This window comes from Alcanivorax sp., assembly GCF_014762765.1.
GTDB lineage: Bacteria > Pseudomonadota > Gammaproteobacteria > Pseudomonadales > Alcanivoracaceae > Alcanivorax.
The window spans coordinates 1-51,081 of record NZ_JABURH010000178.1 but is presented as its reverse complement, the minus strand read 5'-3'; the positions used below and the strand labels follow the sequence as shown (position 1 = coordinate 51,081).

The following is a 51,081-nucleotide window of genomic DNA, read 5'->3' as shown; positions in this document are numbered from 1 at the left end:
TATTTCATTCTGCTGATGCTGTTGTTCGAAGAAGGCGTGGCCGTCCATGAGCAAGCCATCGATGACCACCTGAAAGGCAAGAACAAGCTCAAGGATTTCACGCCGTTGTTAAAACGGATTGGCTACAAGGTATGGCGGCAGGTGGCCAAGGATTACATCGCCTGGCCGCTGGCGGCGGCGCTGGTGGCGATCCCGATTTCCTTCTACGTGCCCTTCTCGCCCCTGCTGGTGTTCGGCATGGTGGCCGGCGCCAATGCGGTGGCCAACCTGATCCGCAACATCTGGGCATTCACCATTATCTTCTGCGGGCATTTCCCCGCCGGTGCTCACAATTTCACCCTGGAACAGGTGGAAGGGGAAACCCGCGGGCGCTGGTATCTGCGTCAGATGCTGGGCTCTTGCAACATTGAAGGCGGCAAGCTGTTCCACATCCTGTCCGGCAACCTGTCGCACCAGATCGAGCATCACCTGTTCCCGGACATGTGCAGCAACCGCTACAAGGAAGTGGCACCGCGGGTACGGGCGCTGGCCGACCGTTACGGTATTCCGTACAACAGCGCCTCCCTGTTCCGCCAGTTCGGCACCACCTGGCTGAACAATCTGCGCCTGGCCTTCCCCGGTGGCGGCGAACCCTACGAGCCGCGCCGCGAAGAAGCCAGCCAGTCCTGACGTAGACCGCAGCGTGGATGATGCCTTCCGGCTAATCCGCCCTGCGTTTTGGTGGTGAGGCAGGATTAAGGTTGGTGAAATCCGGAAAGGCTTTCCCGACTTTTGCCCTTGCGCTTTGCAAGCAAAGCTCCAACGGTCAAGGCGAGTCGTGGGAGCCTTGCTCGCAAGGCGAAGGCGCTTTTAACAAGCCGCTGCATTTAGCGCCGCCTCACCAAACCGTCTTCCAACACTTGTTCAAAGTGATCCTTCAAGGTATCCGCCGCCGGTCGATAGTTCACCCCCAGCGCCTTGCTGCGGCTATTGTCGAAGCGCAGCGGGTAGCCCACGTTGCGGCTGATGAACTTGCGGGTGACCGGGCCCATGAACGGGCCGACAGCCCATACCACCGGCTTGGGCACCTTCATCATCGGGAAGGGATACTGCTTGCCGAATTGCTTGCGCAGCATGCCGGCGATGTCGAGCATGGACACGGACTGGCTGACCAGAATGTAGCGCCCCTCCGCTTCCGGTTTGAATGCCCCCAGCAAATGCGCCTGGGCCACTTCGCGCACGTCCACCATGCCGTATTCCAAAGCCGGCACACCGGTTTTCAGCTTGCCGCGCCCCATATCCAGCAGGGTGCCAATGCTGGCCGAGTTACTGGCGTTGGTCAGGGACGGGCCGTAGACCATGCCCGGGTTGATGGTCACCAGGTCCCAGCGGCTTTCTGCACTTCCTTTCTGGGCATCGTGGATCTTCCAGGCTTCGCGCTCCGCAGCGACTTTGGAATACTGGTAGGGATTGTGATTGACGCTGCTGGTGGTGTTCCAGTCGGCTTCGGTGAAGGCGCGTTTGCCTTTCATGTCGGTGGCATCCCCGTACACCGAGGCCACGCTGCTGGTGAGCACCACACGCTTGAGGGTGTCGCAGCGGTTGGCCGCATTGAGCACATTGCGAGTGCCCTCCACCGCCGGGCGCACCAGGGCCTCGTTGGCATCGGTGAAGCCATCCAGCACGAACGGCGAGGCGGTGTGCATGAGGATGTCGCAGCCCTGCATGGGTGCATCGAAGCTTTCGGCATCCAGCAGATCGGCCTTGAACAGTTTCAGGATACCCGGCGCAGCGTCGGCGATGCGCTTCAAATGATCGACACTCTTCGCCTTGTTGGGATCACGCACCGTGGCATGCACGGTATGACCCGCTTCCAGCAGGTATTTGACGATCCAGCCGGCAATGTAGCCGGAGGCACCGGTGACCATCACGGTATGAGTGTTACTGGGCATGCTTGGCTCCCGCCGATAAAAAGAAGGCCAACGCTACCACGATGGCAACACAAGACTAGGGCTGTTCGTGCCATTTCCTGGCCGTGCGGCCAACGGCAATCACAACGAAAACAGGCGCCAATGGCGCCTGTTTCATTCAGCTCTGCCAACGTGCCCGGTTGAGCCACATCCACGCGGCCAGCCCCAGCCCCCAGGCACCATTGACGATCAGGCCACCGACCACCTTGGTGGCGTTAACGTCCAGACCTTTCAGGGGAAACACCAGCAGCATGGCCACCAGTGTCGGACCGATGGCCCCGATGATTAACGCGCCCAGCCAGTGCCGGATACCCTGCCAGCGACGGATCAGCCACCAGACAGGCACACCCCAGACGCCGCCCCAGAATGCCAGCGACATCACCTGGGGAATACCCAAAGGCGGCACCGGGGTCATGTTCCAAGGCGCTGCGGGAATGAGCCCCGCCAGCCAGAACAGCGCCAGCACGCCCTGATGAAACAATAGCGTGGCAATAAAGCCACCGGTAAAGGCTTGCAGCCATTGTTGTGCCGAGTTGGGCATGGGGAGCTCCGAGGTTGAGAGGTGTTGGCAAGGCGCGTTACTGATTACCCCGACAACTCTACACCATCCACCCTCCCCCATGCGTGAACAGGCCTAGCATGGTTTAACAGGCTGTTAACTTGAGGAACCTCTGAAAAAAAACCGCTCTACTGTGGGAAGCGATGCTTGCATCGCGAAGGAGCCTGTACACACCGCCGTTATTCGTGATGCAAGCATCACTTCCCACAGAAATAAGGGGGTGTTGGGTTTTTTTCAGAGGCACCCTTACCCCTCGTCCGGGATCTCCGGGGTCACCAATTGCGCCAGCATTTCCAGGGATTCCTGCCAGCCCTGGTAGCAGAATTCCACCGGTATTACCTCCGGCACCCCTTCCTGGGTAATGGTCAATTCGGTGCCACACAGCACCTCTTTCAGGGTGATGGTGACCTGCATTTCGCCGGGCAAATTGGGGTCGTCAAACTGGTCGCTGTGGCGTATCCGTTCGTTGGGCTTGAGTTCCAGGTAGCGGACGCTGAAGGCGTGGCTTTTGCCGGTGGAGAAGTTGGTGAACGACATGCGATAGCCACCGCCTTCACGGGCGTCCATTTCATGGATCTTGCCGGTAAAGCCATGGGGCGGCAGCCATTTGACCATGGCATCGGCATCCAGAAAGGCACGGTAGACGCGGTCGGGGGTGGCGCGCAGGACGCGGTGCAAACGGACGGTATTACCGGACATGATGACTCTCCTTGTTGGGTGTGATGCCTCCGTTCTTGGAGGGGGTATCCTCTTATCGAATGTGGCAGCCATCATTCGACAGGAAGATGCCGGTTTATCGTTTGCCAGGAATGCCATCCGGTAAGCGCCCCGCAACATCAACTAAATTGATTATATTCCACAAAAATAACCCATTTTTAATCAACCATTCTGATCATATAGTGACTCCATCGACGGACAGGCAATGGAGCCTGTTACAGGAGGACGTCATGATCGAGCTGCGCACACGCAATGAACTTGGCCATGCCAGGCACGGCTGGCTGGATACCCGGCATCACTTTTCCTTTGCCAACTACCATGACGCGGCAAGGGTGCACTGGGGTGATCTGCGGGTGTGGAACGATGACACCATCGCACCGCACACCGGCTTTGCCCCGCATTCCCACCGGGAGATGGAAATCATCACCTATGTGCGCAAGGGAGCGATCACTCACCAGGATAGCCTGGGTAACAGTGGCCGCACCGAAGCCGGGGATGTGCAGGTAATGTCAGCCGGTACCGGCATCACCCACAGCGAGTACAACAGGGAAAACACGGAGACACAGATCTTCCAGATCTGGATCATTCCCAACGCCACCGGGCTGCCCCCCACCTGGGGCAGTAAGCCGTTCCCGAAGGCCTCTCGCGACGGGCACTTTGAAGTGCTGGCCAGTGGTTACCCGGAAGACACGGACGCCCTGCCGATACAGGCAGATGCGCGCGTGGTAGCCGCAACGCTGAGCAAGGGTCAGGACATCGAGTACGTGCTGGACCCGGCTCGCAAGATCTACCTGGTGCCTGCCAAGGGACGGGTGCGGGTGAATGGGGTGCTGGCTGAAACCGGCGATGGTCTGGCCATCAGTGATGAAGCCCGGCTATCTGTGGTGGCAGAAGCAGACAGTGAGATCGTGCTGGTGGAGAGCGTCTAGGACGGACCGGCCTGCAAAGAAAAAGGCCCGGCGTATTTCCGGGCCTTTTTCTTTCCTGCAGGAGCTTGCCTGCAGCCATTTCATGCCGACATTATTGGCCGGCCTTTTTCTGCAGGGCGTTTTCCAGTGAGGCAATCTTTTCATGCATGGTGCGCATCAGGTCGAGCATTTCCTGACGCTCGTCGTGGGCAATCTGGTTGTTGGCATCCCGTTCAGCACGCTGTTCACTTTCATGCACTTCCTGGGTGGCGCTGACGATGATGGCAATGAACAGGTTCAGCACCATGAAACTGGAGATCAGGATAAAGGGCACGAAGAAGATCCACGCCAGGGGGTAAACCTCCATCACCGGCCGGGCAATGCCCATGGACCAGCTTTCCAGAGTCATGATCTGGAACAGACTGTAAATGCTTGCCCCCAGGGTGCCGAACCACTGCGGGAAGGCCTCACCAAACAGCTCGGTACCCATTACCGCAAAGATGTAGAACATCATCAACAACAGCGCTGCGGTCCAGCCGATGCCGGGTAACGCCTGCATCAGGGACTCCACCAGCATGCGTAGCCGCTTTACCGATGACAGCAGACGCAGCACTCGCAGGATGCGCAGACTTCGCAGGATCGCCAGGGGTCCGGACGCCGGCGCCAGGGAAATGGCGACGATCAGAAAGTCGAAGACATTCCAGCCGGAACGGAAGAAACGCGGCCCGAATGCTACCAGCTTGAGCACGATTTCCAGCACGAACACGGCCAGCACCACCTGGTTAAGCAGGTTTAGCCACTGCCCTGCCCGCTCCTGGGCTACCGCGGAGGTTTCCACGCCCAGAATAATCGCATTGAGAAGGATCAAAGCTGTAATGGTGTGTCCGAAAAGCGGGGTATTCAGCAGAACAGCCAGGCGTTGCCGCCAGCCGGGGGATACGGACGTTGAAGTGGCCTGCATGGAGAGTCACCAAATAATCCAGGAGGCGCGAGTATACCTGATACAGGAGGGGGAATTGATAGGGGCCGTTGGCGCCAAACTCGCGTGGCGAAAGGTCGGGATGGGTATCCAGACCTTTCGCGTTACGAGCAAAGCGTCAGCGGGAAAGCCCGTGATCAGTCTTCCAGGGTCACCACGGGCTCCCAGACACCGTCGATCACTTTGGAGAGAATCATATCGTTACCGGCACGGTGGTTGGTGGCGCTCATCTTGATATCCACCCCGGTGACCGGGTCGCTGAAGTCCAGGGATTCCATAGCCGCCAGGAAGGAATCGGTGGTCAGATCCGGCCCGGCCTTGCGCAGAGCCTCAATGGTCACCATGGCACCGACACGCCCCAGCACCGCACCACCGCTGGGTACAGAACCATACTGCGCCTGGTACTCATCCGCCCATTGTTTCGCTTCCGGCACATCCTTCATGCGGCTGACGATATCCTGCCAGGGAGACACACCGTAAAGCCCTTCGGTGACCCCCCCGGGTGCCGCGGCAACGGCGGAATGGAAGCCGGCCTGGGAGACCACAAACTTCACGTCATCCCAGCCCATTTCCTTGGCGGTGGCCACCACGGAAATGATCGGCCGCACCGGCAGGGCCACGGCAACCAGCTGGCAACCGGCATCCTTCAGGCGCGCCAGGGTGCCAGTGAAATCACTCTCGTCCGGTCGGTGGGAGGTGCTTTCCGCCAGGGTCAGGGAATCCTTGCCCGCCGCGGCGTCGTTAATGGCCTGGTTCACCTCCTCGCCGAAATCCGAGGGAATGTACATCACACAGATTTTCTCGATGCCGTACTCGTCCGTCATCCAGTTGACGCCTTTCAGTACCCCTTCATAGTAACTGGGGCCAAAGACGAAACGGTGGGAGAAGTCCCCCTCCTCTTCCATCTGTCGTGAAAGCGCCAGAGGAAGAATGCTGGGCACATTATTGCGATCCATCACCGGGAACGCGGCCAGGTTATGGGGCGTGCCCAGACTCATCACCATGGCAAATACTTCATCCCGGCTGATCAGTTTGTTGGTGGCCTGGGTGGCCTTGGGTACCTGGTAGGCATGATCCTCGACGATATAGCGGATCTCACGGCCATGAATCCCGCCCTCGGCATTCACGTCGGCAAACATGTCGTTGGCCACCTGCACCGCCGGGGAGGAAAACGCGGCAAACACCCCGGACAGATCGTGCATGCCGCCCAGTTTGATTTCGGTATCACTGACACCACGCACCGACTCGGCGGCGGCGCTCTCTTCTTCCTTGTTATCACTGCACCCGATCAGGGTGGCTGCGGCGAGAGCCGCCAGACAAAGCTTCTTCATAATGCACTCTCCTCTCGAATTCATACCTGAAGCCGTGACTTCAGGTAATTGCAATCAGTACATGGAATCAATCAGGTGCTTGTGTTTTTTCTCCACGAAGGAACGCTTCAGCTTCATGGTGGCAGTCAGCTCCTCATCCTCGGCGGTGAGCAGCACGTCGATCAGGCGGAAATACTTGATCTGTTCCACCTGGGCGAACTGTTTGTTCACATCCGTAATGATGCTGTCGATCAGGTCGATCACCTCCTTGGCACGACACAGGGAGGCGAAGTTGGAAAACGGGACCTGACGATCCTGGGCATATTTCTCCACGTTTTCCTGATCAATCATGATCAGGCAGGTGAGGTACTTGCGCTGGTCGCCAATGACCACGGCATCGGAAATATACGGAGAAAACTTTATGCGGCTTTCGATTTCCGCCGGGGTAATATTCTTGCCGCCGGCGGTGATGATGATGTCTTTCAGGCGACCGGTAATGGTGAGCATGCCGTCTTCCAGACGCCCCACATCGCCGGTGTGCAGCCAACCATCGCGGATATCCTCGGCAGTTTTTTCCGGCTTGCGCCAGTAACCGGCGAACACATGGTCACCGCGTACCAGCACTTCACCGTTGTCGGCAATGCGCACCTCGGTCTCGGGCAGCGGCTCGCCCACGGAACCCACCCGGGCCCGGTCCTTGCTGTTGAGCGATACCACGCCAGTGGTTTCAGTCATGCCGTAGCCTTCATAGAGCGGCACGCCCAGGGCCTGAAACCAGCGAATCAGGTCCGGCGAGATGGGCGCGGCACCGGTGGTGCCCCGGCGCAGGCGCGCCATACCGATCAGGTCCCGGACATTGCGCAACACCAGCAGATTCCAGAACTGGTAATGCAGCCAGGAAAGCGGCGAGCGTTTGCGCTCACAGTGCCAGCCATCCCCGGCAGCAAGAGCCCGATCGAAGCACCAGCGGCCAAAACCGGTGGCTTCGTCTCGCAGGGTCATCATGGAGCTGTAGATCTTTTCCCACAGACGCGGCACCGCGGCAAAGGTATGGGGCGACACTTCGCGCAGGTTCTCGAATACGGTTTCCGGGCTTTCCGCAAAGTTCACGGTACAGCCCTTGTAGATCGGTACTTCCACCGACACCAGCCGCTCCAGAATATGACACAGGGGCAGGAAGCAGAGCTGGTCGTCGTCTTCATGGGCTTCCAGCACCTGCTCACCAGCCGCCAGCTGGAACAGCACATTGCGGTGGCTGATCATGGCCCCCTTGGGGGCACCGGTGGTGCCGGAGGTGTAGATCAGCATGCGGATGTCATCCGGCTGACTCTCGGCAATGCTGGCGCTGAACCGGGCTTCGACATCGGCAATGCCCTCGCCCAGGACGTAGAGTTCATCCAGGAACATGACCATGGGATCACTGAAATCCCGCAGCCCCTTGCGATCAAAGACGATGACCTTTTTCAGGGTGGGCACCTGGTCGCGTACGGTCAGGTATTTGTCCAGCTGTTCATCGTTTTCCACGAACAGGAAGGCGGAGCCACTGTCATTGACCAGGTAGGCCAGCTGCTCGGCACTGTCGGTGGTATAGACGCCATTGCTGATGCCGCCCGCACCGGCGATACCCAGATCGCAGTAGAGCCATTCCTTGTTGTCTTCACTGAGAATGGAGACCGGCTGGCCCCGCTCCAGACCGAGAGACAGCAGCGCCACGCCGATGGCACGGGCCTTTTCGTAATAGTCCTGCCAGCTGTAGCTCTGCCAGATGCCCAGGTCCTTTTCACGGTGCGCGATTTGCGCTCCCCGTTCCAGGCATTGCTGGCGCCACAGTTTGACCACGGTGTCGCAACCGTGGAGAAGGGTCGGTGCGTTGTTGGTTGTTGTCATCATCAGCGCCAGGTCTTCTTTCGTTTCCAGCGTTTTTCCGGTCGGTCATCCCCCGCCGACTGGCCCAGATAGAACTCGCGAATGTCGTCGCTGGCGAGCAACTCCTCGGCGCTGCCGTCCATGACGATGCGGCCGGTTTCCAGCACATAGCCATGGTCCGCCGTATTCAGTGCCACCTGGGCATTCTGCTCCACCAGCAACAGGGTCACGCCCTGCTCTTTATTCAGCCGACGGACGATGGCGAAGATTTCCTGCACCAGCAGCGGCGACAGGCCCAGGGACGGTTCATCCAGCAACATCAGCGACGGCCGCGACATCAGCCCACGACCGATGGCCAGCATCTGCTGCTGACCGCCAGACAGGGTGCCGGCGGGCTGGTTGCGGCGCTCCAGCAGGATCGGGAAATAGTCATACACCATCTCCATGTCCTGGCGGATACCCGCCTTGTCGCGGCGGATGTAAGCCCCCATGGCCAGATTCTCTTCCACGGTGAGAAACGGAAACACTTCCCGGCCTTCCGGCACGTGGGCGATACCCTGACGGACCAGGGCATCCGGTTCGCGCCCCTCGATGGCTTCGCCAGCCAGGCTGATGCTGCCCTTGCGCGGTGCCAGGGCGCCGGAAATGGTTTTCATCAGGGTGGTCTTGCCGGCGCCGTTGGCGCCAAGGATGGCAACCACCTTGCCCTCGAACACATCGATGGATACCCCGCGCAGGGCCATCACCGGGCCGTAGAAGGCTTCCAGATTTTTGACCTGCAGCAACGGCTGGGCATCCTTCATGGTCTCTTTCTGCACTGCACTCATGAGGTCGCCTCCGTGCCTAGATAGGCCTCGATTACCTTGGGGTCCGCCTGTACTTCGGCCGCGGTGCCCATGGCCAGGGGCCTGCCTTCCGACACCGCCAGCACCCGGTTGGATACCCGCGATACCAGGCTCATGTCGTGCTCTACCATCAGTACGGTCAGACCCAGATCTTTCTGCATGTCCTCGATCCACCAGGCCATGTTCTGGGTTTCTTCCACGCTGAGGCCGGAAGCCGGTTCATCCAGCAGGATCAGTTTCGGCTGGCTGGACAGGGCCCGGGCAATTTCCACCACCTTGCGCACCCCATAGGGCAGGCCGGCGATCAGCTTGTCCCGGTAGGGAGCCAGGTCGAGGAAATCAATCACCTCTTCCACCAGCAGCCGATGCTCCCGTTCACTGCGCCGCACCTTGGGCAGGAACAACAGCTCCTCGAACCAGCGGGTATTGCGCCGGCAATGACGGCCGATCAACAGGTTCTGCAGTACCGAAGAGTGATCGAACAATTCAATATTCTGGAAAGTGCGGGCGATACCCAGCCCGGCCACCTTATGCGCCGGCAGGGAAGTAATGTCCTGCCCGTCAAAGAGGATCTGCCCGCCGCTCGGTTCATAGAGACGGCTGATCAGATTGAAGATGGTGGACTTCCCTGCCCCGTTGGGGCCAACCAGGGTGAACACTTCGCCGGGCTCCACGGTGAAACTGACACCGTCCACCGCTTTCACCCCGCCGAAGGAAATGGAGAGATCCTTTACCTGCAACAGACTCATCGTTGGCGCTCCGTTTTCAGGTAGGTACGGGTACGGCGGAACATGCCCTTGCGGTACAGCGGGAACAGCTGCAACCAGGTACGCACCTTGAACCAGACGCCGTAGAGGCCACGCGGTTCGTAAATCACCATAAGCAGAATCAGCAGGGCGAACAGGGCCGTATCCAGGCCCGGGTAGGCCGCAATCTGGATGCCGGCGGTGTTATCCAGGTAATCACTGGCGATGGCGATCAATTGTGGCAGCAACACCACCACAATGGCGCCGAAGAAGGCCCCGTGCACCGAGCCCAGTCCGCCGATCACAATCTGCAACAGCAAGGTGATGGAGATCAGTACCAGGAAGCTTTCATAGTTCACCGCCTGGGCCAGGTGCGCGTAGAGCGCCCCGGCCAGGCCGGTGATAGCGCAGGACAGGCTGAAAGACAGGGTCTTGGCGCGGGCCACATTGACCCCCAGGGCCCGGGCGGACACTTCACTGTCACGCACGGCCAGGAAAGAGCGGCCCGAGGCACTGCGCAGCAGGTTCAGATACCCCAGGGTGACCAGCACCAGCACCGCCAGGCAGAGATAGTAGAAGGCTTCCGGGGTGGCATAGCGGTCGATCTCCATGCCGAACAGGGCAATGGGCGGGGCAAACACCCCGGCCACCCCGCCGGTAATCGGCTCGGCCATAATCGCCACGTCCTCGATAATGATGCTCAGTGCGAGAGTGGCGATGGCCAGATAGATGCCGCTCATGCGCAGGATCGGCCGGGAGATGATGGCGCCGATCACTCCGGAGGTGACTGCGCTGGCCAGCAAGGCAGGCAGGAAATGCCAGCCGCGCAGCATCAACGCCAGATTGGTAAAGGCCCCAATGGCCATGAAGGCCGCATGCCCCAGGCTGACCTGGCCGGTATGGCCACTGATCAGCATCAGGCCCAGCCCTGCCAGGGACCACACCAGCACGGCAGTGAGCTCACCCAGATAGTAGGTGCCCAGCAGCCAGGGCGCGGCCAACAATAGCGCCATCAGGATGGCGTACTGGGCCAGGTGCCAGCGCCCTTCAAACAGATTGATATCGTCGTCGTAACGGCTTTTGAATCGGTTGCTCATGGCCTACACCTTCTTCTGGCTGATCTGCGCGAACAGGCCGCCGGGGCGCAGGATCAGCACCAGCAACATCAACACATAGGGGGCAATCTGGCCGACGCCGGACGGCAGATAGCGACCGGCGAAGGGTTCCACGATGCCCACCAGCAGGCCGCCCAGCAGCGCCCCGGGCAAAGAGCCCAGGCCGCCGATCACCGCCGCCGCAAACGCCTTGATACCGAACAGCAGTCCCACGGAAGGCTCCACCGCCCCCTTGGCGGCAAACATGACCCCGGCAATGGCCGCCACCACCCCGGACAGGGCCCAGACAATGGCATTGATGCGTTTCACCGGGATACCCATGTAGTAAGCCGCCATCTGGTTCTGGCTGCTGGCCTGCATGGCCACGCCAAGACGGGTACGGGCAAAGAAGAAGTAGAGAATGGAGGTAAGCGCCACGGTGGTAATGATGATCACCGCGTCCACCACCGGGATCATCAGTTCCCCCAGTGTCCAGACCCGGCCAATAAAGGGCGTTTCCAGCGAGGTGGGATCATGCCCCCAGATCACCCCGGCCACGAAGCGGATCAGGAACCCGAGGGCGATGGTCAAGATCACCATGGCGAATTGCGGTTGGCCAAAGATGGCTCGCAGCACGAAACGATCGAGGAGGTAACCGAACAGGCCGAGGATCAAGGCGGCCAGGGTGATACCCACCAGAAAAGGCAGGTCCGCGTAGCTGGTGTTGATGAAGGTAACGCCGAGAAAGGCCCCCAGCATCATCATGTCGCCCTGGGCGAAGTTGACCGCTTCGGATGCCTTGTAGATCAATACAAAACCCAGCGCCAACAGCCCGTAAATGCAGCCATTGGCTATCCCGCCGACCAGCAGCTGGAGTATATCCATGGTCCCTCTCTCCCGGGGGGTTATTATTCTGTTTCTTTTTTATTCAAGTGTTCCCGAGCCTAGCGGAAGTCCGACATTCTCACCAGTATGTAAAATGTAACAGGATCTGAAAGCACCATGACAATGATGGAGCCGCCCTGCTGTGCTCCCTGACTGCCCACCGCATTATCAGATTCCGCCTTCGCAGTCCCGTTCTTTCAAGAGCGGCTGCAAGGCAGTGGCATCAATCTGCAGGGTGAAATGTACCGGACCGGACTTACCCAGCCACAGGTAACGGATCTCCACCTTATACTCGGATTGAGGAGATGCCTGATGGTGCGCCGCCAGCCTGTTCGCCAGATTAACAAGGCGTTTGCGAGCCAGGCGGTCCTCACTGACAGGCTCCCCAGTCTGCCTGTCGGCATGCGTAAACAGCCATTGATACCAGGCACACCACTCTTTTCTTTGTTCAATATCCGGTTTGCCGGCGAGCCATTGCGGGACACCACCGGCAAGCCCTGTGTTCACCATGGCCATCAATAACAGAAAAATCCACGGTTTCATTGTTTTATTCCATCCGTCAACTTTCTTCCTGCTGATGCCTTGCGGTGCTGTTTGTTTCAGCAGGAAAGCTGAAACACCTTTCGCTCTGCTGCATCTTTACTGATAGAGCAGACAAGCAGGATCCAAGATGACAGAAAAACCGTCTTTTCGGCTATACCGGCCAGGAGATTTTCCGGCGCTGGTCACCATGGTTACCGCGCTTTACCGGGAAGACCCGCCCGGGGAAGCCATGAATGCAGCAAAGGTCATGCGCACCGTGACGATGTTAAGTCGAGCGCCGGAGAGGGGCCGTATCGTGATTTTCGATATAAACAATGAGGTGGCGGGCTATGCCATTGTGATTCACTGCTGGAGCAATGAGTTCAGTGGTGATATCCATCTGCTGGATGAAATGTACATCATGCCGCACAAGCGCAATCTAGGTATCGGTACGGCTTTTCTGCAGCATCTTCTTGGCCAGATCGACGAATCCGTCAAAGGATTACTGGTGGAAGTCACTCCCGATAACCACCGTGCTCTCCGCTTCTATGAATCCTTGGGATTTACTGCAGCCACCAACCGGCATCTGTTTATGCCCCTACCCCTGCATTGATGTGACACCATCCAGTGCATGACACAGCCAGTCGACAAACAGGCGGGTACGGGCAGGCAGCAGGCCCGCATGGGGATAGATCACATTTACCGGGCGGACCGGCAATTCAAAATCGGCCAACACCCGTACCAAGGAACCGCTGTGTAATTCCTCACCGACCTGATAGGACAAAAACATGCCAAATCCCATGCCGGCGACACAGGCTTCAATGGCCGGCGCAATCTGGTTGAATTCCAGATTACCCTCAACCGGCACGGTGAACGTTTTGCCCTTGTCCTGAAAGCGCCAGGATCGCATGGCCCGGTGCGCCAGCACCGCCTTTCCCTGTTGTAAGTCCCACGGATCGAGCGGAACACCCTGGTGTTTCAGATAGGCCGGGGCCGCCACCACCATGCGCCGCACATGCCCGACCTGACGAGCCACCAGGGTCGAGTCCGGCAAAGGGCCGATACGCACCCCCACATCCAGACCCTCCTGCAACAGATCCACATTACGATCATTGAGTTCCAGCTGGCACTTTACAGCCGGGTAGCGGCGTACAAACCCGGTAACCGCCGGCGCAACATAGCGCTGACCGAACTGCACCGGCGCGGTAACTCTCAAGGTACCGCCCGGCTCTATCTGGCCCGCACGAAGGAAAGCCTCGGATTCATCAATGGCAGCAAGAATGGTGCGGGTCTGCTCCAGGTAATGCTGCCCTTCCGCAGTCAGCGACAGGCGGCGGGTGGTGCGATTGAGCAGACGCACTCCCAGATGAGATTCCAGGTCCGCCAGCAGACGAACCACCGTCGGCAGTGAACAGTTCAGGGAACGGGCCGCCGCCGTCAGGCTGCCATCATTGGCAATTTGTACAAAGGTGCGCATGGCACGGAGCTGGTCCATGGGCACAGATTATTCCGATTTTCGGATTAGTGAAATCAATAAATGGATATTTATTCCACTTCTAGAATTACCAACACTGGAGCTCCCCCCTTCAGAAACAGGAGAGATCACCATGACCACCACCGGGCCCCTCCCCATCCGGCTGTACCAGTTCCCCTTGTCCGGCCACAGCCACCGGGTGCACCTTTTTCTGTCCCTGCTGGATATCCCCCATGAAGCAATCTACGTGAATCTGCCCGGCAAGGCGCACAAGACTCCGGATTTCCTGACTATGAATCCCTTCGGGCAAGTGCCGGTGATTGATGACAACGGCACCATTCTGGCCGACGCCAACGCTATTCTGGTGTACCTGGCCAGCCGCTATGACAATGGCCGCTGGTTGCCACAGGCGCCGGTAACCGCAGCGCGCATCCAGCGCTGGCTGTCTGTGGCGGCCGGGCCGCTGTACCTGGGCCCTTGCTGCGCACGGCTGGCCACCCTGTTCGGTGCCGACATCGATACCGACCGGGCCATTCGTCAATCCCACGATCTGCTCACGATCATGGAGGCCGGGCTGAGCACATCGGATTTCCTGGTCGGCAACACGCCCACTCTGGCCGACATCGCCATGTACAGCTATACCGCCCATGCCCCGGAGGGCAACGTCTCGCTGACGCCGTACCCACACGTGCAGCAATGGCTGTCGCGCATCGAGGCGCTACCCGGCTTTATCGCCATGGAAGTCTCACCGGTTGGCCTCAACGCCCGGGAAAAGCAGGCATGAAAAACCGGGAGCCAACGCCGGCATTCCACCCGGGTGAGCAGCTTCTGCAGCAACGCCTTGGCGTCAGGGAGAAGATGGCGGAGGTCGGCCAGCGGGTGATTCGTGACTACATGCCGGAGCAGCACCGCACGTTTTTTTCTCAGTTACGGATGCTGCTGATCGGTGCGCTGGATCCGTATGGTCAGCCCTGGGCCTTGCTATTCACCGGCCCCGCCGGCTTTATTGCGTCACCGGACCCACGTGCCCTGCGCATCAGCGGTCCCGGCATCGCCGGCCCACATCCGGGTGGTATCACTCTGGAAACGGGCGCCCCAATCGGCATGCTGGGGCTGGATTTTTCGACCCGGCGGCGCAATCGGGCCAACGGGGAAATTCTCGCCCGTCACGGTGATCATATCGATGTGGTTGTCACCGAAAGTTTTGGCAACTGTCCGAAATATATTCAGTCCCGCGAGGGCGAGCCCGATGCGGCCCATCGGCTGGCCGGAGCTCCTTGCCATGCCGACGCGCTTGATGAAAGCGACCAGCAGTGGATTGCCGAAGCAGACACCTTTTTCATTGCGTCCACGTATCCTCCAGGCAACCGGAGTGGCCGCGCCGGCGTGGACATTTCCCACCGCGGTGGCAAACCCGGTTTTGTGGAGGTGATCGACAACCGCCATTTACGTTTTCCTGATTACGCTGGCAATCACTTTTTCAACACTCTGGGCAATCTGACGCTGCACCCCCGGGCCGGGTTACTGTTTATCGATTTTGACAATGGGGATCTGCTCTATCTGTCGGTGGAAGCGATAGTCCTGTGGGACAGGGACAATCAAACGCACAGCGTGGAATTGACGATCCGGCAACGGATCAGGGTGCCCACAGCACTGCCCTGGCAATGGCAACCGCCGGCTTATTCCCCGTTCCTTTGACTGGCGGTCGTCCCCGGTGCCCAGCAGCGATAGCGATGAAAAAGCACCGCACCGATCTGTAACTGTCCATCGCGCTGAAATCCCAGACGCTGCATGCCTTTTACCCGAACCCTGCCCGGCGGCAGCAGGGCAGTAACCGATGCCAGTTGCATATCGTCAAAGGCAATGCGGAGCATCTTGCAACACACCGCGCGGCCGATTCCCCAGTACTCTGCCGCCAGCACCAGACCAAGATCCGCCTCTCCCTGTTCACACTGAAAGCCACCCCACCCTGCAAAGCGGCCTTCCACATGGATCGACCAGGGACCATAGCCATGTTCCTGCCACTGGCCATCCTTCTCTGCCACCCACTGCCGGCATACGGCTTCATCGAAAACATTACCGGCCAACGGCAGATGCCGCAGTACACGGGGATCGTTATGCAGGGCAATCAGCTCGGCGTGCGGGACCTCCCCCAGGCGCCCGAACGTCAACAACGATGTGCCATCCCGGTTTTCAACGCAGATTTGCCGCCTCAATGCCTGCTCTCCTGATCCAGCAAGATACCGGCAATTTCGGCAAGCGCATGCTGTTGCGCATCGCTGAGCGGCTCGCCCAGTCGGATCTGGATTTCTGCGCCATAAACCTGCCACATCTTTCGCAACAGTGTCTCACCGATATCCGTCAGGCAGACCTGTTTAGCCCGGCCATCACTGTCACAACCGCTGCGTGTCACCACGCCTTGGTTTTCCATGCGATCAATCAGGCGGGACAGGTTGTGCTTGGGCAACAGCACCTCCCTGGCAATGTCGGATTGACGCAACCCTGTCGGCCCGGCCCGGCTGACCTCCAGCAAGACGTCGTACCAGTTCAGCGGCGGGAGCCCGGCTTGTTTCAATGCCTTTTCCACCTCTGCCAGCAGACCGGCGGAGGCTTTCAGCAGTCTGGCCCAGGCCAGCACCGTATGTTTCTCGGGTTTGTTTTTCATGGAGTCAGAGTATCGCCACATAGTTGCAAATGCAACTAGCTATCGATATATTGGTTGCAACTGCAACCAAAGGAGAAAGACATGGCTATCTCAACCATCCCCCGTGACACCCTCAAACAACGGCTGGACCAGGGCCAGCCCACCACACTGGTGGAAGCTCTCCCACAGCGTTACTTCGATGACGGCCACTTGCCGGGGGCGATCAATATTCCCCATGACAAAGTCCGCAAAGCCGCTGCCAGCCAGCTCCCGGACAAGGATGCCTTTATCGTTGTCTACTGCGCCAATACGCCCTGCGCCAATTCCAGCCAGGCAGCCGTGACCCTGCACCAGCTCGGCTATACGCAGGTCCATGAATACGTGGAAGGCAAGGAAGACTGGCGGGAAGCGGGCTATCCGCTGGAAACCGCCTGAACTGCAACAATTCCTGCCCGACTGCATCCAATCCAGAACGAACCACCTGTGCAGTGAACCGGTACGGGTGTTTCATCCATCAGAGAGGGAGCACTCGGGCATGGATACTCTGGACGACATTCTCGACACCCTGAACCTGAAAGGCGCCCTGTATTTTCGCACCGACTTCTCTGCCCCCTGGAGTGTATCGGTGCCGGATCTGCCGGGTGCCGCCCGTTTCCACCTAGTAATCCAGGGGCAGTGTCATGTAAGACTCGAATGCGGACGCTCGCTGTGCCTGAACAGCGGTGACCTGATCATGATCCCCCGTGGCAAGCGACATATCCTTTCCCACAGCGAGACGTATAGCGCTCCCCCGCTTGAGGATGTTCTGGCACATGCCAATTACGACGGCAAGGGAGTGCTGACGCTGGGCAACGGGGATCCGGCCGCGTCCACCCAGATGGTCTGTGGTCATTTCACTTTTCGGCGTGGCGCGGATCACCCCTTACTGCGGGCCTTGCCCGATGCCATCCGGATCACGTCGGCCATGCGTGCCACGCAGCCCTGGCTGGATGAAACCCTGCGCCTGATTACCCGACGCGTTTTTACCGACAGCACCGGTTCGGCAGCAGCCATTACCCGCCTTTCCGAAGTGGTGTTTGTGGAGGTCATCCGGCTGGGCATCGCTGACACACCGGCGATGCAGAGGATGCTGGAAGGCTTCAGCGATCGCTATATCGGCAAAGCACTTCAACTGATGCATGCAGACAGCACCGCACACTGGACAGTGGAATCCCTGGCCAGGGAAATCGGCATGTCGCGCAGTCGGTTTGCCGACCGTTTCCGCCATCACCTGTCCATGAGCCCGATGGCCTATCTGTCGGAGTGGCGACTGCAAAAAGCGCTTTCCCTGCTCGACAATTCGCAGCATAGCGTCCAGCAAGTTGCCATCCAGTCCGGCTATCAGTCGCCGGCGGCATTTACCCGTGCCTTTACCGGAAAGTTCGGTATCGCACCCAGTGAATACCGAAGACAGGCTGGCTGATTTTTTCTTTTGCTATCAAAAAACATTCCTGCCTTTGCGGATCGTCCTGATCTGTTTGCTACCACGCCCGAATAACGGCGGTTTTATTGTTCCAGGCTCCCTCGCGCACTACGTTGAAAAGGACTTCAACAAACCCGCGAGGATCTCACCATGCAACGCATACCCCCGGTTGATACCAACCAGCCACCGGAACAGGCCGCACCATTACTGGCCGCAGTAAAAAGCAAAATGGGGATGGTTCCCAACCTGATGGCAACCCTGGCAAATGCGCCGGTGGCCCTTCAGTCCTATCTGGATTTTTCCGGCGATCTTCAGCAGGGAGCGCTACCCGCCCGGCTTCGTGAACAGATTGCCCTGGCAGTGGCAAACCGTAACGGCTGCCAGTACTGCGCCAGCGCTCACGCCATGCTTGGCAAACAAGCCGGCCTTTCCGAAGACGACATCCGGAGCGGTCTTGGCGGGGAAGCCGGTGATCCGCAGGAAAATGCCGCCCTGCGTTTTGCTGTTGCCATTGTGGAGCGTCGCGGCCAGGTCAGCGACCGGGACCTGGAGGCCGTCCGCAATACCGGGTTCGATGATGGCGAGATCGTGGAAATTATCGCCCATGTGGTGCTGAACACTTTCACCAACTACCTGAACAACGTGGCAAACACGGATATCGACTTCCCTGTCGTGTCCCTGAAAACCGCGTAACGCTCACGAAAAGGAGACTTACCATGAACCTGAAAACCGTTTTTTCACCGCTGATCCTGGTCGCCCTGTTCGCCCTGCCTCTGCAACCGGTAATGGCTGCGGACGAATACAACACGGCCTCAGGACTGACCGCCGTTGGTGCGCCTCTGGGTCTGCACGGCATCGACCCGGTGGCTTTCGTAAAACTCGGAAATCGCCAGCCAGGCATCGCTCAGTACACGGCAGTCCATGACAACGTGGCCTATTACTTCCAGACAAAGGAGAACCTGAAAGCCTTCAAGAAAAATCCGCAAGCCTACCTGCCCCAGAACGGCGGCTACTGCACTTTCGGGGTTTCCGTGGGCAAAAAGTTTGATGGCGATCCCCGCTACGCGGATGTGATGGACGGAAAACTCTATGTCTTTCTGAACGAGGAAATCTTCAACGCCTACCAGCAGGACAAGGTCGGCACCATCGACAAGGCCAACAAGCAATGGCCAAAGATTCGCAGCAAGGCAGCGGAGTCGCTGTAAAGGTTATCCGGGCGCCCGCGTGGCGCCCTTTGCGAATTGTCACTTTTAAAAAGACAGAAAGGAGAGGAATGATGGAAGGCGTTTATTTTTACCTGACCCTGAGTGGTCTACTCACTATTTTCCTGTGGTTTCCCTACATAATTGCCCGCTTGTTTGCCTGGGGATTGCCCGGATTGCTTCACAGCTACCCCGAAAATCCGCCCGAGCTCCCTGCCTGGGCACAACGCTCACAGCGAGCCCACCTTAATATGGTGGAGACCCTGCCGGCATTGCTGGCGGTTATCATCCCCGCATTGGCACTGGCTCCCTCCACACTGTCCAATACTCTGGCCTGCTGGATGCAAGTGTTCTTTTATGCACGGGTAACCCATGCCGTTGTGTTCACATTGGCCATTCCCTATCTGAGAACACCCACATACCTGGTTTCATGGATTGCAATCGTAATGATAGCGGTGCACACCTTGCGCATAATGTAACGGCAGGCTTGACGTTACTCATATAAAGGGGGCTTGCAGGGTTCCAACAGGAGCAGCCGATTCGGTTATGCTTGGCACTCACTCCTGTAACGATAGTCAGCCATGTCAGCCTCTACAGACATTTATGCCGTCGCCCGGGTACTCAGCCGGGCGTTCTTTCACGATCCACTGTTTGGTTATTTCTTTCCGGACGATCAACATCGTTTGGCACTGTCCCAGCATACCTTTCTCTTTCTGATTCGCCATGCGAACCACCGGGGAGAAATCTGCACTACGCCAGGCAACATTGACGGCGCTGCCGTGTGGCTGCCGTCTCGGGCATTGCACCGCAGTGTCCTGGATATGGTTCGCTTTGGCGCCCTGCCCATGTTGCGCCAAGGGCCCGCGGCAGTGAAACGGCAGGTGGATGCCGGGGAAGCCATGCAAGAAGTGCATGACCAGCTGATGCAAAAACCTCACGCCTATCTGTTATTGCTGGGGATTGATCCGCAGAAGCAGGGCCAGGGGCTGGCCACACGGCTGTTGCAACCGACACTGGAGCGGCTGGATCGGGAAGGACTGTCTGCCTACCTGGATACCCATAACCCGGACAATGTGTCGCTGTACCGGCGCTTCGGGTTTGAGGTGGTGCACGAGGCGGTGATGCCGGGGACGGATGTGCGGCATTGGGCGATGGTGCGTTGAAAAGCAATTTTTCACCACAGAGGCCACAGAGTTCACTGAGGAAAAACCCTCTTCGTCTCTGTGTTCTCTGTGCCCTCTGTGGTGAAACCGTTTTTGCCTGGGGTTATCTTTCGTTTCTCGTGAATCGCTCTGCGGTATCTTTTCAGCCTACGCCCTGGCTTTTCAGGTAATCGTCGTAGCTGCCGTGGAAGTCGACGATGCCGGTGGGGGTGATTTCGATAATCCGGGAGGCCAGGGAGGACACGAATTCCCGGTCATGACTGACGAACAGCAAGGTACCCGGGTAATTTTCCAGCGCCAGATTCAGAGACTCGATGCACTCCATATCCATGTGGTTGGTGGGCTCATCCAGCAGCAGGATGTTGGGCCGTTGCAGCATGATCTTGCCGAACAGCATGCGCCCCTGCTCTCCCCCGGAGATCACCTTCACGGACTTGCCGATATCTTTCTGGGAAAACAGCAACCGACCCAGGGTGCCACGGATGACCTGTTCGTCGTCTTTTTCCTGGCCCCACTGGTTCATCCAGGCGAACAGGTCCATATCGTCGGCGAAGTCGTGGGCGTGGTCCTGGGCGTAGTAACCCAGCTCGCTGTTCTCGGACCATTTCACTTCCCCGGCGGTGGGTGCCAGATCCCCCACCAGACAGCGCAGCAAGGTGGATTTGCCAATGCCGTTGGGACCGATGATAGCGATGCGCTCACCCACTTCCACTCGCAGGTCGAGACCGGAGAACAGCGCCTCGTCAAAGGATTTGGCCAGCCCCTTCACTTCCAAAGCGTTGCGGAACAGCTTCTTGTCCTGCTCGAAAATAATGTAGGGATTCTGGCGGCTGGAGGGTTTCACTTCATCCAGCTTGATCTTGTCGATCTGCTTGGCGCGGCTGGTGGCCTGCTTGGACTTGGAGGCATTGGCGCTGAAACGGCTGACGAAGGTTTTCAACTCGGCGATCTGTTGTTTCTTCTTGGCATTGTCCGCATGCAGGCGCTCGCGGGCCTGGGTGGCCGCGGTCATGTATTCATCATAGTTGCCCGGGTAAACACGCAGCTCGCCGTAATCCAGGTCCGCCATGTGCGTGCAGACGCTGTTCAGGAAGTGGCGATCGTGGGAAATGATGATCATGGTGCACTGGCGCTGGTTGAGCACGTCTTCCAGCCAGCGGATGGTGTTGATGTCCAGGTTGTTGGTGGGCTCATCCAGCAACATGATATCCGGGTCGGCGAACAGGGCCTGGGCCAGCAGTACACGCAGTTTCCAGCCCGGGGCAATCTCACTCATGGGACCGAAGTGCTGCTCCACCGGAATATCCAGGCCCAACAGCAGCTCACCAGCGCGGGATTCGGCGGTGTAGCCGTCCAGCTCGGCGAATTCCGCCTCCAGCTCACCGGCGCGGATGCCGTCTTCCTCGCTCATTTCCGCCTTGGCGTAGATGCCGTCGCGCTCTTCCTTGATCTTCCACAACTCTTCGTTGCCCATGATCACGGTGTCTACTACCGAGTATTTCTCGTAGGCGAACTGATCCTGGCGCAGCTTGCCGATGCGCTCGTCCGGGTCCTTGGACACATTGCCGGCGGACGGCTCCAGGTCCCCCCCGAGAATCTTCATAAAGGTGGATTTGCCGCAGCCGTTGGCGCCAATCAGGCCGTAGCGGTTGCCGTTGCCGAATTTCACGGACACGTTTTCAAACAGCGGCTTGGCACCGAACTGCATGGTGAGGTTGGCGGTTGTGAGCAATGTTTTGTACCGGTTGGAAAAGCGAAAAGCGCCGCTGACAGGCGTCAACGGCGGCGGAGTGCGCGAAGCGCGCGCATTGTCGCACAGTGGTCGCTTCCGGGACAGAGCCAGAAGCGGGTGCGGGATCCTAATAACCGGTGAACAGCTCGGCGGATTCACCTTCCAGCACGTAGCCTGCGGTGCCGTATTCGGTGTCCTGGCTGGACACCTTGAGGGTGCCTTCCAGCCACAGGGCCTCGAACACCAGATCCAGCGGCACGCCCTGCCCTTTCATCTTCACCAGAATAATCTGGTTACGGGGCGGCGGCGGCGTGTGGATACAGGCACCGAAGTACGGCACCAGCAGGAATTCACGTACGTATTCCTCGTCGCCGTCCAGTGGCACCCCATAGCCGGGTAGACGCACGACGGTGTTATCCAGCTCAGCCTTCAGGGGCGCTTCGCGCCAGGCCTTGTCGATGGCATCCATCATCTGCTCGCCACGGGCATCACCGTCGTCGATATCTTCCGCTGGCTGATCACCGTAAATCTTGCTGAATAATCCTTCATAGACGGCATTGGGGTCGTAGTCCGCTGGGACCAGGTCGTCCCATTCCAGTTCGCGGGCAGCCCAGCCCGGCAAGCTGATCAACAGACAAAGAAGGATGATCAGACTACGCATATCAGTTCCTCGGGGTCAGGCCATCGGCCAGGCTGTTGCGGAAGGCTTTTTCCGCGGGAATCAGGCCGGCCAGGGAACCAGCCAGCAGGATCGCAGCAAGTGCCGGCAACTCACGCAGAGCCAGGAAGGTTTCCGGCAGGCGCAAGGACCATTCGGCCAGTGCCAGCGGCGCCAGTGCCCACTGTGCCACAAACAGCAGCACCAGCCCCAGCAGGCTGCCGATCACCGTGACAAACAGGCTCTCGCCCACGATCACCCCATAGACGGCGCGCCGACCGGCGCCAGCGGCGCGCAACACCGCCAGTTCATGGCGGCGCCCTTCCAGGGCAGCCAGAATGGTGGACACCAGCACCAGCAGCGCCACCAGCAGTACCGCCATGGAAGTGGCACGCAGGGCGTTTTCCCCCACCGCTGTCATGCGCCACAGCCGCTGCAGCTGGACACCGGGAATGATGGCGCTGAGCGGCTCGGCTTTATAACGGGACAGTTCCCGCTGCAGGCTGAGCACGGCGGTACGTCGTTGCAGTCCCAGCATGACCGCATTCACGGAATCCGGGGTATCGGCCTGCTGACCCGGCAGCGGCGGCAACCCGGAACGAAACTGGCCTCCGCTGTGAATGGCGGCCATGCCGGCCAGGGAAATATGCACACTCTGATCCACCGGCGTGCCGGTGGCTGCCAGCACGCCCACCACGGTAAAGGGGTGGTTGTCGTGTTCGATAATGGCCGGGCCGCTGGCGCCATGGGCCAGCACGATATCGTCACCGAGCCGGTAACCGAGGCGCTGGGCCACGGCACTGCCCAGTACCACCTGATCCGCAGCGGTAAACCACTCGCCCCCTGCCAGCGACAGGGCCTGATCCCGCCCATAACGGTAATGGGTCAGATAACTGCCGTTGGTGGCCACCACCGGGAAGCCACGGTGGGAGTCACCCAGGGCGATGGGAATCCACCACTTCACGTCCGGGTGGTCGGCAAGATGCTCCACGGTGTCCCAGCGAATACCGGCCGTGGGATCGCTGAGCCGGAACACGCTGTACAGCAGGATATTCATGGGACCGCCGCGGGCACTGACAATCAGATCGATGCCGGACACAGTGCTGGCAAAGTTGGCGCGTACCTGGTGACGCAGGCGCTCGATGCCCACGATCATCACCAGACTCAACGCGATGGCCACAACAATCAGCGTTGCCGAGGTTTTCCGGGTACGCAGCGAGGCAAGAATGATCCTAGGCAGCATGGTGCCCTCCCCCGTTCAGTTCGGAAAACGCCACGCTGCGATGGAAACGGTCGGCCACCTGACTGTCGTGGCTGACCATCAGCAAGGCACTGCCGGCGTGTTCACAATGCTCGCAGAGCAATGCCAGCAGGGTATCGCGGCTGTGGCTATCCAGGGCCGAAGTGGGTTCGTCAGCGATGATCAGATCCGGTTTGCCGAACAGGGCCCGGGCCGCAGCCACCCGCTGTTGCTGGCCGAATGACAGCTGCCAGGCGGGCAGAACTGACGTGGCTGCATCCAGCCCCAGACGGGTCAGCAGCTCCTGTGCCGCAACCCTTCTCTGCTTGTTGTTGCCGGCCGTTTCCCGCTCACAACGCCGCCGTGAGAACCCGGCGCTAAGACAGACGTTATCCACCGCAGTCAGGTATGGGAGCAGGTTGAAGGCCTGAAAGATGACACCGATATGGTCCGCCCGAAAAGCGTCCCGGCGCCGCTGCGACAGAGAAGAAAACGGTTTTCCCGCCACCCGGATATCACCCTGCTGAGCCGGCCTGATGCCGGTAATCAGTGACAGCAAGGTGCTTTTCCCGCACCCACTGGGGCCATGAAGCAGTACCCGCTCACCGGACTGCAGGGCAAAGTGGTCAATATGGATGAAAGGCCGGGCTTGGCCCGGGTGCTGATAACGCAGGTTATCCAGTTCAAGAACCACAGTTACTCCAGGGGAATGCGGGTGTCACCGGGAGTCAGGCGCAAGGCGCCCTGCCCGTCCGGCAATAACAGAACGACCTCGGTGGTCAGACTGGAAAAAATAGCCAGGAAAGGCAGGGAAACCGTGGTCAGCTTGTCCGGAGACTGACACTGAAAAGTCCATTCCGCTTCCACATCCGCATGATGGCCATGTTCATGGTGCTCATGTTCGTGGTCGTGCTGCTGACGTTCCGGAAACAGTGCCGCGACTCCGTTACGGGTTTCATGGCTGAGCCTGCAGCCGGCGGCTGCAGGCAACTGCGGCTCACTCACCTGCTTCAGACGATCCGCATAGCGAACCCGGGCGGCGGCATCCACTGGCGGTTGCTCGGTGCCGAGAATATCCATCAGCGGCGCCCGGAAACTGACGGTCAGGCTATGCCCTTCCACCACCACCGCCGCGTCGGCCAGTCCATGCTGATGCACCCCGGCGGCGGCAGCCGGATTGCCGAGCAACATCAATAACCCGAGCCCTAACCCGGCCAGGCATTCAAGCCGTACGAATCTCTTCATGATGACTCTCACATTCCTTGCAGGCGCGGATGTTGCCCACATGCGTGGCGACCAGACAGATTCCGACCAGGCTGGTGAGCAGCGGTTCCCACAGGGTGTCGTGCAGCGCCGCTTCAAAGGCGGTGAGCATGCACAATGCGATCAGCGCCAACAGGCCGGGCAACAACACCTTGCGCCGCCGATGCTTGCGGTAACCGGCAACCATGGCAAGCACACTGACCGGCACAATCAACGCCAGCAACGCCTGGTGAAACAGCTCATCCACCCCGCCAACCACCGACAGAAAGCCAATGGCAAACAACCCGGCAACGCTGGCCACACAATGAATCATACACAAACCGGACAGGGCGATGGCCGCCTGGTCCAGACGTAAACGTGACATGGTTGTCTCCCGGTTTTGAGAACAGCTACAAGCTACAACGCGAAGAAAGCTCAGCAGATAACGATAAGCTCGGCGCCCGCGCTTGATTGTGATATTCGCGATGGCAAGCATCGCTTCCCACATCACCCTGAAACGACCCAGAGCCAGTTATTTCCCTGTGGGAAGCGATGCTCGCATCGCGAAATCAACCCTGAAGCGCGGCAATGAAAAGTCTCGTATGTCCCGGGACTTTCCCGCGTTTCCACTTTCAACTTGCAACTGGTTTGGATCACACCGCCAGCATGGCGCGCTATCGCCATAGGGTTTTATAAACGCGTGTTACCTGTATTTAACCCACGTTGCAGTTCGCACAACGGCCATGCACTTCCAGCAAGGGGTTCTGCTGGGTCACAAATCCCAGGCTCTTGATACTCTGCTGCAACTCGCTGATGGCCGCCCCCGCCATGGGGGTTTCCTGCACCGCACCGCAATCATCACAGAGCAGGAACACCGTGCCCTGGTGACCGTGATGGCAGGTGATGTGATCGCAGGCCAGGTACTGGTTGGTGGAGCTGAGCCGGTGGGCCAGCCCCTGCTGCACCAGAAACTCCAGCGCCCGGTAGATGGTGGGCGGCTGGGCGTTTTCCTGATATTGCGCCTTGAACTGGTCCAGCAACTGGTAGGCACTCTGCGGGCCAGATTGGGCCAGCAGCAACGTCATCACCTGACGCCGCTGGGGGGTCATGCGCACGCCCTGCTCGCGGCAATGCTGTTCGGCGCTGGCGAGAATGCGGTCGGTGCGGTTCATGACAGTCCTATATATCCAGTGTGACCAGCAGGCGTTGCTGACCGGGAGACACGGGCGGGGACCGGTGGACCACACCCGAGCCCGGATTATCCCGCCAGGTGTCGCCTTTGAACAGGGCTACCTGGCCGGCCTCCAGTTGTTGCACGCTCTCAGCCGCATAGCGGCCCTCCTGCTCAACACCCGGCACCAGCAGACCGGCAGGCACCGCCGGGGCCGGCAGCCACTGGCTGCCTGGGCCACCGTAGGTACACAGCAGGCGCACGGGAATGCGATCCACATGGAAACGCGGGCACATGGGCTTTTCCAGGGCCGTCACCCTCAGCCCCACACCAGTGGCACCGAACAGACAAGCCATCATGTCCGCCAGCAACGCCAGGTCCTCACGCAGTGGCGCGAAAACCTCCCCTGGCAGGGAACGCTTCATGGAGGCTGGCAGATCGGCCACATCCAGCCAGCTTTTTACCGCCAGTTTCTCCCTGCAGGCCAGTTGCACGACCTGCTGATCCAGCGGGCTATGGCGATCCCACACCGCCACCTGCACCGGGTCCAGCATCACATCGGCGAGCACCCCGGCGTCATCGCGCATCACCAGGCCCGGTGCGGCATAGGCCTTGGGCAATGTCTTTGCACCCATCATCCGGCCATCTCCCACTGCGGGAACGGGTCGTCCAGCTGCTGCCATAATTCCTTGCCGGCGAGCATCTCCTCTTCCGTGAGCAGACAGGCATCCAGCGCGTTGCGGGTGGCTTCCGGTTGCAGGTTGTGGCCGATGAAGACCAGTTCCTGGCGCATGTCGCCGAAGGGTTCCTGCCATTTTTCCATGATCATGGCGCGGTATTCCGGGTCAGTGGGCCAGTGCTGGTCCGGTGCGGTTTTCCAGAACAGACCCGCCGGGCCATGGTGGGCAATCTCGCCGGCCTGGCTCCAGTTGCCGGCAAATTGCGGGCGACTAGCCAGCCAGAAGAAGCCCTTGGAGCGCAACAGGGTGCCGTAGGGCCAGGGCTGTTGCAGAAATTCCCAGAACCGTTGCGGATGGAAAGGACGACGGGCTTCATAGCTGAAACTGCTGATGCCGTATTCCTCGCTTTCCGGCAAGTGTTCGCCACGCATTTCCTTGAGCCAGCCCGGCGCCTGCTGGGCTTTTTCAAAATCGAACAGGCCGGTGTCCAGCACCGCATCCAGCGGCACCATGCCGTGCCTGATGGGTATGATGCGAGCCTCCGGATTGAGCAACCGCAGGGTGGCAGTGAGCGTTTCGAGATCGGCCTCACTAACCAGGTCGGTTTTGCTGATCAGCAGCACATCGCAGAATTCCACCTGTTCCACCAGCAGGTCCACCACGTTGCGCTGATCCTCCTCGCCCAGGCTTTCACCGTCTTCCTGCAAGGTGCGGGCACTGCGGTAGTCGCGCAGGAAATTCACCGCATCTACCACGGTGACCATGGTATCCAGCCGCGCCACCGTGGACAGGCTGTCGCCGTTTTCGTCTTCGAAGGTGAACGCTTCCGCCACCGGTAGTGGCTCGGAAATGCCGGTGGACTCGATCACCAGATAATCAAAACGCCCCTCCCGGGACAGCCGGGTCACTTCCAGCAACAGGTCTTCGCGAAGGGTGCAGCAGATGCAGCCGTTGCTCATTTCCACCAGCTTTTCTTCGGCACGATTCAGGGACACCTCATTGCTGACCAGCGCCGCGTCGATATTGATCTCGCTCATGTCGTTGACGATCACTGCCACGCGCAGGCCGGCACGGTTGTTGAGAATATAATTGAGGACGGTGGTTTTCCCCGCGCCAAGAAAACCCGACAACACGGTAACGGGTAGCTGGCGCGCGGGAGCAGCTTGCTGGGTAGTCATGAAATCATCCGGTTCGTGAATGGGCATAGTGTCTTTCGTTGGCTTCCAGCCGGGTTTAGCAGGCTGCTGGGCGGCATCCATGTAATCAGCCTTGGGCATAGCCATCAGGGCCTTTCACTGAGCACGTCCGACATGATGGACCTCTTTTTAAGTTATGTTATAACATAACAGTTGATAAACACAATCACAGAAACGGAAATCATGCCCATGGCATTCCCGATTCCTGCCAGCTATGGCGAATGGCGGCATTGCATTACTGAGGTTTGCGGACTGGCTCTGACAGAAGCCTTCATACACCAGCGCCTGGCGGCGCTGGAAAATCCCGATGACTACATGACCCGGAACGTTATCGCTCTGTACGGAGAACCCCACAGGCGACAGACCCGGACCTGGTTCGCCCGGGCTCTGAACGAGCTTACTGGTTCCCCTGCTCTGGACCGGCGTTGAAAGGCTCCACCTGGTAGCCCGCATCCTCAAACATCACCCGCAGGCTGTCCGGACCACCCAGATGCAGGGCGCCGACCAGCACCAGGTTCGGCGTGCCTTTGGTCATGGCCTGCTGGATTTTTGGATACCACTGGCGATTACGCTCGATAATCAGGTTCCGGTAGATACCCGGGTATTCGGTCTCCATTTCATCGGCACCCAGCAAGGAGTAGAGGGCATCCATATCGCCTTTTCGCCAGGCGCTGATTGCCTCTTCCATCATGCCATCCATGTGTTCGATGCCTTCCAGGGAGGACTCGATCAGGGCGTCACTGTTCTCTTCATTCAGCTGCGCCATGAAGGACAGCAAGGTATCACTGGATTCCAGAAAACCCAGTGTCTTGCCTTGCTGGTTGGCCCGGGTGAAATAAAATTCGTCCACCCCCCGGCCAAAGCCCTGGCGGCCCAACTCATGGACGGTCATGGCCATGGAAACCATGGCCGGCTTGAAGCCCTGATAGGTGACCAGCGGAAAATTGGCCTGGGCGGAGTAATCCTGCAATTGCCGCCAGACCGGAGCCGACAGATCATCTTTCAGGGTGCGCCCGGACGGCTGCATCATCATCTGCGTCAGTCGCCGGGAAAACGCCGGCGTGGCCGACTCGGACAAATTGGATTCCAGATACACCTGCCCCGCCTGCTCAAAGGCCTGCTGCATGGCGGCCGGTGGCGGCAGATCCGCCGGACGCAGGAAATGCACGGTGGCTCCCAGCCGGATACGTTTGCCATCCTTGCTGACTTCCCAGACCGGATCCGCCTGAAGCCAGGGCGCCAGAGACAGCACAACCACCAGCACCGCAAACCGTCGAATCATCGATAACCCCATCACAACCCCCATTGTTTTCTTCCAGTGTGGTCAGCTTGCGGTGAAAAAGAAAGACAGATGCGACCCAGAATACTGGGGTTATTCTCCAACGGTTCGAATGCGAGGATGCTTTGCAAGAAACCCGGGCTGGCGAACCGGAAAGTCACGTTATTGCAGTAAAGGCAACAACCCGCCGAGCGCCCCGGCGGCGATCAGATTCAATACGATACCGGCGCGAATCATGGTCCTCTGTGGGACATGTCCGCTGCCGTAGACCATGGCATTGGGCGGTGTGGCCACCGGCAGCATGAAGGCGCAACTGGCGGCAAACGCTACCAGCAGGGCAACAGTGACCGGGTCGGCGCCCACCGAAGAGGCCACCGGCATCAGCAGCGGCACCAGCAGGGCGGCACTGGCGGTATTGCTGGCCAGCTCGGTGAGAAAGATCACGAAGGATGCGATAACCAGATACACCAGCCAGGGCTGTCCGCCAGGTAGCACCTGACTGATACCGTCTGCCAGCCAGGCACTGGTACCGGAACTCTGCAGCAGCATGGACAGCGTGATCCCGCCTCCAAACAACAGCAGTACGCCCCAGTTCGCATGCGCTTCAATATGCTGCCAGCTCACGCAACGGCTAATCCCCAGCAGGACAATGGCCATGCAGGCCACCCAGCTATCAAAGGATGTCTCGATGCCCAACCTGTCCCCCAGCGGTGCACCGAGGATCCATAACCCCACCGTCAGCAGAAAAATCGCCAGCGTCATTATCGCGCCGGGGGAGGTCGGGAAAGGCAGGTTGGTTTTCACATCCACTCTTGGCAGATTGGCTTCCGGGCGGGTGGTGTAAAACAGTACCAGCAGGGCCAGCGGAAACAGCAACAGAAACGCAGGGATACCCACAGCCAGCCAGTCGTTGAATGACCAGCCAAGCGCCGCTGCCGCAATGGCATTGGGGGGGCTGCCCACCAGGGTGGCCATGCCGCCGATATTGGCGGACCAGGCCAGGGCCAGCAGCAGAAATATCCGGTAACGGGGATGGCTGTCGGCCAGGGGGGCAGACAAACCCAGGGCGATGGGTAACAGCATGGCAGTGGTAGCCGTATTGCTGATCCACATGGACAGCAGTGCTGTGGTCACCGCCAGCAAGAACGCCGCTGGCAACGCCCTGCCCCCGGCAAGGGTGAGCAATCGTTGCGCCAGCCAACGATCAATACCGTGCTCGCCCAGCGCCGCCGCCAGGGCAAAGCCTCCCAGAAACAGTGCCACGACGGGATGGGCAAAGCCGGCCAGCGCGCGATCCAGGTCCGCCAATCCCAGACCCACGCCAAGCACCGGCACCAGCAGCGCGGTAAACGTGAGCGGAATGGCTTCACTGAGCCATAGCAGGCCGATCAGCACAAACAGGGCCAACCCGGCTCCAATTTTGGGGTCAGCAGGGAGAAGGTATGCCATTACAGCGGCCACAACGGCCATGGCAATCAACAGGAATCGCATGGTTGTTATTCTGTTGCCGGTTCAGCCCGAGCTTACTTACTGCCTGCGGTAATAACCAGTGTCCACACTGGAACAACCTCTCCCTGACCTCACAGTACCGGCATGCTAGGGTTAGGCCCCATGGATACGATTAAACAACTCGAAACGGCCATGGGTCAGGTTGTCGGTTTTCTCTGGGGGCCACCGCTGGTAGTCCTGCTGGTAGGCGGCGGTCTGTTCTTCCTGTTTTATTCCCGCCTGCTGCCCTACCGCTACCTGCCGCAAAGCGTGCGCCTGCTGTGGCGTAAACCGGACCAGGATGATCCCGGGCAGCTTTCCCATTTCCAGGCCCTGAGCACCGCCCTGTCCGGCACTCTGGGCATGGGCAATGTGTCCGGGGTGGCCATTGCCATCGCCATGGGCGGACCCGGCGCGATTTTCTGGATGTGGATCAGCGCCCTTGTCGGCATTGCCACCAAGTTCTATACCTGCACCCTGGCAGTGATGTTCCGCGGTCAGGACAGTGAAGGCCAGTGGCAAGGCGGGCCCATGTATGTGGTGCGCGAAGGGCTGGGGAAAAAGTGGCTGCCGCTGGCCTATTTCTTTGCCGTGGCCGGCCTGTTGGGCACCATGCCGATCTTCCAGATCAACCAACTGGTACAGGTGCTGCGCGACACCCTGGCGATTCCCGCCGGCCTGGCCAGCGATGATGCCCACTTCACGTTTGACCTGATGGTTGGCCTGGGACTGGCGCTGGTAGTGATGGTGGTGGCGCTGGGCAAACTGCCCCGGCTGGGCCGGGTTACCGGCATGCTGGTACCGACGATGGTGGCGGGCTATCTGCTGCTTACCGCTGTGGTGCTAATCAGCCATGCAAGCGAAATCCCCGCCGCTTTTGTAATGATTTTCGAGGACGCCTTCAGCGGCAATGCCGTGGCCGGCGGCGTGGTGGGGAGCGTGATCATTACCGGCATCCGCCGGGCGGCGTTTTCCAACGAAGCCGGCATCGGTACCGAAGCCATGGCCCATGGCGCCGCACAGACCAAAGAGCCTATCCGTGAAGGCATGGTTGCCATGCTTGGGCCGGTAATCGATACGCTGATCGTGTGCACCTGCACTGCCCTGGTGATTCTGATCAGCGGCGTCTGGCAAAGCGGTGAAAGTAACGGTGTTACCCTCACCGCCAACGCCTTCAGCGACCTCTTTCCCCACGGTGGCGGGATCATTCTGGCGGTGCTGGTCTCTCTGCTGAGCCTGAGTACTGTCTTTACTTTCTGGTACTACGGCAGCAAATGCCTGGGCTTTCTGATCGGCGCAAAATACCAGCACCATTACATCTGGTGGTATCTGGTACTGGTGGTACTGGGTGCGGTGGCATCACTGAAACTGGTGGTCAGCCTGATTGACTCCATGTACGCGCTGATGGCGATCCCGACCATGACCTCTGCCCTGCTGCTGGCACCGAAGGTGAATCAGGCAGCGCGACGATACCTCAAGTCGTCGCAAGCACCTCAGTAAGCTGATCGAAACCGGTAAGGTGCCAGTCCGTTTCTGCCTGATACTTGCCGGTTTTTTGGGGATCGTAGAAACAGCTGATCATCTCGGCCCGACGGGCGGCCTGCAGGTCATAGATAAAGTCTCCCACATAGACCAGGTTGCCAGGAGGCAGTCCCCAGGCGTTGGCGATATGCAGCAGACCATCCGGCGCCGGCTTTGGCGGGCAGTCCTCTCGCGCCAGCAACATGTCCACCCGGATACCCAGACGGGACAGGGTCAGGTCCGCCACTTCCCGGGCATTGCGGGTAAGAATAGCGGTGGGCAGGTTACGGCGTTCGCAATACTGCAGGCAGTCACGGGCACCAGGCATCCATTCCGCCCGTTCGGCGCCCCGACGTTCATGCTGCAGAACAATCTGCTCCGCAGCCTGGCGCGCCTGTTCAGGCAGTGACGCAATATATTCCAGCACACCCAACCCATCCGGGCAGGTCAGCTCGCGGCGGATGGCGGTAAAGTCGAGACGCGAATCCACCAGGGTGCCGTCCAGATCGAAGATCAGTCCCTGTATCGATGACAGGGCTGCAGGGTCAGGTATTTTCATCAACGTAGTGTACCCCGCTCAAGCGTGAAGCCGGCAACAAGGGCCGCTATCCACCACACAAAATCTGGGTGATACTGGCATTCTGATTCATTAGGGAGTGATGTTTATGAAACGCTTTGGACAAGCACTCACCGGCCTGACCTTGTTGTCACTGGTGCCGCTCGCCAGTGCCGGCGGGATATATATCGGTGGCGGTCTTTACAACGCCTCCGTGGATGAAAAGATCGACAACGTGGATTTTGACGACGACGACACCACCGGCGCCCTGTTTCTTGGCTGGCGTCCCATCGAACTGATCGGCGCGGAAGTGGGCTACTATGATTTCGGTGAACAGGAAGCGGACAACGGCACCAAAATCGAAGGTGGCGCTGTCACCCTGGCGGGGCTGCTGAGTTTCGAACTGGGTCCGGTGGGCCTGTACGGCAAGGCCGGGGTAGCGGATACGGACTTCGATATCCGCAATGCCGCCGGAGACGATGACGACTCATCCACGGATGCCTTCGGCGGGGTCGGTGCCACCGTGGACCTGCTCGACAAGCTGTACGTTTATGGTGAGTTCGTGCATTTCGATAACGATGCGGGCGTAGACATGGTCGGCGCAGGTTTGCGTTACCACTTCTAGGGGCCTATAAAAATTCCCAACCGTCCTGACGCTCTGTGGGAAGCGATACTTGCATCGCTTCCCACATGAGAAATGACGTTTTTCAGAGGTTCGCTTGCAAGCAAGTCCCTGCGGGTAACCGGTCAGGGTGTCTGGGCATGCATCCGGTCCAGGGCCTGCACCCGGGCCAACTCGTTCTCTTCAAACAGCTGTTGCTGCAGCCGGGCCAGAGCCACCTGTTGATCCGTGTGTGACAGGCCACTGTTGATCAGCTGCTCGCGTTGCTGACGATACGCCCCGTAGCGCTGATCCCATTCTTGCCGTTGCTGCTCCAACGCCTCGAAGCGCTCCGCGGCCTGGGCCCCGAAAGTCTGTTCCCGTAATGCCCTGATCTCCGCCTCACTGGCACCCTGCTCTCGCAGTGCCTGGGTACGTTGTTCCAGTTTTACTGGCGCGCGGGTGTCATGAAGCATCTGCTGCATGCCCTGGGGCAAATTCTGCTCAAGGTTGGCCAGCTGTTGCTCGCGCTCGGCAGGCGACAGATCGGCATCCTCAAGCAATGCCTGTCGTTCGATCATGTAACGGTCGTAGGTCATGTCCAGCCCGTAGAAGGCATCAGCCACTTCCGGCCCCAGATAGGCCTGCTGCATATCATGGCGCTGGCTAATGGCCGCACGCATGGCCGTGACGCTGCCATCGTGTTCCGGCAATTGCTCCATGGCGTCGCGCAGGGCCATGTATTGCTCGTAAAGCGCCCAGGCCTGTCGCGCAGCCTGCGGAGGCAATTGGTCTGACAGATACCCCGCCAGACGGGCCTGAATATCCTCCAGGGATTCTTCACCCAACGCCGTCAGAAAATAATCAAATACCTGGCGAATAGCCGGATTGATCAGCAGATCACCATTGGCAGAGACCTGCAGGTCTCCGTCCACACTGGTGCCGCTCAAGGAGGTCGGCATCGGACCCAATTCGCTGGCCCGCTGGCGATAATGATCGTAGCCAGCGGTGTCAGCCAATCCTGGACGTGCAGGCTCAGACACCCTTGCGCCGGCGGTGTCCGTTGCCGTATCTGCCGGGCTGTCCTGCTCAGATGCTCCCGGCAACCCCCAGATCAGTAATGCCGCCATCAATACAAGCAGCACCACACCCACAAGGTAGCGTTTTTCCATGGTTATCCCCTTTTTGTTGTTCTTTGAATTCCTAACTGTCCTCCAGGCCCAGCAGACGACTGAAGAAGGGTGACGCCATCATCTCTTGCCAATCGTGCCGGTTACCCAGCATGGCGATACACAAACGCCCCATGACCTCAATATAACGGGGCATCTCGGTGTGTTCGGCCTGCATGCAAAACTGGTAACCGAGATGCTCGATGCCCTGTACCAGAGATGTCAGCGCCAGATCATCCGGAGGTATCCGACCGTGTTTGACCATACTGGCGTGCAGAATGGCAACGATGCGCTGGTTATGTTCATCGCGATACCGCGAAACCGGTGATGAGCGATCATGCAATTCACGAAATCTTGCCTCCATGAGCAACCCCTGCGAGCGGCCCCAGTTCAGATAACCGCTCAGTGCCATGGGCAGATAGTCATAGAATTCTTTCTGTGGCTGTTCGAAGACTTTTACGAACAACCGCTCCACGTCCTCATTGCAGTGGCGAACAATCTCGTCGATCACATCCACGGCGGAGGAAAAATATTTATAGAAGGTGGGCCGCGACACCTGTGCCTGCTTGAGAATCAGCGCCACTGTAGTGCCATAGGTGCCATACTCCCCGTATACCTCCCGGGCCGCATCAATAATGCGTTCACGGGTGTCCCCGGTTTTTCCGGCAGGCCTTCCCCGCCGTTTCTTTTGCCCTGAACCAGGCTGCATACTTATCACCCTTAACACCGGTGTTACCTTACTACAACTTGTCGCACTGACCAGACATCAGCCCCACAAGCCCATAATTTATTAGAAACAGTACTTTTTTCGTAATGCCGTGCACAGTTAACAGCGTGCTCTTGCCCGCTTATAACAAATCAATATTAACATCACTGTTAATTAATCGCCGCGGTTCCTTTAAGGTGAACCCACTCCCGACCAGGGAGCGCTCGGCGAAGACCCGGCAGTAGCGCCGATAACAATAAACAACAAGGTGATGCCAATGACTCTATCCCGCAGAGCGCCCCTACGCGCGCTCAGTCTAACTCTTTGTATGCTGTTGTCAGCTATCAGCCTTCCCGCCCATGCGGGCTGGTTTGACTGGCTGTTCAAGGACACCTACACCGAAACCCGTTATCCCATCGTGTTGAGCCACGGCCTGTTCGGCTTTGACGACATTGCCGGCTACAACTACTGGTACCGGATTCCCGAGGAACTGCGCCGTAGCGGTGCCGAGGTATATGTCACCCAAGTGGCCGCCGCCAACAGCACGGAGGTGCGCGGCGAGCAGCTGGCCCGTCAGGTGGAAGCCATTATTGCAGCCACCGGTGCGGAAAAAGTGAACCTGATCGGCCACAGCCATGGCGGCCCGACCGTTCGCTATGTAGCGTCGGTGTATCCGGACTATGTGGCATCAGCCACCGCCGTGGCCGGCCCCCACACCGGCGCCCGTATGGCCGATGTATTACTCGGGATACAGGAAGCCCTGCCACTGGCCGGGGATGTCCTCGGCAGCATCGTCAATGCGGCAACCGGATTCCTGGACCTGATTTCCGGTGGCGGCTACGAGCAGGATTCGCTGGCAGCCCTTTATTCCCTGTCCACTCCGGGCAGCACCGAATTCAACAGCCATCACCCGGAAGGGTTGCCGGAAGACGCCTGTGGCCACGCGCCAGAAGTGGCAGATAACGGCGTGCGCTACTACTCCTGGTCCGGCGCCAAGCCACTGACCAATGCGCTGGATATCAGCGATGCCGGCATGGGCCTGCTCGCCCTGCTCTACCTGGGCGAAAAGAACGATGGCTTGGTGTCCAGCTGCTCCAGTCATCTGGGGCTGGTGATCCGCGATGACTATCGAATGAACCATCTGGATGAAGTTAACCAGATCGCAGGCCTGGTCAGCCCTTTCGAAACCAATCCTGCGGCGGTATTCCGCCAGCATGCCAACCGGCTTAAAAACCGGGGACTCTGAATTGGCAAAACAAGAAGAAAAAGTAATGGGAGAGCAGTTTCTTTGAGGGCGCCTCACGGCGCCCTTTTCTTTGGTCCTTCGCAAACGCCAGCGCAATCCAGGGCGCAGGACTCAGTACACCCTACGCAATCTGTCCGACCTCGGCGCTATTTCCCGGGCAAGCGTCACACTGTCATGCGATCGACACTGGCTTTGCCAATTGTCAGCAACGATACTGGTCGGCTGCATTTTTTGCGCGGCCAGCTTGACCTCAAGTGAAGTTGAGATATTAGGGTTCATTAATTCCCGCTGCCGTGTCGAAGAACATGCGCCGGGAACGACTACGTAATATTCCCTGTTGCGAGGAAGACACCATGCCCACCCCCCAAGCCGCCACCCGTCGCGAGTGGCTGGGACTGACGGTGCTGATGCTACCCACCGTATTACTGGCACTGGATATGACCGTGCTGCATCTGGCGGCCCCCCATCTCAGCGCCGACCTGAAACCCACCAGCGCCGAGCTGCTGTGGATCCTAGATATCTATGGCTTCATGATCGCCGGCTTTCTGGTAACCATGGGCACACTGGGTGATCGCATTGGTCGTCGTCGGCTGCTGCTGACCGGCGCCACCGCTTTTGGCGTTGCGTCAGCCCTGGCGGCCTTTGCCACCAGTGCGGAAATGCTGATTGCCACCCGCGCGCTACTCGGCATTGCCGGGGCCACCCTGATGCCTTCTACTCTGTCGCTGCTGCGAAACATGTTTCAGCTGGAGCAGGAACGCACCGTGGCAATTACCGTGTGGATGACCGGTTTCATCGTCGGTAGCGCCATTGGCCCGCTGGTAGGGGGTGCGCTGCTGGAGTTCTTCTGGTGGGGCTCGGTGTTCCTGCTGGGAGTACCGGTGATGCTGTTGCTGCTGGTGTGCGGACCGCTGCTATTGCCGGAGTTTCGTGATGAGGAAGCCGGCGCCCAGGACTGGACCAGCGCCCTGCTGTCGGTGGCCATGGTACTGGCGGTCATCTACGGTCTGAAAGACATGGCACGTAACGGGGCATCACTGATACCGCTGCTGTCCATTGCGCTGGGCCTCGCGATCGGCGTGCTGTTTGTCCGTCGCCAGCGACGGCTGGCCGAGCCCATGTTTGATCTGTCCTTGTTTGCCATTCGTACCTTCAGCACCTCGGTGGCGGCCATGATGCTGACCATTCTGGCCCTGTCCGGCGCCTGGCTGATGGTATTCCAGTACCTGCAGGGAGTCCTCGACCTGTCGCCACTGGAGGCCGGACTGGTGATGCTGCCGCCTGCCCTGGTACAAACCGCAGCTTCGTTACTGATCCCCCGACTGACCCGTTATCTGCCCCACTGGCAGCTGGTCAGCGCCGGGCTGGTGATGGCAACCGCCGGTTTGCTGATTCTGTTGCTGGTGCACAGTCCCGCCCAGATTCCCTTGTTGATCGTGGGAATGACCGTGATGGGCGTGGGTGTGATGCCGATGATGATCCTGGGCACCGACATGGTGGTCAGCGCCGCACCGGCACGCAAAGCCGGTGCGGCGTCGGCCACCTCGGAAACCGCCACGGAACTGGGTATGGCGCTGGGTATCGCAGTGATCGGCAGTATTGGCGCTGCCGTGTACCGGCAACATATGCTGGAACAGCTCCCTGCGGGATTGCCTGAGGAGCTGTCACTGGCTGCCGGGGATACCCTGGGCGGGGCCATCGGTGCCGCCGCGCAGTTGGGCCCGGAGCTGGGCGCGCCGGTGATGGCCGCCGCCCGGGAGGGCTTCAGCCTGGCACTGCATACCAACTCCGCCATTGGTGCAGGGATTCTGGCGATGACCGCCGTATTGGTAGCCGTGATGCTGCACAACCGCACTCCGGACGATGCCGCAAACGCCGAGCCGGCACCGCCTACTTCACCCGATCAACAATAACCCGGGTGTCACCGGCCTCGCTCGGGCCTGCACCGAAGGCCGCCACCAGGGTGGGGCCTTCGTGCAAGCGCACCTGCTGGCGAATTCTGTGGCGCCTGTCACCACTGCTGCCGTAGGCGATATCGAGAGAAAAGCTGTCCTTGCCCAGGCGGTCAATTGCCACGGCATAGCCATCTCCGCTGGCTTGCCAATGGTGACGACTGCCACTCTGGTAAAGACGAATCACCCAGTCGCGGCCGCCCTCGTCATTGCCGTGCTCCACCACCCGGATACCACTGTCCGGTACCCCATGTCGCTCCATCACCAGAAAGTGGAAGGCACTGGCAATCGCTACCAAACACACTACAGCGCTTAACAATAGACGCCATTTTCCCGTCATTGCCGACCTCTATCAGCTAGCTAAAACCCATTGTTCCAATTCCGTTACCTACTGTCACAGTGGAATTGTAATTTTCGGCCAACAGGCGTTAAGTGGATGACAGGATCATTGGAGAAAAGGTGGTATAACAATGAAAATGCACATCATGCCTATTCGCCGGAATCTCAAGTTTCATGTTCCGGATGAGAAGGTACTCAACTGGCACAGTTGGGGCCCCACGGTCACCCAGTTCTTCAACACGCTTTCGCTGTTTTTCCCGGAAGGCGAGCGTTTCTTCATCAATAGCGTGCGCAAGTATCGCGACCGCATTGACGACCCGGAGCTGCAGGAAGCAGTGCGAGCCTTTATTGGCCAGGAGGCCATGCACGGGCGCGAGCATGAGGACTACAACCAGAAGATGGTGGAAGCCGGGCTGCCGGTGGATACCCAGGAAGCCATTGTTTCCAAACTGCTGGATGTGATTTCCAAATACACTCCCAATGCTCTGCAACTCTCCGCCACCGTGGCACTGGAACACCTGACCGCCATTCTCGCCGACATCCTGCTGCGTGAGCCGGACCTGATCGACGATTCGGATGAGTCCTACCAGCGTCTGTGGCACTGGCACGCCCTGGAAGAAACCGAGCACAAGGCGGTCGCCTTTGATGTGTACCAGACCGTATTCGGTACCGGCATTAAGGCGTGGGCCCTGCGCAGTGTGGGCCTGGTCCTGGCCACCACCATTTTCTTCTCGCTGTTCTATCCCTTCTACCTGATCAACACCTGGAAGGTAGGCCAGTTGTTCAATCTGAAAGGCTGGTGGCTCTCGTTCAAGTTCCAGTGGCTGAAACCGGGCGGCCTGCGCCGGGTGGTGATTCCCTGGCTGGACTGGTTCAAGCCGGGCTTCCACCCCTGGGACCACGACAACCGGGAATTTCTGGCAGAAATGGATAGCCTGATCGGCGATGCGGACGGCTATCAGAAAAACGAAGCCGCCTGAGCGTGCCGGGTAAGGCTTTCCCTGGTATGGTTTTCACCACAGAGGGCACAGAGTTCACAGAGAAAAATCGTTAAACCTCTGTGCCCCCTCACATCGCAGGCTGGGTAGGGAGAACTAGCCGCAGGCGTAATCCACCACCTGCCCGACCTGTCACGCATAATCAACGCGATGAGGGTGGTGTCTCGTACCACGAAAAAAGCCCCGCAAGCAGGACCTTCACCACAGAGATTCAGCGTTCACAGAGCCTGTTTTTCCTCTGTGTACTCTGTGACCTCTGTGGTAGATCCATTGCCTTTACGGCCTCTACTTTTTCACCTCCACCCACTGGCCTTTGCTGCGGGCCTGACGGCGGCCGTCGTACATGGCTTCCACGGTCCAGGCCGGCAGGTAGAAACGGCCGGCGAAAGAGGCGTTCAGGTCCACGCTCAGGGTCAGGGCATTGTTGCTGCCGGGCTTCAGGTCGAAGTAATGCATCACCCGGTCGTCGCGCAGATCCTGATAAGTCACCTTCTCGTTATTGCTCGCACTGCCATCCAGACGGCTGCTGGTCAGCTGCCAGCCGGACGGCAGAATCTGGGTCAGGGCCACATCTTCCAGCAAGCGGGAGCCGGTGTTGGTCACCGTCACCTGCGCCGTGAAATCCTGCCCCTGCGTCAGGCGGGCCGGATTGATCGGCGTGTCATTAGCCAGGAACCGTACGGCCAGACTCAAGCCTTCGCTCACTGGCGCCTCGTTGCCCGGTAGCGGGGTACCGGTCTGGCTGAGGGTAACGAACAGCTTGCGGTCGCTGTCATTGCGCACGCTGAGCGACTGTTTGTCATTCCCTTCCCGGCCGCCGGCGTTGAGCGGCTGGCGGGTGACCGGCGAGGTGGCGGCAATATCCTGCCAGCCCTGTTTGCCTTCCTGCCAGGCAAAGCGGTAACCATGATCGCCCCCCTGACTGCCCGCATAACGGGCCATGGCCATCAGTGACCAGGCGGTGGTCTGGGTGCTGTACCAGCTCTGCCCGGACAATTGATCGGCCATGTCCTGGGCCAGCGACCAGGCCTCCTGCTCCCGATTCAGAGCCTGAGCCACCGTCAGGCGAATGGCCTGATCACGCAGGGAGGAGCCGTAGGTGTAACTGGCACCGTCATAGTCCAGATCATCCACATTCAATGTGGTGAGTTCAGCGGCCACATCGCTGAGCCCCATCTGCTGATAAGCCGCCGCCAGCAACCAGCGACCGCTGTGGTAACTGGCGCTGCGGGGATAATCCTGCTTCGCCATCTGCAGGCGCTCACGCAGGCGGTTCATGGCACCCACCTGGGGCTTACCAGCCAGAGCCAGGGTGTACTGGCGATAGGCCTCGGCGCTCCATTCCCAGGGACGATCCCCCAGGGTCTGACTACGACGGGTTTGGTAGTCGACCCAGTCATCCATCATGCCGGCGGGCACCGCATACCCCAGCCTTCTGGCTTCCAGCAGGAAGTGCCCGGCATAGGTAGACCCCCAGTCATTGGCCTGGGCCTGGCCGGGCCAGTAGCCAAAGCCGCCGTTGGCCAGCTGGAAGCGCTTGAGCCGTTCAATGCCGGCGGTAACGTTCGTTTGGATCTCCTGTTGCTGCTGCTCATCCAGTTGCACCAGCTGTTTCAAGTACAACTGCGGCAGCACCGACGACGTGGTTTGCTCAACGCAGCCGTGGGGGTAGCGCAGCAGATAATTCAACCGTCGCTCCAGCCCCATGGCCGGCAGGGCACTCACTGCCAATGTCGCGCTGTTGGTACCGGTCATGCCATGGGGCTGATAATCCAGCGCCCAGGTTTCCCCTTTCTCCAGCACCTTGAAGGTATCGCGGGTGGTGGGCGGATTGGCTGCCCGTACCGGCAGGTGCACGGTTTCGCTGGCGCGATGCTTGCCCCCTGTGGCCGTCACCGTGACCGAGCCGGTGCCTACCCGGTCGTTGGCGCGCAGGCGCAGCATGGCGATCTGGTCCGACGGTCCGGTAAAGGTCATCGCCGCCTCACCGGTTTCCACGCTGAACAGGTCATCATCTGCCTGCACGGACAGCGTGACCTGCTTCACCGCGTCGTCGGTGACGAACACCGTTACCGGCAAATCCACGGTTTCTCCCGGGCCCATGACCCTCGGCAAGGTACTGAGCACTGCCAGTGGCTGGGTCACGGTGATGTCCTGATCCGCCTTGCCGTAGGCGCCATTGTCACCGGCCACCACCATGGCCCTGACCTGCCCCATATAGGGCGGCAGGCTGATCTCGTGAGTGCCGCTATCACCCGCATCCAGGGTGAAGGGGCCGAGGAATTTCACCACCGGCGGGAAACGCCGCCGCTGTTTTTCGCGGCCATCATCGGCGCCATCGGAGCCGCCCAGGGCCAGAAGCCGATCCAGCTCGGCGCCGTAGGCACCGACCACCATGTCGAACAGATCCCAGGTGAGCACACCCAGGGCCTCACGACGATAAAAGGCGCCGTGGGGGTCCGGGGTGCGGTAGTTGGTGAGGCCAAGCAGGCCCTCGTCCACCAGCGCCAGGGTATAGGTCATGGCCTTGCCCTGCTTTTCGCTGACCTCCACGGTGAAGCTTTCTTCCGGTTTCACTTTTTGCGGCGCGCTTATCTGTGGCTGCAATCGGGTGGCCGGGTCTTCCACCAGTAACGGCACGATACCGTACAGACGGATGGGCCGGTCGTTGTCGCGCTGGTGCGGTTGCAGCAAAGCCACATGCACATACACGTTGGGCGCCATCTCGGCAGTCACCGGAATCTCCAAAGTCTGAGCCTGGCCACTGGCCGGCAGCCAGTAGTGATCCAGCACCCGGGAACCGTTTTCCAGGCTCACCAACAGGCGGCCTTCGCTGACCGCAGGCAGTTCTACCCGGGCGGTCTCTCCCACCTGGTAACCTTCCTTGTCCGCAGAGAGGGACAAACGGGTAGCCGCATCCTGACTGCCACTGGCCTGGTCGCTGCTCCAGCCCAGATACACGGTCTGCGAGGAGCAGTGATCACTTTGTCGATCGCAGACGCGAATCAGGTGGCGACCCCAGTCATAGTTGTTGCCATCCAGCGTCCATTGGCCCCGGCCTTGTGCATCCGTGGTCAGCTGTGCCTGGGTAACCACCTTGGTATTGGGGTCGCTGATGAAATTGCTCAGGTCGTCGCCGGAGCGGTCCCACCACCAGCGCCAGTCAATTTCGTAGATAGTGATATCCAGCGGCCGGCCGTTCACCGGCTTGCCCTGGCTGTTCACGCTGATCAGGTCGATCGGGTGCTTGCCATCACGGGACAACGCACCGCCCCAACCACTGCCCTGCGGTACCTGCATGCCGACCCAGTATTTGAAGGGGTAGACCGGCACACTGCGAACCTGGGTGCTGTAATCACCGCTGTTTTCGAACACCCGGGTGGTCAGGGTAGCGCGCAGCATACCCGGGGTCTGTTCCACCGGGATGGTGAGCGGGAAGCGGGCCTTGCCCTGCCCGTCCACATTGGCTTCGAAGGCGGTAAAGGGCTCGCTACTGAGGGCGCGGGTGCTGTCATCGAAATGATAGGCATTGAGGCCATCAAAGCGGGTCGTGGTCGCCGCCACCCGCACTTTCACATCCGCTTTCAGATTGGCGGCGGTGGCGCCATTGAGCCACTGGGCAAACAGGCCCACCTGCGCCGCTTCATTGGCAGGAAGCTGCTCGGGTAGTTCCAGGTCAATCTTCAGCCGGTTGGGCTTGATGGCTTCTACCCGCACCGGGGTATCGAAATAGCGCTGCCCCAGCCGGGCCACGGCGCGCCAGTTACCGGTGGGGGCGTCTTCGCGGGTGCTCAGGGTAAAGGCATAAAAGTCCCCCACCGGCTGATCCAGGCTGTAGCTTTTCACCTTGTTACCCCGGGGATCGAACCAGTCCAGAGTGAGCGGGTGGTCGTCGGGCAGCACGTCGTTTTTATCTTCGAGAATAAAGGTCAGGTGGATGTCATCGCCCGGGCGCCACACATCCCGTTCCCCGTAGAAAAACCCTTTCAGACCATCGCGCACGGTCTGGCCGCTGGTGTTGAACTGGTTGGTGGGCAAGGCCCGGTTGCGGGCCACTTTCAGGAAACCGGTGTCGCGATCTTTTACTGCCTGCAGATAGAAAGGCGTGCCATCCAGCTTGAGGCTGGCCATGCCCTCTTTATCGGTAAGGCCCATGCCCACCTGTTGCTGCTGGTAATTGTAGGCCTTCACCACCACCTCGGCGGCGGGCTCATTGTTGTCCAGGGTGGTGGCCACCACGTGCAGGGTATCGTCCTGGCCGCGCTTGGCGATCAGGCCCAGGTTGGAAGCCAGGAAGGCACGGGTGCTGGAGGCCAGGTCGTTATAGCGGTAGTAACTGTCGGAACAGGGGTTGTCCTGTTCGTACCAGCTCAGGTAGCCGGCATCACGGTAATAATCCGCCAACCGGTCCGGTTGGTCCTGTTCCTGCCCCGGGCCTTCGTAGTTGTCCGGCAGGGTTGTCTCACGGGTCAGGGCATTGTCCGGGCAGGTATAAGTGATGTCGTCGCCATCAATGGTCAGGGTGAGATGGACCAGACCATTGGGGTGTTTGGCCATCAGCTCGGTCAGATCCAGATGATAGCGCTGCCAGCCGTCGCCGTTGGCGGGAAGCTCAAGGGTTTTCTGCCACAGATAGCGGCCAGTGCGGGTATCCATGTCACCCTCATCCAGCTCACTGCCCTGCAGATAATTGCCAATATTGTCGTCAAACACCCGGAAGGCCTGCACCTTCACTGAGCGAATACCGACGGCCTCAAAAGGGACGCTGAGCTGCTTGCCATCCGCCAGGATGGTGCCCTTGCCGACAAAGCGCACACCGGGCTTGGTCATCATCAGGGTGATGGTTTTTTCCAGCTTTTCCGCCAGCCGGCCATGACTGGCGGAGCGCAGACCGGCGTCGATCACCAGTGCCACATTCTCTTCCTTGTCATCCTGGGGGTAGACCCGCAGGCGACTGCCGTCCACCTCCAGGCGTGGCGCCTTGCCATTCAGGGTGACCAGGCCGTTGAGGTTCTGGGAGCCTTGCAGGGCCTCGGAAAAATTCACTTCCACATGGGGTTTCGGGTAGTTCACTGCCCGCACATTGGTGACTTCGAAGGCCGCTACCGCAGGGACGTTGTAATGGCGCTCACCTTGATTTTCCACGCCCAGCGAGCTGCCATTCCAGCCCAGGGTCACCTGACTGGCCTGGTCGCCCCGGCGGATACCGGATACGGTAAAACCATGGCGCAAGCCGGCCTTGTCGTGCTCCCAGCTTACCGGGAGGCTTTGATTGTCCTGGCTGGCGCGCAGGCTTTTTTCCACCCTCTCTTCGTCTGCCAGATCCCGGGTTTCCAGGCTGCCGGTGAGCACCATCTGCTCGCCATCATCCGCCGGCAGCAGGGATTGCACGGTCAGGCTCAGTTGCTGGCGCATGACCTGCAGGGGGAATTCTGCCGGGGGTAGCGTTTCATCCACACCGTTCAGACCCTGGGCATAGAGCATCAGGGTCAGGTTTTCACCGGCGGGCAGTGGTTCCGAGGGGTGGATTTCCAGCCGGTCTTCGGCAGTAAAGCGAATGTCCGCCGGTATTTCCGGCACCAGCCGGGCGACACCGGAGACCGGCTGGTCAAGCTTGTCTGCCGCAATGACCGGGTGATTGAAACGCACCACCAACGGGGCCCGGGCACTGATCACCCCGGAGGGGGAAGACGCCAGGTGAGTCTGCCAGCGACTATCCAGCTGTGCCGGCGCGCGCTGAGTGGTTTGCGTGTCGGCTTTATCCTGTTTGGGTGGTGAGTCGGTGGCCCCCTTCTCTCCGGTATCACAGGCGCCCAGTGATAATGCCAAGAACAGCATCACTAACCGGAAAAACGGCAATCCCCTCGTTGACATAATGCGCTTCCAATGCAAATTAATGATCAGGCCAAACATAGCACAACCGTTCCGCAATGCGTGGGCAGATCCACCGCAGTGTCAACGGTTTGGCAAAACTCAAACAGCACACCAATCGGAGTGCCGTCGTGATGCAGAAAAAAGCCGGCTGGGTACTGGCATCCCTGGCCATCGCTTCACTGCTTGTCATCGGGTGGCTGGCCCCGCAGGACCCGGATGAAGCGCGATGGGAGGATTACCTTAGCCGGATTGCCCGACTGAGCCGACAGGAGCTTCCCGCACGGGGCCCACTTCCCCTGCTGACCTATCCCGGTGCCAGAGAGTTACGGCTGCCACTGCCGGAACACCGCGTGGACCTGCTCGATTATCTGGAACTGCGCCACTGTGGCCTGATGGAACTGATCAGCCAGCGCAACAGCGCTCTGGGCAAGCTGCAGGCGGATTCCTTACGGCTCAATCATGAACTGGCGTTTATTCAACAGGCGCGCGCCTGCCTGGAAGAAGACGCCCTGGAGGACCAGGAGCTGGTAAAGATCATGTCGAAGGTGGTGGCCGAAAAGAAAGCCGCGTTGCCGGCCCTGTACTGGAATGTGCTTGCCAGCAGCGAGGAAATACGGCGCTTTTTCAGTCAGTCTCCGTCCGCCAATGTCGGCGACACCAGCGCTGCCTTGCAGAGCCTGCAGCAACTGAGTCACACCCTGGTCGCCCACAAACAGAGCGGCGCGGTGACACCGCTGAAGCTGGAGCCGCTGCTGGAAACCCTGGCCCATAATCAATCCGGCGGCTACCTGCTTCGGCGCATGGCGCTTTCATTGCGTGAGCTGGAGCGTGGTAACCAACTACTGGAGGGCATTGATCCGCAACGCCTTTGCCCCCGCAACCAGGCCAGCACCCGGGCCCGGCGGCTGCGCAATGTGCTGGACAAGGTGTGGGGCCCCAGGGTGCAGCAGGCCCTGGCGGAAAGCCGCCGCCAGCGCCAGTCACTGGCTGACAGCCTCGAACAGATGAACGGTCTGCTGGATTCGCCACCCGCCGCCTTCACCCGCTGGCACCGCCATTACTTCGGCCACAATGGCGTGGAAAGCCGCATGGAGACTGCCCTGGAGCGCCATGTGACCCTGTGGCAGGAGCACCTGGGCGCCTGCGGACTGATGCCGGGGAAGCCATGACTGGCGGGCTTATATGCACTTTCGTGCAAAAATTGACCTGGCGGGCTAAACAGAAAGTCTACAAAGCGAATGTTTCGGCGAACAACTGTCCACATAATGCCAGGCGTCGATGAGGTCCCATCCATCGACTCCGGAGTTTCTACTCCGTGATAGCTCTCCCGAGCCAAACTATTACGGCGCCTTATGGCGCCGTTTTTTTTGGGGGGGAACTCACAGGGTGCTACGTAGCCGCTGTAGGAGCGCCGCTTGAGGCGCGATCCTCGCCCTAGCGAGGACATTGCCCGCAGGGCAATCAGGAATATCAAGGCTCGACAGGTTTCAGAAAGAATGACCGACAGCTCTAGACCTCTGTCGCGTCACCTCGCTTGCACTCGGTTCGCGCCTCGAGAGGCATTATTCGCTACGCTCACCCTTCGGGCCGCACTGCACAACGTGCGTTACTCCGCTACCCTCCTACGGGGATTCCAGAAAGGTTAGCGGCTATATCAATCAATGCAGCATAAATGTGCTGTACTCCAGCTCCCCCATCTTCCGGTTCACCAGCCACAACCCCAACATCACGCACACTGCCAGCGACAGCAGGAAACCGAAGCCGAAGAACTGCGGGCCCAGGTACAGGCTGATGCCGGTAAAGATCACGTTGAGCACGAAAAACAGGCCGGTGAGCAGTACCAGCATGCGGCGCTGGTCCAGATAGCAGAACACGTTGATGATGGCCAGGAACACCACCTGTAGCGCCGTGGCTACCAGCTGTACTTTCAGCAACGGCAGGTAGAGATCGGTGATCCCCAGGGCCGCGAAAATCTGGGCGCCGGCCACCATGATCACCAGCGCCGAGATGGCCTGGATCTTGAGGATCTGGAAGATCCCCTGACGGATCACGAACACCATCTGGTTGCGCATGTCCTCGATATAGGACAGCGAGCCCCCTTCGCGCACCGCATCGTAGAAATTGCTGTAATACTCAACGAAATCGGTTTCCATGCGCACCAGAAACACGGCCATGCCGGGAATCAGCGACAGGTAGGACAGGAACACCGGGATGTCATAGATCAGCGAGGCACGCAACGGACCGATCACATCGCTGCCGGTGCCGCTGTAGAACCAGAACATGGCCTTGTCCGCCCATACTCCGGCGTTATAGAACAGCCCGACAAGCATCAGGCTGGGGTACAGATAACGAGGACCGAACATCTCGAAGGACACCATGCTGCGCGCCGGATAACCGCGAACGATCAATACCAGCATGCCGGCCAGCAATGTCACCTGCCCCAGCAGAAACCCTAGCAGCAGCCCCTCCAGGTCGAGAAAGCGCAGCAACAAGGCTCCCACCACGGTAATCCCGTAACCCAGGGCATAAAGCAGCAAGATGGCCTTGTATTGCTTCATGCCGGACAGAAACACGGTAGCGATCCAGATATTGCACAACACCACGAAGCTGGCCGCCATCAGTACCCGGAACAGAATGCTCTGTTCCGGGAACAGGAACAGAGCCACCAACAGCGACAGCACGCCGGAAATCACCGTGACCAACAGGGTGACACCACCATAGTTGGGCAGAATCAGATCCTCGCGCTGCTCAAAGGCACGATCCGCACAAAAGCGGGTGAACGCCAATTGCACAGTGCCGGTCAGTACCAGGCTGATGGCAATCAGATAGGTCACCGTGACCTGGAACTGGGACACGGCAATATCCGGCACCACCGCCCCCAGGCTGAAAATACCAATGATCAGGATGCCGATAATCGACAGCACCCAGGGCCCGGAGCTGATTACGCCAGCATAGGCATAGGCACGGATCAGGCCCAGCAAGGTATCCTTGCGCAGCAGTTTTCGCAGCTCAAAACCGATACCTGCCATCAGATATCCCCTTCCAGCAGGCCCTGATAAAGCTCACGGTAGGAACCGAACATCTGCTGCTGGGTGTACAGGGTTTCCACCCGGCGGATACCGGCTTGCTGCGCGTCGTGCCAGGCCTGCGAATCACTGAGCAACGTCGCCACCGCCTTACCCAACGCTTCCGGGTCAGCAATGCCAACCACCGAACCGGCCTTGCCGAACGCCCGATCTTCTTCATCCAGCCCTTCGATCAATTGACGGCAGGAGCCCACATCCGTGGACACCGCCGGCACACCTGCGGCAAAGCCTTCCAGCAACACCAGAGGCAAGGCTTCGCTGATGGAGCTGAGTACAATCACACCCACTTTCGGCAGCAACTCGTCGATTTTCTGAAACCCAAGAAACTCCACGTTTTTTTCCAGGCCCAGGCTGGTTACCAGCGAGCGGCACTCCGCGGCATATTCCTTGTCTTCATCCTCCGGACCGGCAATCCAGCCTTTCGCGTCCGGAATCTCGTTGACCAGGGTACGCATGGCACGCAGGAAGGTTTTCACGTCCTTGATGGGTACCACCCGGCCGATCAGGCAGGCGGTCTGGGGGATTTCGGTGCCCCTGGCGGCACGGACTTTTTCCATACGCGGCAGGTCGATGCCGTTGGGAATATTAAGCGTACGTTCGGCGGGGGCGCCGTCTTCCACCTGCCGTTGCCGGTTACGTTCGTACAGGGCCACGATGCGGTTCGATGACTGGTAACACTCACGGCCCAGCTCGGTGAAGAAGTTCACCCACTTCTCGCGGAAGTACGCCATTTCCGCATTGTTCTTTTCCACCAGGCCGCGGTTATCACTGATCCATTCACTCTGGAACAGATCGATCTTGCGTTCCTTGGTATAGATGCCATGTTCGGAAAGCAGCAACGGCTTGCCGGTGCGACGTTTCAGCATGGCCCCCAGAAAACCGGCATAACCGGTGGATATGGTGTGATACATACGCGCCGGGATCAGGTTGCTGGCAATATCATGCAGCACCCACAAGGGCGCATGCATGATGCGCACGGTCCAGAAATAATCCACAAAGGAAGGATCACGGCTGTACTGGCGATAGGCATCAGAGATGAAATCCCAGCTTGCCCTACTGTGCAAAAAGGACTCTTCGGAATAACAACAGCCCTCGCCCAGGCCATCGAGCGTCTTGCCGAGCAATTCTTCCCGTTCAGGGGAATGCTGCCCGGAACGCATCAGCTCATGAAAACGGCGCAGCCGATGGTATGCCTCCACGTCACCCTTTTGCGGTTTCTTCTGTGCCCCACGCTGGAAGTCATGCAGATAATGGACTTCCAGATGCACCACGTTGTCCGGCAGGGTGTACTTCATTTCCCCATAGTCTTCCGGGCGGCTACCGACAAAACAGCAGGCAAAGGTGTATTCGGGAAAACCACGGATAATCTGGTTTACCCAGCTCGACACCCCGCCGCTGACATAGGGAAACGTCCCTTCCAGCAGCAGGCAGATGTCCGCCTTATCCGCTCTGGGCAGCGCCATAGCCCCTCCAGTACTCCACGGATTTATTCAGGGCAGTAAACTGGCTGCCCTCGGGAATTTGTTCCATCAGCAAACGCACCATGGGCAATTGTCGACGTTGCAAAGCAATTTCTGCCAGCCAGGGGTTCACCTGGGCCGGTGATAATCCCAGCCGGCGGGCAAAGACCAGGGACTCCTGAGCCTCACCCAGGTTTTCCTGACTCATCTTGATACGCCCGCGCAACAACCATAGCCCGGCATCTTCGGGAGATTCCATCAGCCCCATATCGGCGTAGAAAGTGGCTCGCTCGAGGGTCAAGGTCATGATGTCGCCACGCACCAGGTCCTGATAACTCAGCTCCCAGTACAACTCCGCCAGACGTCGGGCAAGCCGATAGCGGCGCGACTCCCTGGCCCGCTCCAGTAACTGCAGCGCTCGATCAATATCACGGGTGATGGCTTTTTCCTTCTGGTCGAGAATACCGTAGGCAAGCAGCCGCAGATCCTCATAGGAATCCCCCAGCGAATCGCGCAACAGTCGCCCGGTAATACGACCGGGCATATCCTTGAGCACCAGCAT

At 59.4% G+C, this 51,081-nt stretch carries 49 protein-coding genes and 1 pseudogene; 17 read left to right on the top strand and 33 right to left on the bottom strand.

The features are described 5' to 3' along the window. On the top strand, positions 1–669 hold a 669-nt coding region (locus tag HUJ17_RS13190), incomplete at its 5' end, for a fatty acid desaturase (protein WP_290511125.1). A 197-nt stretch (positions 670–866) separates the two neighbouring features. Here the strand turns inward: HUJ17_RS13190 and HUJ17_RS13185 are convergent. The 3 genes from HUJ17_RS13185 to HUJ17_RS13175 form a co-directional block, all read right to left on the bottom strand. After that, positions 867–1,931, bottom strand: a complete 1,065-nt coding sequence (locus HUJ17_RS13185; protein WP_290511124.1) for an NAD-dependent epimerase/dehydratase family protein — start codon at positions 1,929–1,931, stop codon at positions 867–869. 136 nt (positions 1,932–2,067) lie between these two features. After that, positions 2,068–2,490: a hypothetical protein gene (locus HUJ17_RS13180; protein WP_290511123.1), complete on the bottom strand. Its 423-nt coding sequence runs from the start codon at positions 2,488–2,490 to the stop codon at positions 2,068–2,070. 264 nt (positions 2,491–2,754) lie between these two features. Continuing rightward, complete coding sequence (locus tag HUJ17_RS13175) at positions 2,755–3,207, bottom strand: SRPBCC family protein (protein ID WP_290511122.1); 453 nt, start codon at positions 3,205–3,207, stop codon at positions 2,755–2,757. A gap of 248 nt (positions 3,208–3,455) precedes the next feature. Between HUJ17_RS13175 and HUJ17_RS13170 the strand changes: the two genes are divergently transcribed. Further along, positions 3,456–4,154 carry a pirin family protein gene (locus tag HUJ17_RS13170; protein ID WP_290511121.1) on the top strand — a complete coding sequence of 233 codons (699 nt, stop codon included), beginning with the start codon at positions 3,456–3,458 and terminating at the stop codon, positions 4,152–4,154. A gap of 91 nt (positions 4,155–4,245) precedes the next feature. On the opposite strand, the gene HUJ17_RS13165 is transcribed toward HUJ17_RS13170, so the two are convergent. The 8 genes from HUJ17_RS13165 to HUJ17_RS13130 all read right to left on the bottom strand — a co-directional run bounded on the left by HUJ17_RS13165 (position 4,246) and on the right by HUJ17_RS13130 (position 12,401). Beyond that, positions 4,246–5,094, bottom strand: a complete 849-nt coding sequence (locus HUJ17_RS13165) for an ion transporter (protein WP_290511120.1) — start codon at positions 5,092–5,094, stop codon at positions 4,246–4,248. 155 nt (positions 5,095–5,249) lie between these two features. Continuing rightward, positions 5,250–6,443 carry an ABC transporter substrate-binding protein gene (locus HUJ17_RS13160; protein WP_290511119.1) on the bottom strand — a complete coding sequence of 398 codons (1,194 nt, stop codon included), beginning with the start codon at positions 6,441–6,443 and terminating at the stop codon, positions 5,250–5,252. Between the two features lie 54 nt (positions 6,444–6,497). Next, entirely contained in the window at positions 6,498–8,312 is a 1,815-nt protein-coding gene (locus HUJ17_RS13155; protein WP_290511118.1) for a long-chain fatty acid--CoA ligase, read from the bottom strand. Then, the gene (locus HUJ17_RS13150) at positions 8,312–9,115 is read right to left on the bottom strand and encodes an ABC transporter ATP-binding protein (RefSeq protein WP_290511117.1); all 804 of its coding nucleotides are present in this window, start codon (positions 9,113–9,115) and stop codon (positions 8,312–8,314) included. The genes HUJ17_RS13155 and HUJ17_RS13150 overlap by 1 nt, the downstream gene beginning before the upstream one ends. Then, entirely contained in the window at positions 9,112–9,882 is a 771-nt protein-coding gene (locus HUJ17_RS13145; protein WP_290511116.1) for an ABC transporter ATP-binding protein, read from the bottom strand. The genes HUJ17_RS13150 and HUJ17_RS13145 overlap by 4 nt, the downstream gene beginning before the upstream one ends. After that, positions 9,879–10,976 carry a branched-chain amino acid ABC transporter permease gene (locus HUJ17_RS13140; protein ID WP_290511115.1) on the bottom strand — a complete coding sequence of 366 codons (1,098 nt, stop codon included), beginning with the start codon at positions 10,974–10,976 and terminating at the stop codon, positions 9,879–9,881. The genes HUJ17_RS13145 and HUJ17_RS13140 overlap by 4 nt, the downstream gene beginning before the upstream one ends. Positions 10,977–10,979: 3 nt before the next feature. Then, positions 10,980–11,858 carry a branched-chain amino acid ABC transporter permease gene (locus tag HUJ17_RS13135; protein WP_290511114.1) on the bottom strand — a complete coding sequence of 293 codons (879 nt, stop codon included), beginning with the start codon at positions 11,856–11,858 and terminating at the stop codon, positions 10,980–10,982. A gap of 168 nt (positions 11,859–12,026) precedes the next feature. Next, on the bottom strand, positions 12,027–12,401 hold the full coding sequence (locus tag HUJ17_RS13130) for a hypothetical protein (RefSeq protein ID WP_290511113.1): 375 nt from the start codon (positions 12,399–12,401) through the stop codon (positions 12,027–12,029). A gap of 127 nt (positions 12,402–12,528) precedes the next feature. Here HUJ17_RS13130 and HUJ17_RS13125 point away from each other — a divergent pair, with 127 nt between their 5' ends. Further along, positions 12,529–12,993 (top strand): GNAT family N-acetyltransferase, encoded by a 465-nt coding sequence (locus HUJ17_RS13125; protein ID WP_290511112.1) that lies wholly within the window; start codon positions 12,529–12,531, stop codon positions 12,991–12,993. On the opposite strand, the gene HUJ17_RS13120 is transcribed toward HUJ17_RS13125, so the two are convergent. Then, positions 12,979–13,875 carry a LysR family transcriptional regulator gene (locus HUJ17_RS13120; protein ID WP_290511111.1) on the bottom strand — a complete coding sequence of 299 codons (897 nt, stop codon included), beginning with the start codon at positions 13,873–13,875 and terminating at the stop codon, positions 12,979–12,981. The two genes, HUJ17_RS13125 and HUJ17_RS13120, sit on opposite strands and share 15 nt — an antisense overlap. 112 nt (positions 13,876–13,987) lie before the next feature. On the opposite strand from HUJ17_RS13120, the gene HUJ17_RS13115 reads away from it, so the two are divergent. Both HUJ17_RS13115 and HUJ17_RS13110 read left to right on the top strand, forming a co-directional pair. Then, complete coding sequence (locus HUJ17_RS13115) at positions 13,988–14,638, top strand: glutathione S-transferase family protein (protein ID WP_290511110.1); 651 nt, start codon at positions 13,988–13,990, stop codon at positions 14,636–14,638. Continuing rightward, a complete protein-coding gene (locus tag HUJ17_RS13110) occupies positions 14,635–15,552 on the top strand; it encodes a pyridoxamine 5'-phosphate oxidase family protein (protein WP_290511109.1) in 918 nt (305 codons plus the stop codon). The genes HUJ17_RS13115 and HUJ17_RS13110 overlap by 4 nt, the downstream gene beginning before the upstream one ends. Here HUJ17_RS13110 and HUJ17_RS13105 read toward each other — a convergent pair. Together HUJ17_RS13105 and HUJ17_RS13100 are read right to left on the bottom strand one after the other, a co-directional pair. Further along, positions 15,534–16,070 carry a GNAT family N-acetyltransferase gene (locus tag HUJ17_RS13105; protein WP_290511108.1) on the bottom strand — a complete coding sequence of 179 codons (537 nt, stop codon included), beginning with the start codon at positions 16,068–16,070 and terminating at the stop codon, positions 15,534–15,536. The two genes, HUJ17_RS13110 and HUJ17_RS13105, sit on opposite strands and share 19 nt — an antisense overlap. Next, a complete protein-coding gene (locus HUJ17_RS13100; RefSeq protein WP_290511107.1) occupies positions 16,067–16,519 on the bottom strand; it encodes a helix-turn-helix domain-containing protein in 453 nt (150 codons plus the stop codon). The genes HUJ17_RS13105 and HUJ17_RS13100 overlap by 4 nt, the downstream gene beginning before the upstream one ends. A gap of 81 nt (positions 16,520–16,600) precedes the next feature. Here HUJ17_RS13100 and HUJ17_RS13095 point away from each other — a divergent pair, with 81 nt between their 5' ends. The 6 genes from HUJ17_RS13095 (at position 16,601) to HUJ17_RS13070 (ending at position 20,325) form a co-directional block, all read left to right on the top strand. Beyond that, a complete protein-coding gene (locus HUJ17_RS13095) occupies positions 16,601–16,933 on the top strand; it encodes a rhodanese-like domain-containing protein (RefSeq protein ID WP_290511106.1) in 333 nt (110 codons plus the stop codon). A gap of 100 nt (positions 16,934–17,033) precedes the next feature. Next, complete coding sequence (locus HUJ17_RS13090) at positions 17,034–17,960, top strand: AraC family transcriptional regulator (protein ID WP_290511105.1); 927 nt, start codon at positions 17,034–17,036, stop codon at positions 17,958–17,960. Positions 17,961–18,110: 150 nt separating this feature from the next. Further along, positions 18,111–18,653, top strand: coding sequence for a carboxymuconolactone decarboxylase family protein (locus HUJ17_RS13085; protein ID WP_290511104.1), 543 nt, complete (start codon positions 18,111–18,113; stop codon positions 18,651–18,653). Between the two features lie 23 nt (positions 18,654–18,676). Further along, on the top strand, positions 18,677–19,165 hold the full coding sequence (locus tag HUJ17_RS13080) for a YHS domain-containing (seleno)protein (protein ID WP_290511103.1): 489 nt from the start codon (positions 18,677–18,679) through the stop codon (positions 19,163–19,165). Then, positions 19,126–19,641, top strand: a complete 516-nt coding sequence (locus tag HUJ17_RS13075; protein WP_290511102.1) for an MAPEG family protein — start codon at positions 19,126–19,128, stop codon at positions 19,639–19,641. Before HUJ17_RS13080 ends, HUJ17_RS13075 begins: the two co-directional genes overlap by 40 nt. A 102-nt stretch (positions 19,642–19,743) precedes the next feature. Beyond that, the gene (locus tag HUJ17_RS13070; protein WP_290511101.1) at positions 19,744–20,325 is read left to right on the top strand and encodes a GNAT family N-acetyltransferase; all 582 of its coding nucleotides are present in this window, start codon (positions 19,744–19,746) and stop codon (positions 20,323–20,325) included. A gap of 142 nt (positions 20,326–20,467) precedes the next feature. On the opposite strand, the gene HUJ17_RS13065 is transcribed toward HUJ17_RS13070, so the two are convergent. The 11 genes from HUJ17_RS13065 to HUJ17_RS13015 all read right to left on the bottom strand — a co-directional run bounded on the left by HUJ17_RS13065 (position 20,468) and on the right by HUJ17_RS13015 (position 31,014). Next, complete coding sequence (locus HUJ17_RS13065; protein WP_290511100.1) at positions 20,468–22,057, bottom strand: ABC-F family ATPase; 1,590 nt, start codon at positions 22,055–22,057, stop codon at positions 20,468–20,470. Positions 22,058–22,184: 127 nt separating this feature from the next. After that, positions 22,185–22,718 carry a DUF3299 domain-containing protein gene (locus HUJ17_RS13060; protein WP_290511099.1) on the bottom strand — a complete coding sequence of 178 codons (534 nt, stop codon included), beginning with the start codon at positions 22,716–22,718 and terminating at the stop codon, positions 22,185–22,187. Position 22,719: 1 nt separating this feature from the next. Then, positions 22,720–23,958: an ABC transporter permease gene (locus HUJ17_RS13055; protein WP_290511098.1), complete on the bottom strand. Its 1,239-nt coding sequence runs from the start codon at positions 23,956–23,958 to the stop codon at positions 22,720–22,722. Continuing rightward, positions 23,948–24,649 (bottom strand): ABC transporter ATP-binding protein, encoded by a 702-nt coding sequence (locus HUJ17_RS13050; RefSeq protein WP_290511097.1) that lies wholly within the window; start codon positions 24,647–24,649, stop codon positions 23,948–23,950. The genes HUJ17_RS13055 and HUJ17_RS13050 overlap by 11 nt, the downstream gene beginning before the upstream one ends. 2 nt (positions 24,650–24,651) lie before the next feature. Beyond that, positions 24,652–25,200 carry a DUF2796 domain-containing protein gene (locus HUJ17_RS13045; RefSeq protein WP_290511096.1) on the bottom strand — a complete coding sequence of 183 codons (549 nt, stop codon included), beginning with the start codon at positions 25,198–25,200 and terminating at the stop codon, positions 24,652–24,654. After that, positions 25,178–25,582, bottom strand: coding sequence for a MerC domain-containing protein (locus tag HUJ17_RS13040; protein WP_290511095.1), 405 nt, complete (start codon positions 25,580–25,582; stop codon positions 25,178–25,180). The genes HUJ17_RS13045 and HUJ17_RS13040 overlap by 23 nt, the downstream gene beginning before the upstream one ends. A gap of 328 nt (positions 25,583–25,910) precedes the next feature. Next, on the bottom strand, positions 25,911–26,369 hold the full coding sequence (locus tag HUJ17_RS13035) for a transcriptional repressor (RefSeq protein ID WP_103916470.1): 459 nt from the start codon (positions 26,367–26,369) through the stop codon (positions 25,911–25,913). Between the two features lie 7 nt (positions 26,370–26,376). Then, on the bottom strand, positions 26,377–27,006 hold the full coding sequence (locus HUJ17_RS13030) for a DUF1826 domain-containing protein (protein ID WP_290511094.1): 630 nt from the start codon (positions 27,004–27,006) through the stop codon (positions 26,377–26,379). Then, the gene (gene zigA / locus HUJ17_RS13025) at positions 27,003–28,226 is read right to left on the bottom strand and encodes a zinc metallochaperone GTPase ZigA (RefSeq protein WP_290511128.1); all 1,224 of its coding nucleotides are present in this window, start codon (positions 28,224–28,226) and stop codon (positions 27,003–27,005) included. The genes HUJ17_RS13030 and zigA overlap by 4 nt, the downstream gene beginning before the upstream one ends. A gap of 415 nt (positions 28,227–28,641) precedes the next feature. Next, positions 28,642–29,550 (bottom strand): TraB/GumN family protein, encoded by a 909-nt coding sequence (locus tag HUJ17_RS13020; protein ID WP_290511093.1) that lies wholly within the window; start codon positions 29,548–29,550, stop codon positions 28,642–28,644. 135 nt (positions 29,551–29,685) lie between these two features. Further along, complete coding sequence (locus HUJ17_RS13015; RefSeq protein WP_290511092.1) at positions 29,686–31,014, bottom strand: SLC13 family permease; 1,329 nt, start codon at positions 31,012–31,014, stop codon at positions 29,686–29,688. A 120-nt stretch (positions 31,015–31,134) separates the two neighbouring features. Here HUJ17_RS13015 and HUJ17_RS13010 point away from each other — a divergent pair, with 120 nt between their 5' ends. Further along, a complete protein-coding gene (locus HUJ17_RS13010) occupies positions 31,135–32,511 on the top strand; it encodes an alanine/glycine:cation symporter family protein (RefSeq protein WP_290511091.1) in 1,377 nt (458 codons plus the stop codon). On the opposite strand, the gene HUJ17_RS13005 is transcribed toward HUJ17_RS13010, so the two are convergent. Continuing rightward, positions 32,486–33,091, bottom strand: a complete 606-nt coding sequence (locus HUJ17_RS13005; protein WP_290511090.1) for an HAD family hydrolase — start codon at positions 33,089–33,091, stop codon at positions 32,486–32,488. The two genes, HUJ17_RS13010 and HUJ17_RS13005, sit on opposite strands and share 26 nt — an antisense overlap. Positions 33,092–33,197: 106 nt before the next feature. On the opposite strand from HUJ17_RS13005, the gene HUJ17_RS13000 reads away from it, so the two are divergent. Then, positions 33,198–33,713 (top strand): outer membrane beta-barrel protein, encoded by a 516-nt coding sequence (locus HUJ17_RS13000; RefSeq protein WP_290511089.1) that lies wholly within the window; start codon positions 33,198–33,200, stop codon positions 33,711–33,713. Between the two features lie 122 nt (positions 33,714–33,835). Here the strand turns inward: HUJ17_RS13000 and HUJ17_RS12995 are convergent, their stop codons facing one another. After that, positions 33,836–34,861 (bottom strand): lipase secretion chaperone, encoded by a 1,026-nt coding sequence (locus HUJ17_RS12995; protein WP_290511088.1) that lies wholly within the window; start codon positions 34,859–34,861, stop codon positions 33,836–33,838. A 31-nt stretch (positions 34,862–34,892) separates the two neighbouring features. After that, positions 34,893–35,567, bottom strand: coding sequence for a TetR/AcrR family transcriptional regulator (locus HUJ17_RS12990; protein ID WP_290511087.1), 675 nt, complete (start codon positions 35,565–35,567; stop codon positions 34,893–34,895). A 274-nt stretch (positions 35,568–35,841) separates the two neighbouring features. Here HUJ17_RS12990 and HUJ17_RS12985 point away from each other — a divergent pair, with 274 nt between their 5' ends. Together HUJ17_RS12985 and HUJ17_RS12980 are read left to right on the top strand one after the other, a co-directional pair. Then, positions 35,842–36,810 (top strand): triacylglycerol lipase, encoded by a 969-nt coding sequence (locus HUJ17_RS12985; protein WP_366471181.1) that lies wholly within the window; start codon positions 35,842–35,844, stop codon positions 36,808–36,810. Between the two features lie 353 nt (positions 36,811–37,163). Next, positions 37,164–38,723 (top strand): MFS transporter, encoded by a 1,560-nt coding sequence (locus HUJ17_RS12980; protein WP_290511086.1) that lies wholly within the window; start codon positions 37,164–37,166, stop codon positions 38,721–38,723. Here HUJ17_RS12980 and HUJ17_RS12975 read toward each other — a convergent pair. Then, the gene (locus HUJ17_RS12975) at positions 38,701–39,102 is read right to left on the bottom strand and encodes a hypothetical protein (protein WP_290511085.1); all 402 of its coding nucleotides are present in this window, start codon (positions 39,100–39,102) and stop codon (positions 38,701–38,703) included. The two genes, HUJ17_RS12980 and HUJ17_RS12975, sit on opposite strands and share 23 nt — an antisense overlap. Positions 39,103–39,232: 130 nt before the next feature. Here HUJ17_RS12975 and HUJ17_RS12970 point away from each other — a divergent pair, with 130 nt between their 5' ends. Next, the gene (locus tag HUJ17_RS12970) at positions 39,233–40,081 is read left to right on the top strand and encodes a metal-dependent hydrolase (RefSeq protein ID WP_063509994.1); all 849 of its coding nucleotides are present in this window, start codon (positions 39,233–39,235) and stop codon (positions 40,079–40,081) included. Positions 40,082–40,384: 303 nt separating this feature from the next. On the opposite strand, the gene HUJ17_RS12965 is transcribed toward HUJ17_RS12970, so the two are convergent. Continuing rightward, positions 40,385–45,973, bottom strand: a complete 5,589-nt coding sequence (locus HUJ17_RS12965) for an MG2 domain-containing protein (RefSeq protein ID WP_290511084.1) — start codon at positions 45,971–45,973, stop codon at positions 40,385–40,387. A gap of 131 nt (positions 45,974–46,104) precedes the next feature. On the opposite strand from HUJ17_RS12965, the gene HUJ17_RS12960 reads away from it, so the two are divergent. After that, the gene (locus tag HUJ17_RS12960) at positions 46,105–47,142 is read left to right on the top strand and encodes a DUF3080 family protein (protein ID WP_290511126.1); all 1,038 of its coding nucleotides are present in this window, start codon (positions 46,105–46,107) and stop codon (positions 47,140–47,142) included. A 489-nt stretch (positions 47,143–47,631) separates the two neighbouring features. Here HUJ17_RS12960 and pelG read toward each other — a convergent pair whose 3' ends face one another. The 3 genes and pseudogenes from pelG to HUJ17_RS12945 form a co-directional block, all read right to left on the bottom strand. Next, positions 47,632–49,002 (bottom strand): exopolysaccharide Pel transporter PelG, encoded by a 1,371-nt coding sequence (gene pelG / locus HUJ17_RS12955; RefSeq protein WP_290511083.1) that lies wholly within the window; start codon positions 49,000–49,002, stop codon positions 47,632–47,634. Continuing rightward, a complete protein-coding gene (pelF, locus tag HUJ17_RS12950; protein WP_290511082.1) occupies positions 49,002–50,522 on the bottom strand; it encodes a GT4 family glycosyltransferase PelF in 1,521 nt (506 codons plus the stop codon). Before pelF ends, pelG begins: the two co-directional genes overlap by 1 nt. Then, positions 50,500–51,081 (bottom strand): annotated as a pseudogene (locus HUJ17_RS12945) (hypothetical protein); the annotation flags it as partial. The gene pelF and the pseudogene HUJ17_RS12945, both read right to left, overlap by 23 nt.

Excerpts from the sequence above, each read along its gene's own strand:
- HUJ17_RS13070 (WP_290511101.1), top strand. The coding sequence starts at position 19,744 with ATGTCAGCCTCTACAGACATTTATGCCGTCGCCCGGGTACTCAGCCGG.
- HUJ17_RS13180 (WP_290511123.1), bottom strand. The coding sequence starts at position 2,490 with ATGCCCAACTCGGCACAACAATGGCTGCAAGCCTTTACCGGTGGCTTT.
- HUJ17_RS12970 (WP_063509994.1), top strand. The coding sequence starts at position 39,233 with ATGAAAATGCACATCATGCCTATTCGCCGGAATCTCAAGTTTCATGTT.
- HUJ17_RS13045 (WP_290511096.1), bottom strand. The coding sequence starts at position 25,200 with ATGAAGAGATTCGTACGGCTTGAATGCCTGGCCGGGTTAGGGCTCGGG.
- HUJ17_RS12980 (WP_290511086.1), top strand. The coding sequence starts at position 37,164 with ATGCCCACCCCCCAAGCCGCCACCCGTCGCGAGTGGCTGGGACTGACG.
- HUJ17_RS13030 (WP_290511094.1), bottom strand. The coding sequence starts at position 27,006 with ATGATGGGTGCAAAGACATTGCCCAAGGCCTATGCCGCACCGGGCCTG.
- HUJ17_RS13110 (WP_290511109.1), top strand. The coding sequence starts at position 14,635 with ATGAAAAACCGGGAGCCAACGCCGGCATTCCACCCGGGTGAGCAGCTT.
- HUJ17_RS12985 (WP_366471181.1), top strand. The coding sequence starts at position 35,842 with ATGACTCTATCCCGCAGAGCGCCCCTACGCGCGCTCAGTCTAACTCTT.
- pelG (WP_290511083.1), bottom strand. The coding sequence starts at position 49,002 with ATGGCAGGTATCGGTTTTGAGCTGCGAAAACTGCTGCGCAAGGATACC.
- HUJ17_RS12960 (WP_290511126.1), top strand. The coding sequence starts at position 46,105 with ATGCAGAAAAAAGCCGGCTGGGTACTGGCATCCCTGGCCATCGCTTCA.
- HUJ17_RS13155 (WP_290511118.1), bottom strand. The coding sequence starts at position 8,312 with ATGATGACAACAACCAACAACGCACCGACCCTTCTCCACGGTTGCGAC.
- HUJ17_RS13140 (WP_290511115.1), bottom strand. The coding sequence starts at position 10,976 with ATGAGCAACCGATTCAAAAGCCGTTACGACGACGATATCAATCTGTTT.
- HUJ17_RS13020 (WP_290511093.1), bottom strand. The coding sequence starts at position 29,550 with ATGGGGGTTGTGATGGGGTTATCGATGATTCGACGGTTTGCGGTGCTG.
- HUJ17_RS13085 (WP_290511104.1), top strand. The coding sequence starts at position 18,111 with ATGCAACGCATACCCCCGGTTGATACCAACCAGCCACCGGAACAGGCC.
- HUJ17_RS13015 (WP_290511092.1), bottom strand. The coding sequence starts at position 31,014 with ATGCGATTCCTGTTGATTGCCATGGCCGTTGTGGCCGCTGTAATGGCA.
- HUJ17_RS13165 (WP_290511120.1), bottom strand. The coding sequence starts at position 5,094 with ATGCAGGCCACTTCAACGTCCGTATCCCCCGGCTGGCGGCAACGCCTG.
- HUJ17_RS13135 (WP_290511114.1), bottom strand. The coding sequence starts at position 11,858 with ATGGATATACTCCAGCTGCTGGTCGGCGGGATAGCCAATGGCTGCATT.
- HUJ17_RS13055 (WP_290511098.1), bottom strand. The coding sequence starts at position 23,958 with ATGCTGCCTAGGATCATTCTTGCCTCGCTGCGTACCCGGAAAACCTCG.
- HUJ17_RS13185 (WP_290511124.1), bottom strand. The coding sequence starts at position 1,931 with ATGCCCAGTAACACTCATACCGTGATGGTCACCGGTGCCTCCGGCTAC.
- HUJ17_RS13060 (WP_290511099.1), bottom strand. The coding sequence starts at position 22,718 with ATGCGTAGTCTGATCATCCTTCTTTGTCTGTTGATCAGCTTGCCGGGC.
- HUJ17_RS13005 (WP_290511090.1), bottom strand. The coding sequence starts at position 33,091 with ATGAAAATACCTGACCCTGCAGCCCTGTCATCGATACAGGGACTGATC.
- HUJ17_RS13175 (WP_290511122.1), bottom strand. The coding sequence starts at position 3,207 with ATGTCCGGTAATACCGTCCGTTTGCACCGCGTCCTGCGCGCCACCCCC.
- HUJ17_RS12995 (WP_290511088.1), bottom strand. The coding sequence starts at position 34,861 with ATGGAAAAACGCTACCTTGTGGGTGTGGTGCTGCTTGTATTGATGGCG.
- HUJ17_RS13095 (WP_290511106.1), top strand. The coding sequence starts at position 16,601 with ATGGCTATCTCAACCATCCCCCGTGACACCCTCAAACAACGGCTGGAC.
- HUJ17_RS13040 (WP_290511095.1), bottom strand. The coding sequence starts at position 25,582 with ATGTCACGTTTACGTCTGGACCAGGCGGCCATCGCCCTGTCCGGTTTG.
- HUJ17_RS13090 (WP_290511105.1), top strand. The coding sequence starts at position 17,034 with ATGGATACTCTGGACGACATTCTCGACACCCTGAACCTGAAAGGCGCC.
- HUJ17_RS12990 (WP_290511087.1), bottom strand. The coding sequence starts at position 35,567 with ATGCAGCCTGGTTCAGGGCAAAAGAAACGGCGGGGAAGGCCTGCCGGA.
- HUJ17_RS13010 (WP_290511091.1), top strand. The coding sequence starts at position 31,135 with ATGGATACGATTAAACAACTCGAAACGGCCATGGGTCAGGTTGTCGGT.
- HUJ17_RS13125 (WP_290511112.1), top strand. The coding sequence starts at position 12,529 with ATGACAGAAAAACCGTCTTTTCGGCTATACCGGCCAGGAGATTTTCCG.
- HUJ17_RS12975 (WP_290511085.1), bottom strand. The coding sequence starts at position 39,102 with ATGACGGGAAAATGGCGTCTATTGTTAAGCGCTGTAGTGTGTTTGGTA.
- HUJ17_RS13100 (WP_290511107.1), bottom strand. The coding sequence starts at position 16,519 with ATGAAAAACAAACCCGAGAAACATACGGTGCTGGCCTGGGCCAGACTG.
- HUJ17_RS13000 (WP_290511089.1), top strand. The coding sequence starts at position 33,198 with ATGAAACGCTTTGGACAAGCACTCACCGGCCTGACCTTGTTGTCACTG.
- HUJ17_RS13145 (WP_290511116.1), bottom strand. The coding sequence starts at position 9,882 with ATGAGTCTGTTGCAGGTAAAGGATCTCTCCATTTCCTTCGGCGGGGTG.
- HUJ17_RS12965 (WP_290511084.1), bottom strand. The coding sequence starts at position 45,973 with ATGTCAACGAGGGGATTGCCGTTTTTCCGGTTAGTGATGCTGTTCTTG.
- HUJ17_RS13160 (WP_290511119.1), bottom strand. The coding sequence starts at position 6,443 with ATGAAGAAGCTTTGTCTGGCGGCTCTCGCCGCAGCCACCCTGATCGGG.
- pelF (WP_290511082.1), bottom strand. The coding sequence starts at position 50,522 with ATGGCGCTGCCCAGAGCGGATAAGGCGGACATCTGCCTGCTGCTGGAA.
- HUJ17_RS13075 (WP_290511102.1), top strand. The coding sequence starts at position 19,126 with ATGGCCAAAGATTCGCAGCAAGGCAGCGGAGTCGCTGTAAAGGTTATC.
- HUJ17_RS13130 (WP_290511113.1), bottom strand. The coding sequence starts at position 12,401 with ATGAAACCGTGGATTTTTCTGTTATTGATGGCCATGGTGAACACAGGG.
- HUJ17_RS13170 (WP_290511121.1), top strand. The coding sequence starts at position 3,456 with ATGATCGAGCTGCGCACACGCAATGAACTTGGCCATGCCAGGCACGGC.
- HUJ17_RS13080 (WP_290511103.1), top strand. The coding sequence starts at position 18,677 with ATGAACCTGAAAACCGTTTTTTCACCGCTGATCCTGGTCGCCCTGTTC.
- HUJ17_RS13115 (WP_290511110.1), top strand. The coding sequence starts at position 13,988 with ATGACCACCACCGGGCCCCTCCCCATCCGGCTGTACCAGTTCCCCTTG.
- zigA (WP_290511128.1), bottom strand. The coding sequence starts at position 28,226 with ATGACTACCCAGCAAGCTGCTCCCGCGCGCCAGCTACCCGTTACCGTG.
- HUJ17_RS13150 (WP_290511117.1), bottom strand. The coding sequence starts at position 9,115 with ATGAGTGCAGTGCAGAAAGAGACCATGAAGGATGCCCAGCCGTTGCTG.
- HUJ17_RS13120 (WP_290511111.1), bottom strand. The coding sequence starts at position 13,875 with ATGGACCAGCTCCGTGCCATGCGCACCTTTGTACAAATTGCCAATGAT.
- HUJ17_RS13035 (WP_103916470.1), bottom strand. The coding sequence starts at position 26,369 with ATGAACCGCACCGACCGCATTCTCGCCAGCGCCGAACAGCATTGCCGC.